We start from the raw sequence: 55,624 nt of genomic DNA, 5'->3' as shown, positions 1-55,624 counted from the left end.
GACTGGGCGCAAAATGTGTCGATAGCTTCTTATGATACCGATCCGGTTTGCGTTAACGTGAGCATCACTTACGGCAAAAAAAATCCCCACACTGTTATCGACTGTATGGTTAAGGAGAATGGTGTATGGAAAATTCAATCCGTCGCTGCACGAGATAATAACTGAACCACGTTACAACGGATCATGAATGGAATTCATCCGTGAAAACATCGTCTCACCAGAAACCATAAACCCCGCATCGGCGGGGTTCTCATCGTCAATCACATTATCAGCGCGTGGCCGCGTTATACCAACTATTCTGCCCCGTGGAATGACACGGCAAAACCCTGTTCCCGCCAGTGATCCAGCTGCTCCTGCTGGCGTGCCGTAGGCGTTTTTCCCGTCCAGACGAAGATTTTTTGTCCCGGGAAAAGCTCGGGGCGCGGTGAATCAATGGGTTCAGACAGGACGTCAATATGCCATCCCTTCCACGCCAGGCGTGCAGCTTCGAGCCAGAGATGGGTTCGGTCATCACACTCCCAGCCAATCAGTAGCGCGTCTTTGCCGACTTTCTTGCGCGACTCAACCAGGCTCGTGATGGCAAGTTCAATCAGTACGCCGTCGAGCAGGCTCGCCATGTGACGTACCGTATTCTGGTCCTGATTCATTTTTTGACGTACGGGAGTGATAATCATGTCGATCAGCACATCCATCGCGTAATCGCGACGAAACTCGCTAATCTTGGCGCGCAGCTTGGTAGGGTTCGCATAGCGCAGAACGGTTAACATCTCTTCCTGAAGCACCACCCAACTGCTTTGGGTCAATACTTCTTTGTTTTCAAGTAACGCTTTAACTTTACCGACCGACACGCCGCTTTTCATCAGGCGCTTGATCTCTTCGATACGCAGGATATCTTCATCGTCAAACTGCCGATGACCCCCTTCGCTGCGCTGTGGCTTTAACAATCCATAACGGCGCTGCCAGGCACGCAGCGTAACGGGGTTAATACCGCATCGTTCGGCGACTTCGCCGATACTGTAATAGGCCATAAACTCCCTCACGCTCAATACTTCCATACCTAACTCGTCTTACCTTATCAGATTGTACAACGCATTTGTATAACTAACTCCTCATCCTGGAACAAGTGAATGGTGTACAAACCATCCACTCGTTAATGTATTGTTGTATAAATTTGACCGTTCGTACAGTTATGCGTGAGTCATAGTGTACAACCTGATTAAATTTCGAACTTTTTCTCAGGCCAGGCGATGGCCGGAACGCCGCCCAACCGTGGGCTGGCAAAAAGATGCCCCTGGAACTGAGAAATGCCGGCCGATTCCAGCCACATCCACTCTTCAGCCAGCTCCACGCCGACGGCACAAAACTGGATTTCGAGCGAAGCACAGCACTTAATGATCGCCTGGATAATCGCCTGACGCGGCCCGCTTTTGTGAACGTTCGCCACCAGATCGCGGTTTATCTTGATTCTGTCCGGCTGAAACTGAGCCAGAAGCTGCAACCCGGCAAATCCGGCACCAAAGTGATCGATCGTCACGCTGATACCGGCGCTTTTAAGCTGTCTCACGGCGTGATTAAATTCCTCAAAGCGTGAAATGGCTTCGCTTTCAGTGAATTCCACCACGATTTGCTCCGGTACAAAGCCGTTCGCTTCGATTGCCGTGAGCAAAAAGTCCACCGCATTCGGCGCATTAACCAGCGTCATCGGCAGCAGATTGAGGGACAGCGTCTGGGTCTGAAGCCCCAGCGCGCAGGCCATGGAAAGCGCAACCTGCTTACTTTTCAGGTCGGCTTCATAGATGGCATTGCCCGTGAGTGATGAAAAATAGTCCGCTGGCGATCCGCCATCCACCGTACGGACAAGCGCTTCCCAGGAGACCACCTGCTGCATAAACGGGTCAACGATAGGCTGAAACGCGAAGCTACAGTCTGCGCCCTTCGGCACCACAGCAGGCTGTGCGGATAACGCGGTTTCTTCCTGAACAAAATCCCAGGCATCCGCAGAGGGAAGTTCAAAGTAGTTGGCTTTTTCCGTAGCCTCAACGAACGTGCGGAAGAACTGCAGCGCGCGGTCGTTGTATGTCATCTGGTACTTGGTGGTGCCTTTGTCCAGCACCTGCTGAAGAACCTCGTCCCTGTCATATTTACGCAGGTCGAAAAGCTCCATTCCGACGTTACCAAATCGGCGTGAAGGCCCATGGTCACAAAGCAGTTCGACCAGATTATGATGGCGCGGATCGCGACAAATATTCTGGTAGATTGCCGATACGCTCGCTTCGGGTCCCTCAAGTAACTGGAAAAAATGCGTTCCATTGAACAGCAAAATTCCGGTTACGTCCGCGTCCTGGTTCTTCCTGTTTGCACCCCCTACCATGTCTTCCAGTGCTTTCACTGGAACGTCCTCGCAGATGTGACTGCGGTAAATGATGGTTGTTAGCATGCTTGTTCCGGGGTTAATAGGGTCGGCCACAAATCATTGTGGGTAGGCTTCTGTTATAGCACATTAATTCGCTAACAAATAATTTACATCTCAATAAGTTACATGCGATTGCACACCCCGTAAGCATCCTGTACAACACAACATTCAGAACGCGCATTGTACAATATATCCTGACACAGCCGCATAAAATTAATTTCACATAACAACATGTTAAATAACAATATTTATTATAAACGCTACAAAATATTTAAAAAACTGTACATTTTCCATGTACAGATTTAAAAAATGTGTATACCTTATTTGTAACGTTACTGATTACGGAATTTTACAGGAGCGAAACATGCAACAGAACGGTTACGTCGCTGACTCAGCAGCCGCGATTGCGCAGTACTTCGAAAAAGCCGCGCTTCCCACTCAGCAAGAGACGCTGGGCCAGGTGGTTGTTGAGATCCTGAGCGACGGGCGGAATTTGAATCGCAAATCGCTCTGCACCAAACTTTTAAGCCGCCTTGAAAGGGCCTCCGGCCCGGAAGAGGAACAGCACTATCACATGCTGCTTGGACTGCTCTTTGAACGATAATGAACAGTAGTGATGTAGACAAACTGATCGACCAGCTTATCGGTGAAGCCGTTCTTTCTCTTCTGAAAGAGCGGGGGCCAGTTACAACCGAAGCGCTGCTTCAGCGTCTGCAAAGTATGAAAGCACATGAAAAGAACCCCCAGCGGCGGGAGACACTCGCGAAGGTGATTGCCGAAATGGGTGAAACCACAATCCCGTTTATGCGTCGCAGAGCCGCTCAAGGACGATCTAACAGAGAGGGATCTCTGAAATATAACAGAGACAATGTAGTGCCTTTATTTGGTAATGGAAAACCGTCCGATCCAAAGAAAATACATTGACTACAACCTAACAGCTACGGTGAGAACAAATGAGACAAAATATTCAGCTTCAACCCGAATACCATTCCGCCTTTTTAGATAGCGCGTTATCGGAGTATTTCCGTAACGCAGGCGAGCGTTTTGCTGAAGAGTCCGCTGTTTTTTCTACTGCAGTCCGTTGTATTTTAGCCTCAGAAGGCCATTTGACTAATAAAGCCATTATTCTGTGGCTCATCCAGACGCTGGAAAACACGCATGATGTGGTACAGGCAGACGTTATCCGCAAAACGCTGGAAATTGTCGTGGGCTATACCATGGACGATCTTTAACACCATTTTCCTCATTTATGCCGGCGTGTCATTTTATCCAGAATGACACGCCTTCTTCCCTTCTGCTTTGTACGATTCAGTGACTCAGTTCATCGCGAAATACGGCAGGCCAGTTATTTTTTTCTGCCAGCCGATTCATCCACAGCACTAACTCATAATCACTGCGCAAATTGAATTTCTGCATCGCCATATATTTGTGCGTAAACACGGTTTTGCCGCTAATACGTAACTTATTGGCTATCTGCAGCACCGTCATACCTTTATGCAAGCCAATCATAATGCGGATCTGCTGGGGTGAGAGGTATTTTTGCTGGCAATCAAAACATGATACGGCCTGCTGATGATATTCCGGGCGCTGGAGGTTATGCCACAGATGGCAGAGTTCCTGGCGCATTCTGGAAAGCGATGCGCGTCGGGAGATAAAAATAATATCCTCAAAACAGGAGGGCAATGCGCAGGCGCGCCGGTCATCATCGACAAAGCCAATGATTATCCCCTTCTGTCGCGCATGCAGTTCCGGTAAACAGGTAAAGCATTCCCCTGGGCATAACGACAGCACGATGATATCGGCGTTTTTCACACTTTCAGGTGTAAAGGTAAAATTAAAGCCGATAGTCTGACCGCGTTCACGCCAAAAGAAATCGCTAAAAAACGCGGTGAGTCCACAGCGGAATAAGGCATTAGATTCTTTTATTACGATATTGATCATTTTTCTCTCTTTACGCTCATACCGTTCAGTTGTACTGCATGGTGAGAACCACCACCGCGCTCAGCGATCCGGGCGTTGCCCTGCCGTCGACCGATGTGACCACGGCCTGCATGGGCAGCGTGACCGTTCTGTCTGCGCCGATAGCCCGCGTAATTGTTGACCCGCTGCCCTTTAATGTCCCGCTGCTCGCCTCGGACATGGCAATAGCCACATGCGTCGCGGTGCCGCTGTTCTTGTAATACTCCGGCCCAGCGTCGGGATCTGGCGTGCCGGTGAAGAGCACCGTTACGCTCCGCGTGCCCGCCGGGCACAGGGTAAAGGCCAGGTTAAACGAAACCGGATCGGTAGACGCGCCCGGAGTTGCCATGTTTGTGGCCTGATGATCGCCAAGGTTGATATTGAGGTTGTCATTGCCTGCGTTAAACACGCAGGGTGACGCGACAATATTTCCCGTGACGCTCAGGTTCACCCCGTCGGCGGCCCCTGCACTGGTGCTCAGCAGGCTCGCCAACAGCAGCATTTTGATATTCATTTTCACAGGCTCCCGCTACTGGTAGGTGAGATTAAGCGTGGCGGATGCGTTTGCGGAGCCCGCCTCCACAACCGGCAGCGTCTGGTAATAGCGCGCGGTTAACGGAAACGTCTCCTGCCCTCCCGCAGCTGACTTCATTACCAGACGGTTATTCAGCGTCAGCGGCGTGCCGTTATATAACAGCTGAACGCCGACGCCTTTTGCCGTGCCGGTATTACCCTGTCCGGTTAAGGCCAGCACGCTGTTATTCGCCACATCGGGGTTCTGAATGCCGCTTAAGGTCGCCGTTACGTTGGCACCCGCGTCGCAATTCAGCCCAAGATTCTGGGTGTTTTGCGCGCCTGAAGGGGTGGTGCCCACCGTTGAGCCAAACGTCGCGGCGGAGATATCGCCTATCGGAAAGGTCAGTTGCGGCGTGAGGATCGTGCAGGCCACGACATTAACGGTTCCGTCGGTAATACGCGTGGTCAGGCCGTCGCGAAAAACGCCGTCAGCGTCCTGCACGGCGACGACGCCGACAACGCCCGGCGTCAGCGAGCCAGAGATCACTGGCCCGGTGACAATCAGTTCAATTTTCCCGCCCCACCATTCCACGTAAGATGTCTGCGCGTTATACGAAAAGGTGTTCATCGGATTGTCGAAATGCGCGCCCGAAGAGAAACGAATGCCGACTCCCGGAATATTGGTGTCGTAAATATGATTGCCCAGGGTGCTCGGCACGGCATTCAGATAGCGCAGGCTGAACCCAAGCGTTAAAGGGTTGCTGCAGCCACTTAAATACGATTTCGTCGTGGTGGCCGCGCGGGAAAAGATAACCGTCCCCACCGCGACATCGCGCTGCACTGACAACGTCCCTACCGAGAGCGTCGACTCCAGGGGCGTAATCGTCGTGCAGGTGCCGGCCACCGCGACAGGTGCGCTTAACGCGAGACAAAGCATAAAAATGAAGATCGGTAATCGCATCGGTTAAACCCTAAAGGCAGTTAATAGTCAGTTCGGTCATGCCCGCCGGAGAAGGCGGGTCCGCAAGCGTGAACGCGGCGCGGCACTGCTGGTCCGGGCCAGGCCCCCACTTCACGTCGAGCGTTCCCCGATCCTCCAGACCGGAGAGATACGCCTGCCCTCTGTCGCCCACAATCACGCTGTCGCTCTCCACGCGCGCCAGCGTGACGATGGCACCAAAAGGCACGGCGCGCCCCCGGTAAAGCAAGGTTATCAGGGCGCGGCGACCAATTTTCGCCCTGTAGTCCGATCGCACTACCGCGCCACGGGTTGGTGTCACCGTCTGGGTGGTCAGCTCCAGCTCGACGTCGTCAGGCAGGCTTTCGGGCGCGAGGGTAATGTCGTTTTGACGGTATACCGACAGATTGCTGACCACCGTATAGCCGCGAAAGTCAGTTTTGACGCCTGGCTGGTTGCGGATAGCAACATCATGCGCGCCCGGCGCTTTGACCAGTGAGTTGGTCTCGCCAAGCGGTTGCGAGAGCGTCAGGCCATTCTCATGCAGGAGGATCCCACCCTGCAGGCCATAGTTGAGGCGGGCGCTCTGTTTGTCGTAGCCGTATCCCAGGCTCGCATCGCCGTAAGCGCCTTTATAATCGCCGCTCAGGGTGCCGGAGTTGCCTGCGCCACGGGTGCCATAGCCCTGCTGCAGGTTCCAGCTCAAGGCCTGGTTGTCCAGCGCCACACCGTTCAGGCCGACGTTGTGCGTTGTGCCATTGTGTTTACTGACGTTCATCCCTTCACTGGCCCACGTCTGCGGCAGGAACGCATCAAGCGGGACGCTGATGTTCAGGGCCAGAAGCTGATCTTTTTCATACCGCTTTTGGCTGCCACTGGCGTCGGGGGTGCCGTTTCTGCTGTACGTCCACGTCAACCCGAAGCTGACATGCCGCCAGTAGTTGTTATACCCAAGGCTGTAGGACGCCATTGTTCGCCCGGAATTCCAGTAATCTTCCCGCGCCGCGCTCAGCATCAGCGACCCACGGTTTCCGCCGAGCGACTGACTCATCGTCAACTCCGCCCGGTTGCGACGCCGCTCCTGAACGATGCGGTTATCGCCATACGTATCCAGAGTCTCCTGCATGCCGTAATAGCCGCGGGTGGCATAGCGGTAACCCGCAATTGAAAAATGGGTGCCAGTGCTGACCATGTTTTTAGCGTATCGCGCCCGCAGGGACTCGCCGTGGGCCTGGCCTTCGCCCTGAGGCGATGATTCGCTCCGCGTCACGTCCACAGACACGGCACCAATGCCGCCCATATTTTTTCCGACCCCCAGCGACAGGGCCTGATACTTACCGGATGCCTGCACGCCGCCGTAAAGGGTGTAGCCCTGCGGCAAACCATAAATGGCCGTCACTACGCCAAACGGCGTGTTTTCTACGCTGCGGTCATACGAGCGGTACTGCCCGGCGGTGAGCGCGTATTTCAGTCGCCCTTCCCGCTGCAAAACCGGCAGAGAAGCAAACGGCAGCGTAAAGTGCTGCTCGCTCCCGTCACTTTCCACTATGGTGACGTCAAGATCCCCCGCACCGCCGGTGGGGTACATATCGGTAATCGCAAAGGCCCCGGGCGCCACGTAGGTCTGGTAAATCTGATAGCCGTTCTGGCGCACGACCACCTGGGCATTGGTGCGGGCAATCCCTCTGACCACCGGGGCGTACCCTTTCTGCGAATCCGGCAGCATATCGTCATCCGAGGCCAACTGGCCGCCGCGAAACGGCAGACTGTCAAACACGTCCGAGGGGGACGCGCTGTCGCCTAACGTGAGCTGCGCTTTCAGGGGGATAATGGCGCGCTGAACAAAGGTATAAACCGTATCCGTGCTGCTCTGCCCTGACGCGTCTCGCGACCAGGTGCTGTAATTTCGCAGACGCCACGGTCCGACGTTAAGCCCCGGACGCAGGTTAATGTACTGGCTGCTGGCGTCCGTTCCGGTATGTTGCCTGGCCCAGCCTTTTGCCCCGCTAAGGCTGTAATTCAGCATGGCGGCGGTGATCCCGTCGTCCCAGCGGTCGGGCGAGACATAGCCGCGTGCGGTCATAGCGATCGCAGCCTGCGGAATACTGATGATGAGCCGCTGCGCCGCAAACTCAAACCGTGCGCTGGCCTGCGGGATCGCCTCCAGGTTGACGCAGTCCGTGCTGTCTTGCGACAACGCGGGGAACAGCGCGGTTTTTACACCCCACGCCTTTAGCCGCTCAAGGCTTAGACAAGGCTGCAAGGGTGCGTCCGCGTCTTTCCCGGCAATAAACTGCACGTCTTTGGTCTCTACAAGCTGGCCATCAAGAATAATGTCAACGCGGTACTGGCCCGGGGCCTGGCCGCCCGTTTCAAACGCGGACAAATCCGCTTTGCCCATACCCGGGTTATCCAGCTCCACCAGCTCGGGGTTGAATGTTTCACGGGCGTAAACTGCCTGCGCGACGTTGAAAAACGCAACGACAAAATATAACGCCTGACGCGCGGGCCACATTTTATTCTTTACCGTTGCCATTTCTATTCCCTGACCTTTTCAGGAGAGACCTTTACTTTATAATGACGCGTTAGCCTGATGGGTTATTCCCGGGCTGCCGTAGTCATTGATGATTTTAAACGTCATAGCACTGCCATTAGCCCCCTGCGGAATAGCAAAGCGGGCGACCGAGCCTGGCAGAACAAACGTCACGTCTTCCACTTTTCTTCCACCCAGGCTTATTTCATTAAAATTGATGACGTATTGCGTCGGGTTCAATACTTCCAGAACATTGCCTTTGCGCTGCCATTTTAATTGGTTCGCCTGTTCTTCCGGGCTGGAGCTTTTTAAATTAGCCGGACGATAAATCAGCTTTATGCGTGTTTTCACGGCAATTTGCAGGGCATTGGTTTGCGCTGCCGCTGAGGGAATGGCTTTAATATTGAGCCAGAACAGGCTTTCTTTATTCTGTGGCAGTGCGCCGGTCAGCACGATCCGTTCAACGTTTTGCTGACCACTCTCCAGACGATAAAGCGGAGGCGTAATAACAAACGGCGCTTTATTTGCCTCACCTTGTGGCATATCCACCCAGGACTGAATCAGATAAGGCGTACTGTCAGGGTTATTAACGTTAATCGAGGCCTCTTTTTTAGCCCCATCAAAAATAACGCGCGTCCCACCGATAATCACACCGGCGTACGCGTCCGTCATACCCAGGGCAGCGGCCGATATCAGAATCATTTTGCCAAAAAATTTCATTTTTCTACCTGTTTGAAACAAGGGGGCCAGTATGCCCCCCATCGAGACGAAAGCGTGTTAACGCTGCGCTCGTATATCAGTTGTAAACCACAGAGAAGTTAGCCACAGAGTTAGCCGGACCCGCGACCACCGTTGCTGCAGTTGAGATATACTGAGCATAGAAATTCAACGTATTATCCGCAGTGCTGCTCAGCACATAGGTATAACCGTTGGTACCGTGCAAAGGCAGGTCTGCTTTATCTGCCGTCATCAGGTTAATCGCAATCCCAGTGGCTGCGCCCGGCACTGATGAGTCAATAGCCAGCAGATTTGAATTGCTGGTATCCGGCGTACCGTCAAAACGCACTTTTGCGTTGGTCACCGTGACCGGGCAATTTTTCAGTACGATATTAAATTTCGTTGCGGGCGTTCTCGCGCCGGTGGCGGTAAACTCTGTTTTATAATAATCGCCCAGTACGACAACCTGGTTTTGCGACGCGATATCCACGTCACAGGCTGAATCCAGAATATTACCTGCGAAATTTACGGTCCCTGCTGCAGCGAATACCGTTGTTGCCGTCAGGGCAGAACTTGCTGCGAGGGCAGCCATTACCATTATTTTTTTCATCATCATCATCCCGTGTAACTTTATTTATTATCGACATTCACGCAGCAGGAAGCCGTAAAAAGAATCGACAGCAATTCTTTTTATCTGGCGATATGCAATGTGCATTTTCTGACCGCTGTATAAAATTTAGAGAAACTTAATGTTGAATACAATCGATTTGAGGTCTAGCTGTAGACTCTATTTTAACCGCAAATTAACACTGCCTATGTCGCGGATATTACTCAAAATTTTGCGAGTCTATTTTTAGACTCTTTCCGCGTTAGTAATCTTTTCAGTGGCTTATTCCCGCAACGTCCTTCGGTCTACTTTTAGACCCGTGCTACATATTCACTCCCTCCTCATTTTTTAAGATAATTCGCAGGTGATCAAAAAACAATCACGCTTCCCAGTTGAGGTCTTAAATGAATACGCGTCTGTCCGCCGCCCATGACAGCGGAATATCAACGGTACTTGAATTAAAACCTTACAGGCATATCGAAACGCTCATTAAACATGTTTTGCCTGCTGCACAACGCATGGTGCTCGCCCGGGGTGAAGTCGTTCAGTATTATGATAAAGAGATCCGCCAGTGTTTCCTGCTGCTGCAAGGCGGCGTGGCCCTGCACCGTCGCGGTGACGGAATTGTTTTAAATTCTGAATCTGCGCCCTTTATTCTCGGCGTGAGCAGCCAGTTCTCTTCTGAGCATTTATATGTCAGGGCAAATGAGACATCCGAAATTGCGCGCGTTCCGCTGGAGGTATTTAATACCGTCGTTGCCCGTGAGGATCTGTGGGAGCATTTCTCAAAACTGCTGATCTACACCGCCTCCCGCGTCTATGAGCACTGCGCGCAAATTTCGCAGATGTCGGCCTATGACATTATCCGCTTCCAGCTTGTCGAACTGATGCAGGAGCCGGAAGCCATCCGGTTGAATACCACCGCAGCGGCGTACATTAAAAGCCGGACCTATTTATCGCGCAGCGGCATCATGCGTATTCTTGCCGAACTGCGTACTGGAAAGTACATCACCATGGAGCGTGGGATACTGCTTGAGGTTCATCATTTACCGCGAAAATATTGATCGGTAACCCTTTAAACCGGGTAATGACCCCGCGGTTCGCACTATAATGAGATAATCTATGTATAAGGTTATCCGTTATGTCCTCGTCTGAAAAACCTTCCAGAGGTTCACCCTACGCTAAAGAGCTGATCTCCTTCTTACGCCCCTCGTGCGTCACGCGGACAACAGGGCGCGGCGAACAGCTAGACCTGCAGGTCAACGGTGAAGGGATGTGTTATTTGATCCTTGAAGGGACGGTCGCAATCTACCGCAGAAGCGACACGCTGATGCTCTCAACGGCCAGCAGCCCTGCCCTGTTTGGCGTCGCTAACCTGACGGACATTTTTTTTGATGACTACCTTAAAACCGTCACGCCCTGCCTGATCGGGGTGCTGACTACGGCTCAGGTTAACCACATCATCGAAGAGAATGCGCTTTGGGGTCTGCTCTCCAGCCACCTGATGTTTATGTATAACCGGCTCTATAACGCCGTCATGCCTCAGGGTGCCCCAACGGCGTATGAGATGATCCGCCAGCAGCTGCTCCGGTTGATGGAAGAAGATGAGAGCTACCGTTCTGCAGTCACGGCAGAACGCTATATCCGCGATAAAACCCAGCTTTCGCGAAGCGGCGTGATGCGTATTCTGGCGGATCTTAAAACAGGCGGGTTTATCGAAATGGAGGAAGGCAGGCTGATTACCATCAACAAACTGCCGGCCAAATACTGAATGACAGGCACAAAAAAGGCCGCAAGTGCGACCTTTTTTCAGTGCTTAGTGGACATGAACGCCCAACCGCCAGGCAAAATAGATCTCTTCATTGAGTTCATTTGAAGAGAGTGCAAGCAGGTCAGCAAATTCGAGTTCAAGCTGTTTCAGCTTTTTCAGGTACTGCGCCGGAGACAGGTTGCTCGAATCGCGACGTAAATATTCAATTGCCAGCTGGGTTGGGGTTATTTCAGAATCCATGATGTCCTCGCTTATGTACAAAACGTGACCAGTATATCACAACATGCTGACCAGTTTTTGACCAAAAGCAAAGCATCTGGAAACTTTACACCACCGCCGTCGTCAGCCTCGACGAGCAACAGAGGCGATCTTCTTCGTCCAGAATATCAATCTGCCACACCTGATGACGGCTCCCGGCGTGCAGTGCGCGGCACACGCCACGCACCCGACCGCTGCGCACGGCGCGGATGTGATTGGCATTCACCTCCAGCCCGACGACCTTCTGCTCGCCGGAAGTACACAGGTATCCTGCCACCGAGCCCAGCGTTTCGGCCAGCACTACGGATGCGCCGCCGTGCAGCAGGCCAAACGGCTGATGGGTGCGATGATCCACGGGCATCGTCGCCTCGAGTTCATTCTCACCAATGCGGATAAACTGGATATCCAGCAGCCCCACCATATTCCCGTTGCCCATGGCGTTGAGCGCCTCAAGCGTCACTTCACGTTTCCAGATCATCCAATAATCTCCAGTAAGGCCTGTAGCGGATGGCGAACACCGTTACCCTCAATACGTTTTACCTGGCTGCGGCACGAATAGCCCGTTGCCAGACAGCGGTTGCGCGGCAGACGCTGCATCGCCTGGTGCCACGACAGCTCATAGATGCCGAGCGAATTCGCGTGGTTTTTGATTTCATGGCCGTACGTGCCTGCCATCCCGCAGCAGCCCACGCTGACGCTCTCAAGCTTCGCGCCAAAACGTGCGAAAATAGCGGCCCACTGCGCCGGCGCGCCGGGCAGTGCGGTCACTTCAGTACAGTGACCAAACAGGTACCACGACTCGCCGCTGACGTCGGTTTGCGCGGTCTTGTCCAGCGCGGCGGGCAGCCACTCGTGGACCAGCATCACGTGAAAATCACCGCGTTTATCGCCGAGGATCTGCTTGTATTCATCGCGATAGCAGAGCACCAGCGCAGGATCGACGCCGACCATCGGGATACCCAGTTGCGCGACGCGGTTTAAAAAATCAGACGTTTTCTGTGCGGTTTTCGCAAAGCGCGTCAGGAACCCCTTAATGTGCTGCGCCTTACCGTTCGGTGAGAACGGCAGCACTACCGGCTGATAGCCAATTTTTTCAGCCAGCCGCACGAAGTCGGCCACGACCTCGGCGTCGTAATAGCTGGTGAACGGATCCTGAACCACCAGCACCATGCCGGATTTTTGCTCCGGGCCGAGCGCTTCAAGCTGTTCCAGCGTCATGTTCGCCGAACGGTGCCCCACCAGCTGGCGCTGCAGCGACGGCGTGGACAGCAGCGGCAGATCCACCATCCCGATATGTTTTTCGGAAAGTTTGCGCACCAGCGGCTGGTTAATAAAGAAGTTGAAGGTTTTAGGCGCGCGCGCCATCAGCGGGGCGTAGCTTTCAACCGTTGCCACCAGGTGATCGCGCATCGGGCGCAGATACCGCGTGTGGTAAAGCTGCAGGAAGCGCGAGCGGAAATCCGGCACGTCAATTTTAATCGGGCACTGGGTGGAACAGGCTTTACAGGCCAGACAGCCGGACATCGCCTCTTTGACTTCGTGCGAGAAATCGTACTCGCCCCGGTCCGCATGCCAGCTGTTGCGGGTGCGTTCGATAAGCGAGCGCAGGCTGGCCCGTTTTTCCGGCAGCTCCTGCTCCAGCTTCAGCGGATCCACTCCGCGATCGGCCAGCAGGCGCAGCCATTCACGCACCAGCGTCGCACGCCCTTTCGGAGAGTGGATCCGGTTGCTGGTGATTTTCATCGACGGGCACATCGGGCTGTTGACGTCAAAGTTAAAGCACAGCCCGTTGCCGTTACACTCCATCGCCCCGCGCCAGGACGAGCGCACCGCAATCGGGATCTGCCTGTCATAGGTGCCGCGCTTAACCGCATCCACCTGCAGCATCGGCGCATCCACGCCCTCAGGCGGGCATATCTTGCCGGGGTTAAGCCGGTTATCCGGGTCGAAGGCGGCTTTGATCTTGCGTAGCTCGCCGAACAGTTGCTCGCCGAAGAACGCCGGGCTGTACTGGGCGCGAAAGCCCTTGCCGTGCTCGCCCCACAGCAATCCACCGTATTTCGCCGTTAAGGCCACCACGTCATCGGAGATCTCTTTCATCAGGATCTCCTGCTGCGGATCGCACATGTCCAGCGCCGGGCGAACGTGCAGAACCCCGGCATCGACATGCCCAAACATGCCGTAGCTCAGGCCGTGGCTGTCCAGCAGCGCGCGGAACTCAACGATATAATCGGCCAGATGCTCCGGCGGAACGCAGGTATCTTCCGCAAACGGGATCGGCTTGGCGGCCCCTTTGGCATTGCCCAGCAGCCCCACGGCTTTTTTGCGCATCGCATAGATACGTTCGATGCCAGAGAGATCCTGACAGAGCTGCCAGCCAATGATCCCGCCTTCGCCACGCGCCATCAGTTCATCCAGACGCTGACATAATGCCGCCACCTGGCCGTCAATCAGCTCTGCATCGTCTCCGGCAAACTCCACAATGTTCAGGCCAAGCATCTCTTTGTCCGGCACGTCGGTAATAAGCTCGCTGACGGAGTGCCAGACGATATCTTCCCGGGCCAGATTTAAGACTTTTGAGTCGACGGTTTCCACCGACAGCGCCCGCGCCTCAACCATAAATGGCGCATTGCGCAGCGCGGAATCAAAGGAGTTGTATTTGACGTTCACCAGCCGCCGCACCTTCGGCAGCCGGGTAATATCAAGGCGCGCCTCGGTGATAAAGGCCAGCGTCCCTTCCGAACCGGTCAGGATGCGGGTCAGGTCGAACTGCGTCATGTCGTCGTTGAAAACGTGGCGCAGGTCGTAGCCCGTCAGGAAGCGGTTCAGTTTCGGGAATTTATCAAGAATAAGCGGGCGATTATCGCGGCAGCGTTCCAGCACGGTACGGTAGATGCGCCCGGTGACGGTGTTCTCTTTGCCCAGCGTCTCGGCCAGTTCAACCGGCAGCGGCTGCGTATCCAGGATATCGCCACCGAGCAACACCGCGCGCACGCCCATAACGTGATCGGACGTTTTGCCGTACACCAGCGACCCCTGCCCCGACGCATCGGTATTGATCATCCCGCCAAGGGTCGCGCGGTTACTGGTGGAGAGCTCAGGGGCAAAGAAGTAGCCGAAAGGCTTAAGGTATTGGTTGAGCTGATCCTTAATGACGCCCGCCTCGACACGCACCCAACCCTCTTGCGGGTTAATTTCGATGATGCGGTTCATATAGCGCGACATATCAATGATAATGCCCTGGTTCAGCGCCTGCCCGTTGGTGCCCGTCCCACCGCCGCGCGGGGTGAAGACCAGAGAGAGAAACCGCTCCTGCGACGCCAGCCGTGCAATCAGCGCGACATCGGCGGTAGAACGCGGAAAGACGACCGCATCGGGAAGAAGCTGGTAGATACTGTTATCCGTCGCCATCGTCAGCCTGTCGGCATAATTCGTGGCGGTATCACCTGTAAAACCCTGTTGCTCCAGTGCCTGCAAAAAATTAAGCACCAGCTGAACGACGCCGGGTGCCTGAGAAATCTGTGGGATCATTACTGTCGACCCTAATAAGAGGTGTGAAATCGTTTGCGTTGTGTCTGGAAAGTTTTATCACATTTTTTTCTTATGTGCTCTGGTGAATTACAGGCAGAATCCGCCTGTCAAAAATCGCTGAAATCACTAATGATTAGTGATACGCGGTTTATGTTCCCGCCAGCCGTTCTGGCGTTCTAAAAAGGAAAGTTTCGTTTATGGTCAATCTTCGTCAGCCCAGGGATGTTGCGCAAATATTGCTTTCGGTGCTGTTTCTGGCACTTATGATCATTGCGTGTCTGTGGATTGTTCAGCCGTTTATTCTCGGGTTTGCATGGGCCGGGACCGTCGTTGTCGCCACCTGGCCGCTGCTGTTGCGTCTGCAGAAGATGCTGTTTGGTCGCCGCGCTTTAGCCGTTCTGGTGATGACCCTGCTGTTGTTCCTGCTCTTTATTATTCCGATTGCCCTGCTGGTGAACAGCCTCGTTGATTCCAGCGGCCCGGTGATCCGCGCCGTGAGCAGCGGCGACATGACGCTGCCGGACCTCGCGTGGCTCAACAGCATTCCGGTGATTGGCGCAAAGCTCTACAGCGGCTGGCACGGTCTGCTGGAGATGGGCGGCAGCGCCCTGATGGCAAAAGTTCGCCCATACATCGGCACCACGACCACCTGGTTTGTCGGCCAGGCGGCACATATCGGTCGCTTTATGATGCACTGTGCATTGATGCTGGTGTTCAGCGCCCTGCTGTACTGGCGCGGTGAGCAGGTTGCGCTCGGCGTACGCCACTTCGCGACCCGCCTCGCCGGTAAACGCGGCGACGCCGCCGTGCTGCTGGCCGCTCAGGCCGTCCGCGCTGTCGCGCTTGGCGTGGTGGTTACCGCGCTGGTGCAGGCGATCCTCGGCGGCATCGGCCTTGCTGTCTCCGGCGTGCCGTATGCCACCGTCTTTACCGTGGTGATGTTGATGACCTGCCTTGCGCAACTGGGCCCTTTGCTGGTGCTGGTGCCGAGCATCATCTGGCTTTACTGGACGGGCGATACCACCTGGGGCACCGTCCTGCTGGTGTGGAGCTGCGTGGTCGGGACCATGGATAACGTCATCCGCCCGATATTGATCCGCATGGGTGCCGATTTACCGCTAATTTTGATTTTGTCCGGCGTGATCGGCGGGCTGATTGCCTTCGGGATGATCGGCCTGTTTATTGGCCCGGTTCTGCTGGCCGTGACCTGGCGTCTGTTCTCCGCCTGGGTGCATGAAATTCCACCGCCGGGCACCGACCCGGACGCGATCCTGAGCGAACTGGAAGCGCTGGAAGATAAGAATACGCAGTAAATCTGTTGCCGGGTGGCGCCTTCGCTTACCCGGCCTGCTCTTCGAATAGTTAAACAACGCTAAACTATTTATTCTCTGCCCACTGGTCAGACCCGCCGTATATCCCGCCCATCTGCAATTAAACATGCGAAATCTTTACTTCTCTTTAACTATTGAGAGGAATCTGATCGACGCTAAAAGTTGAGATGCCTACTATTAGGACACGGTTATAAATCAACACCTTGATTTATAAGCATGGAAATCCCCTGAGTGAAACAACGAATTGCTGTGTGTAGTCTTTGCCCATCTCCCACGATGGGCTTTTTTTTGTCCTGCGTACGCGCAAGGCATAAAAAAAGCCGGGGAGTGGTTAGCGCCCCGGCTTGATGACACAAGCAATATTACTTATTCAGTTCCGCCAGGCTCAGCCAGGTCTGTACCACGGTGTCCGGGTTCAGGGAAAGGCTGTCAATGCCCTCCTCCATCAGCCAGGCGGCAAAATCTTCGTGGTCAGAAGGCCCTTGCCCGCAAATCCCGACATATTTCCCCTGCTTCTTCGCCGCACGAATGGACATCGACAGCAGCGCTTTCACCGCCTCGTTACGTTCATCGAACAGCTCGGAAACCACGCCCGAGTCACGGTCAAGACCCAGCGCCAGCTGCGTCATGTCGTTTGAACCGATAGAGAAGCCGTCGAAATGCTCGAGGAACTGCTCAGCCAGCAGGGCGTTGGATGGGATCTCACACATCATGATAATCTTCAGCCCGTTCTCGCCGCGCTTCAGCCCCTGGCGCGCCAGCTCGTCCACCACCGCCTTCGCCTGATCCACGGTACGCACGAACGGAATCATGATCTCGACGTTGGTCAGCCCCATGTCGTTGCGCACGCGTTTCACCGCGTCACACTCCAGCGCAAAGCAGTCGCGGAAGCTCTCGGACACGTAGCGTCCGGCGCCACGGAAGCCCAGCATCGGGTTCTCTTCCTCTGGCTCGTAGCGCTCGCCGCCCACCAGGTTGGCGTATTCGTTGGACTTAAAGTCAGACAGACGCACGATGACGCGTTTCGGATAGAACGCCGCGCCCAGCGTCGCGATCCCCTCGGTCAGACGACCCACGTAGAACTCTTTCGGCGAATCATAGCCTTTCATCATCTCGCGGATTTCGTTCTGCAGTTTCGCGTCCTGCTCGTCAAACTCCAGCAGTGCGCGCGGGTGTACGCCAATCATCCGGTTGATGATAAATTCCAGACGCGCCAGGCCAACCCCTTCGTTCGGCAGGCAGGCGAAGTCGAACGCGCGGTCAGGGTTACCGACGTTCATCATGATCTTCAGCGGCAGGTCCGGCATGGTATCGACGCTGGAACTTTTCACGCTGAAGTCGAGAATATCGGCGTACACATAGCCGGTATCCCCTTCCGCACAGGAGACGGTCACGTTTTCGCCGTCCTTCATGCGCTCGGTGGCATCACCACAGCCCACTACCGCCGGGATCCCCAGCTCGCGGGCGATGATCGCCGCGTGGCAGGTGCGCCCGCCGCGGTTAGTGACGATGGCTGCCGCCTTCTTCATGATCGGTTCCCAGTCCGGGTCGGTCATGTCGGTGACCAGTACGTCACCCGGCTCAATACGGTTCATCTCGCTGATGTCGTGGATCACCTTCACCGGGCCGGCACCGATACGGTGGCCGATGGCGCGGCCTTCGGCCACGATTTTGCCCTGGGCGTGCAGCGTGTAACGTTCCATCACCTGGCCGCGGGAACGCACGGTTTCCGGGCGCGCCTGCACGATAAAAAGCTTGCCGGTATGGCCGTCTTTCGCCCATTCAATATCCATCGGGCGACCGTAGTGTTTTTCAATCTGCACGGCCTGTTTCGCCAGCTCTTCCACTTCGGCATCGGTCAGGGAGAAACGGTCGCGCTGCTCCTGCGGCACATCCTCAATTTTTACCTGCTTGCCATGCTCCTGTGTCGGGGCATAGATCATGCGGATTTTTTTCGATCCCATGGTGCGGCGCACCACCGCCGGACGGTTGGCGACCAGGGTAGGTTTGTGAACGTAGAATTCATCAGGGTTCACGGCACCCTGCACCACCATCTCACCCAGCCCCCACGCGGAGGTGATAAACACCACCTGGTCAAAACCGGATTCAGTATCGATAGAGAACATCACGCCGGAAGAACCCACATCGGAGCGCACCATACGCTGTACGCCAGCGGAAAGCGCCACGCCGCGGTGGTCATAGCCCTGATGCACGCGGTAGGAGATTGCGCGGTCGTTGAACAGGGAAGCAAATACGTGCTTCACCGCCACCAGCACCGCGTCGTAGCCCTGGACGTTCAGGAAGGTCTCCTGCTGTCCGGCGAACGAGGCATCCGGCATATCTTCCGCAGTAGCAGAAGAACGCACGGCAAACGAGGCCTGCGCATCATCCGCGGAGAGCTGGTTATAGGCATCGTGAATGGCTTTTTCCAGTTCCGGCTGGAAAGGTGTGTCGATAATCCACTGGCGGATTTGAGACCCGGCTTTGGCAAGCTCAGTAACATCATCAATATCCGTTTTATCCAGCAGGTCGTAAATGCGCTGGTTCACGCCGCTCTGGTCTAAAAACAGGTTAAACGCATCGGCCGTTGTGGCAAACCCGTTTGGCACTGAGACACCCATGCCGGACAGGTTTGTAATCATTTCACCCAGGGAGGCATTTTTGCCTCCAACTCTGTCTACATCATTCATGCCGAGTTGGTTATACCAAAGCACCAGCGGTGACGAGCCATTGTTGGACATCGAAACAATCCTTTTGTGATATTTGATCGGAGTAAGAAACGCCTGACTACGTATTTATACTGGCATAATTGTTTGCGCTAAAAAAACGGTGAATCGTGTAAGCAATTTAAATTTTCAACTTTTAGGACAGTTTCCACCCGGCTACTAACCCGATGATTCCTATAGATTCACTGAAAAACCATAGAAATAAAGCCGCTATTTGAAAAATGAAATCCACTTTTCAGGAAAATTAAAAACACCATTTCATTTATATTTAGGACAAGTTCTTTGCTGTGCAATTAACTTTTTTAATTTATGCTTTCAGGCAATTACGTACGCACTTCAGGGTGAATAAAATGGATAATGCTGTTGATCGCCACGTTTTTTATATTTCTGATGGTACGGCGATCACCGCCGAGGTGTTAGGCCATGCGGTGATGTCGCAATTCCCCGTATCGATTAACAGCATCACGCTGCCGTTCGTGGAAAATGAGAGCCGGGCCAAAGCGGTGAAGGACCAGATTGACGCCATTTTCCAGCAAACCGGCATTCGCCCGCTGGTCTTCTATTCGATTGTCATCCCCGAGATCCGCGCCATCATTCTGCAAAGTGAAGGCTTCTGCCAGGATATTGTGCAGGCGCTGGTTGCCCCGCTTCAGAGTGAACTGCAGCTGGACCCGACGCCTGTCGCGCATCGCACCCACGGGCTGAACCCCGGGAACCTGATCAAATACGACGCGCGCATCGCGGCTATCGATTACACCCTCGCCCACGACGATGGGATTTCAATGCGCAACCTCGATCAGGCGCAGGTGATCCTGCTTGGCGTGTCGCGCTGCGGCAAAACGCCGACCAGCCTCTATCTGGCGATGCAGTTTGGCATCCGGGCGGCGAACTACCCCTTTATTGCCGACGATATGGATAACCTGGTGCTACCCGCCGCGCTCAAGCCGCTCCAGCATAAGCTTTTTGGCCTGACCATTAACCCGGAACGGCTGGCGGCCATTCGCGAGGAGCGCCGCGAAAACAGCCGCTACGCGTCGATGCGTCAGTGCCGGATGGAAGTCTCCGAGGTTGAAGCCCTGTACCGCAAAAACCAGATCCCGTGGCTGAACAGCACTAACTATTCGGTGGAAGAGATTGCCACCAAAATCCTCGATATCATGGGGCTGAATCGCCGCATGTACTAATATGCTAGTACATTATCACGGATTCGGGTATCATCAGCCGCATCGTCGGGGCGGCCTCGCCCCGAACTTGAAATCAGCGGGGATTGGTTTAAGGTGATGCCCATCACTTCCCGGTAGTCTGCCGATGAAGCAAAAATTTCTGAGATATTCCATGAATAAAACCGACGAACTCCGTACGGCGCGCATTGATAGCCTGGTCACACCGGCTGAACTGGCACAGCGCCATCCCGTTTCCGCAGGCGTGGCTGACCATGTCACCGCCTCGCGCCGACGCATTGAAAAAATCCTCAACGGTGAAGACAAGCGCCTTCTGGTGGTAATTGGCCCGTGCTCTATCCACGACCTTGATGCCGCCATGGACTACGCAAAACGTCTGCAGGGGCTGCGTGAGAAGTATCAGCATCGCCTCGAGATTGTGATGCGTACCTACTTTGAAAAGCCGCGCACCGTGGTGGGCTGGAAGGGGCTGATTTCCGACCCTGACCTTAACGGGAGCTACCGCGTTAATCACGGCATTGAGCTGGCGCGCAAACTGCTGCTGCAGGTGAACGAGCTGGGCGTACCGACCGCCACCGAGTTTCTGGATATGGTGACCGGGCAGTTTATCGCCGATCTCATCAGCTGGGGCGCGATTGGCGCGCGTACCACCGAAAGCCAGATCCACCGCGAGATGGCCTCCGCGCTCTCCTGCCCGGTGGGCTTTAAAAATGGGACCGACGGTAACACCCGTATCGCGGTTGACGCCATTCGCGCATCGCGTGCCAGCCACATGTTCCTCTCCCCGGATAAGAACGGGCACATGACCATCTACCAGACCAGCGGCAACCCATACGGCCATATCATCATGCGCGGCGGTAAAAAACCGAACTACCACGCGGAGGATATTGCCGCCGCCTGCGAGACGCTGGCAGAATTTGACCTGCCTGAGCACCTGGTGGTGGATTTCAGCCACGGCAACTGCCAGAAACAGCACCGCCGCCAGCTCGACGTCTGCGATGAGATCTGCCAGCAGATCCGCAGCGGTTCGACCGCCGTGGCGGGCATTATGGCTGAAAGCTTCATCAAAGAAGGCACCCAGAAAATCCTTGCCGGTCAGCAGATGGTTTACGGCCAGTCGATTACCGATCCGTGCCTGAGCTGGGAAGACAGCGAGCTGCTGGTGGAGAAACTGGCGGCGGCAGTGGACAGCCGCTTCTGAGGCTATGCCGGGTAGCAAGTTAAAAGCAAAAAGGCAACGTAGTTGCCTTTTTTAATGTTTTCTCCCTCTCCCCATGGGAGAGGGCCGGGGTGAGGGCACCAGACCGCACCATCCCTCTTCCCACCCCAAATTTGATCCCGTCACAATATTTTCACAAAAACGCTTGCCGTAAATTTGCAGTTTATTGATAATGATTATCATTGTTACATTGATTGTTATTTATAAACACTATGTCACGTACGGATAATAGCGCGGCAACGCCAGTAAAAAACCACACAGCACCGTCCCCCGCCACCGCCGATCGCCGCATTGACAGCAAAATGCTGCTCGGCGATGAAGGGCGGGTGATTATCGAGCATGACGGCCAGCTCTACCTGCTGCGCCAGACGAATGCCGGAAAACTGATCCTCACGAAATAAAGTAAACAAAAATACGCCAGCCACCCAGGTGATCCCCAGGCAGCCAGCGCTTTCGATTCTTAATGGAGAGTTGCTATGCCACACCCGCGTTCCGCGTCTTTATGCCCTTCCCTCCTGGCGCTGGCGATTGCCAGTGCGCTTCCGGGCACCGCGTTTGCTGCTGCAGCAGAAGATATTACCGTTACCGCTACGGGCAACGCCCGAAGCACCTTTGAAGCCCCGATGATGGTCAGCGTGATTGACGCCTCAGCGCCGGAAAACCAGACCGCCAGCTCAGCCGCCGACCTGCTGCGCAAAGTGCCTGGCCTGACGCTGGATGGCAGCGGGCGCACAAACGGCCAGGATGTAAACCTGCGCGGCTACGACCGCCGCGGCGTGCTGGTACTGGTAGACGGCGTCCGTCAGGGGACCGACACCGGCCACCTGAACAGCACCTTCCTGGACCCGGCGCTGATTAAGCGTATCGAAGTGGTTCGCGGTCCGTCGGCCCTGCTGTACGGCAGCGGCGCGTTGGGCGGCGTGATCTCCTATGACACCGTTGATGCTAAAGACCTGCTGGAGCCGGGCAAAAACAGCGGCTATCGCGTGTTTGGTACCGGTGCGACGGGCGATCACAGCCTCGGTATGGGGGCGAGCGCCTTTGGCCGCACCGATACCCTGGACGGCGTAGTCTCATGGTCCAGCCGCGACCGCGGCGACATTCGTCAGAGCGACGGCGCAACGGCCCCCAATGATGAGTCGATCAACAACATGCTGGCGAAAGGCAGCTGGAAAATAGATCCGGCCCAGACGCTGAGCGGCTCCCTGCGCTACTACAACAACAATGCGCAGGAGCCGAAAAACCCGCAGACCACCGACGCGAGCGACAGCAGTAACCCGATGACCAACCGCTCCACCATCCAGCGCGATGCCCAGCTCGGGTATAACATTGCGCCGCCGGGCAACGACTGGCTGAACGCCGATGCGAAGCTCTACTGGTCCGAAGCGCGCATCAACGCCCAGAACATCGACGGAACCGGTGAGTTCCGCAAGCAGACGACCAAAGGCGGAAAAGTCGAAAACCGTACCCGCCTGTTCAGCGACTCCTTTGCCTCTCACCTGCTGACCTATGGCGGTGAATATTACCGTCAGGAGCAGACTCCGGGCGGCGCGACCACCGGCTTCCCGGAGGCGAAAATTGACTTCAGCTCCGGCTGGCTGCAGGACGAAATCACCCTGCGCGACCTGCCCGTTACCCTGCTCGGCGGTACCCGTTACGATAACTATCGCGGCAGCAGCAACGGCTACGACGATGTGGATGCCGATAAGTGGTCCTCCCGTGCCGGGTTAACCGTCAGCCCTGCCGACTGGCTGATGCTGTTTGGCTCCTGGGCGCAGGCCTTCCGCGCGCCGACGATGGGCGAGATGTACAACGACTCCAAACATTTCTCCATCGGCAGCTTCTACACTAACTACTGGGTGCCAAACCCCAACCTGCGCCCGGAAACTAACGAAACCCAGGAGTATGGTTTTGGCCTGCGCTTTGACGATCTGATGCTCGCCAACGATGCGCTGGAGTTCAAAGCCAGCTACTTCGATACCAAAGCCAAAGACTACATCTCTACCACCGTCGATTTTGCGGCGGCCACCACCATGTCCTATAACGTACCTAACGCCAAAATCTGGGGCTGGGACGTGATGGCGAAGTACTCGGCCAATCTCTTCAACCTTGACGTGGCCTACAACCGCACGCGGGGTAAAGACACCGATACGGGCGAGTATATCTCCAGCATTAACCCGGACACCGTCACCAGCAAGCTCGACATTCCGGTGGCACAAAGCGGCTTCTCCGTGGGCTGGATCGGCACCTTTGTCGATCGCTCAACCCACATCAGCAGCAGCTACAGCAAGCAGCCGGGCTATGCGGTTAACGATTTCTACGTCAGCTATCAGGGCCAGGAACAGTTCAAAGGCGTGACCACCACACTGGTGCTGGGCAACGCCTTCGATAAAGAGTACTGGTCACCGCAGGGCATCCCGCAGGACGGCCGTAACGGCAAGATTTTTGTAAGCTATCAGTGGTAATCCCCGCCCCGGTTCACCGGGGCAAGAATCTGGAAGGAAAAGATAATGAATCACTACACACGCTGGCTTGAGCTAAAAGAACAAAACCCGGGTAAGTACGCACGTGACATCGCAGGCTTGATGAACATCAGCGAAGCGGAGCTGACCTTTGCCCGCGTGGGCCACGACGCCTGGCGATTGCGCGGTGAAACCCGCGAGATTTTAGGCGCGCTGGAAGCCGTGGGTGAAACCAAGTGTATCTGCCGCAACGAATACGCTGTGCACGAGCAGGTGGGCGCGTTTACTAACCAGCATCTCAACGGCCACGCCGGGCTGGTGCTGAACCCGCGCGCGCTGGATCTCCGCCTGTTCCTCAATCAGTGGGCAAGCGTGTTTCACGTTAGCGAAGCCACGGCACGCGGCGAGCGCCAGAGCATTCAGTTCTTTGACCATCAGGGCGACGCCCTGCTCAAGGTGTACACCACCGACAATACCGATGTCAGCGCCTGGGGCGACGTGCTGACGCGCTTCATCATTGCCGATAACCCGCCGCTGGCGTTAAAACCGGCCGAAACACCTGCGCACGCTGAACATGCCGACGCAGACACGGTAGACAAAGAGTGGCGCGCCATGACCGACGTGCATCAGTTCTTCAGCCTGCTTAAGCGTCACAGCCTCAGCCGCCAGCAGGCCTTCCGCCTGGTGGGCGACGACCTCGCCTGTAAGGTGGACAACGGTGCGCTGGCGAAGCTGCTGGAAACCGCGCGTCAGGACGGCAATGAAATCATGGTGTTCGTGGGCAACCGCGGCTGCGTGCAGATCTTCACCGGCGTGGTAGAAAAGCTGGTGCCGATGAAAGGCTGGCTGAACATTTTCAATAAGGCCTTTACCCTGCATCTGCTGGAAGAGACCGTCGCCGAAACCTGGGTGACGCGTAAACCAACCGCAGACGGCCACGTCACCAGCCTGGAGCTGTTCGCCGCCGACGGCACGCAAATCGCCCAACTGTATGGCCAACGCACCGAAGGTGAGCCGGAGCAGAGCCAGTGGCGCAGCCAGATTGACGCCCTGACGCCGAAAGGACTGGCCGCATGAAAAAATGGTTTGCCCTGCTTGGCATCCTGCCGTGGGTGACCTTTGCCGCCACGCCGGAGAAAATCGTCACGCTCGGTGGCGACGTCACGGAGATTGTTTACGCCCTTGACGCAGGATCTTCGCTGGTGGCACGCGACAGCACCAGCCGCTGGCCGCAGGCGGCGACGCGTCTGCCCGACGTGGGGTATTTGCGCCAGCTTAACGCCGAAGGCATTTTATCCGTGCGCCCGACGCTGGTTCTGGCGAGCACGCAGGCGCAGCCTTCTCTGGCGCTCGAACAGGTTGCGCAGAGTCACGTCAGGGTCGTCAACGTGCCCGCCCGAAATACGCTTGATGTCATCGACGAAAAGATTCGCGTCGTTGCCGAAGCCACCCACCGTGAGGCGCAGGGGGAAACCTTGCGCAACACGCTGCGCGCGGAACTGGCGGCGCTGCCCGCTTCACCGCTCAACAAACGGGTGCTGTTTATTCTCAACCACGGCGGGATGACCGCCATGGCAGCCGGACAGCAGACCGGCGCGGATGCGGCTATCCGGGCGGCGGGGCTGCAGAATGCGATGCAGGGCTTCACCCGCTACCAGCCGCTCTCGCAGGAGGGTACCATCGCCAGCCAGCCCGACCTGGTGGTCATCTCCCAGGACGGCATAAAAGCGCTGGGCGGGGAAGAGAATCTCTGGAAGCTGCCGGGTCTGGCACAGACCCCGGCGGGACGCGGCAGGCAGGTGCTGGCCATTGATGATATGGCGCTGCTGGGCTTTAGCGTGCGCACGCCACAGGCCATCCAGCAGCTGCGCGCCAAAGCGGAGCAATTGCCCTGATGACCCGCCGGATAACCCTGTCGCTGTGGGGAATGGCCCTCTTTCTCGCCGTGATGACCCTCATGGCAACAGGCTTTGGCGCGTTGCGTCTGCCGGTAAGCCTGCTGTGGAACAGCAGCGATGAGGCGCTGCGTCAGATCTGGCTGACCATTCGACTGCCGCGCGTGCTGCTGGCCCTGACGATCGGCGGCTCTCTGGCGCTGGCGGGCTGCGTGATGCAGGGGCTGTTTCGTAATCCGCTGGCGGACCCCGGCCTGCTCGGGATCAGCAGCGGCGCGGCGCTGGCCGTTGCCCTGTGGGTGGTCATCCCGCTTTCGCTGCCCGCGCTGGTCATGCTGTATGCCCCCATGCTGGCGGCCTTTCTTGGCGCGCTGGCGGCGACGGTGGTGATCTTTGTGCTCAGCCAGCAGCGTGACAGTTCGCTGTCGCGTCTGCTGCTGGTGGGAATTGCGATAAATGCCTTATGCGGTGCCGCGGTGGGCGTCCTCTCATGGCTTAGCAACGACGCGCAGCTTCGCCAGCTGTCACTCTGGGGCATGGGCAGCCTCGGTCAGGCGCAGTGGTCAACGCTGCTGGCCGTCACCTCGCTGATGGTGCCGACGGTGCTGATTATCTGGCGTCTCGCCAGCGCGCTCAACCTGCTCCAGTTGGGTGAGGAAGAGGCGCACTATCTGGGGGTGGATGTCGTGGTGGTGCAGCGGATTTTACTTCTGTGCAGCGCGCTGCTGGTGGCTGCGGCCGTTGCCGTCAGCGGCGTTATTGGCTTTGTCGGGCTGGTCGTCCCGCACCTGATGCGCATGTGGCTGGGCGCGGATCATCGGGCGACCCTTCCCGGCTCGGTGCTGGCTGGCGCGCTGTTGCTGCTGGTGGCGGATACGGTGGCACGCACGCTGGTCGCGCCCGCGGAAATGCCGGTCGGGTTGCTGACCAGCCTTATCGGTGCCCCCTGGTTCCTGTGGCTAATCTTTCGTCGGGGAGGCCGACATGGCTGAACGGTATTGCGCTGAAAATGTGAGCTGTACGCTCGCGGGGCGCACGCTTATCAAAGACGTTTCGCTCACGCTGTCAAAGGGCGAACTGGTGGCCCTGATTGGCCCGAATGGCGCGGGGAAATCCACGTTACTGCGGCTGCTAACGGGTTACCTGAAACCCGTTAGTGGCAGCTGTTTTCTGGCGGGAAAAGCGTTGAGCGAATGGGCGCCGGACACCTTGTCGCGCTATCGCGCGGTGATGCGCCAGCATACTCAGCTCGGCTTCGACTGGCCCGTTGAGGCCGTTATCGGGATGGGACGCGCGCCGTGGAGTCGCCAGCCGGAACCGGCAATTATTCATCAGGTGATGGCGTTGACCGGCTGTCTGCCACTGGCCGGAAGACAGTACAACGCTCTCTCCGGCGGCGAGCAGCAGCGCGTCCAGCTTGCGCGCGCGCTGGCGCAACTCTGGCAAGACGGTGCGCCTCGCGGCTGGCTTTTTCTTGATGAACCAACCTCGGCGCTCGATCTCTACCACCAGCAGCATCTACTCAGGCTGCTGAAGTCGCTGACCGACAAGGGCCATCTCCACGTTTGCGTGGTGCTGCACGATCTCAATCTGGCGGCACTCTGGGCGGACAGGATTTTGCTTTTGCACAACGGGCACATTGTGGCCAACGGCACGCCGGAGCAGGTTCTGCAGGCCGATGCGCTGGCCCACTGGTATGGCGCGCAGGTTCACGTCGGCCAGCACCCGGCTCACGCCGCGCCGCAGGTTTTTCTTGCCCCTTAGCTTGAGCAGCTCACTTCCAGCCGCTTGCCCCAGTCCGGCGGGCGGCTGACGTAATCATCCTCCCTGTCGGCAAACGGCGTGCGTAGCGCAGCATGCAAGCGGTGCAGTTCGTCATACTGCCCCTGTTCTGCCTGCTCAATCGCCCGCTGAGCCAGCCAGTTGCGCAGCACCATCGCCGGGTTAACCGCGTTCATCTTTTCCTGACGGGTGGCGTCATCAATCTGCTCACGCTGCAGGCGCGTGCGGTAAGCGGTGAACCAGTCATCAAAGGCCTGTCGGTCAATGAACTCATCGCGTAGCGGTGAGGCGGCGCTCTGCTGCTCGGTCTGGCCCAGCATTCTGAAGGTGCGGGTGTAGTCGCTCCCCTCGCGGGCCATCAGGGAGAACAGGGTATTGAGAAGCGCGTTATCCCCTTTCTCCTGCGTCAGCAGCCCCAGCTTGCTGCGCATCAGGGAACCATACTCCCGCAACAGTACTTCCTGGTAACTATCGAGCGCATCGTTCAGGCCTTCCACGTCGATAAACGGCGACAGCGACTGCGCCAGACGCTGGAGATTCCACAGCCCGACGGCAGGCTGATTATCAAAGCTGTAGCGACCCTGGTAATCCGAATGGTTACAGATGTAGCCCGGCTGATAATCATCGAGGAAACCAAAAGGCCCGTAATCAAAGGTCAGCCCCAGCAGGGACATATTGTCGGTGTTCATTACGCCATGCGCGAAACCGACGGTCTGCCAGCGCGCAATCATCGACGCGGTGCGGGCGACAATATCGCGGAACCATAAAAGGTATTTGTCCGCCTCGTCCTGCAGATGCGGCCAGTGGTGGCGAAGGGCGAAATCGGCAAGCTGGCGAACCTTTTCCGGCTCGCGGCGATAGTAAAAATGTTCGAAATGGCCGAAACGCAGATGGCTTTGGGCAACGCGGATGAGCATCGCCCCCTGCTCAATCGTTTCTCGTGAAACGGGCGTATCGCTGGTGACAATCGACAGCGCCCGCGACGTCGGAATACCCAGGGCATGCATCGCTTCTGAGGCCAGGCTTTCGCGAATGGTTGAACGCAGCACGGCGCGCCCATCGCCCATACGCGAATAAGGCGTCAGGCCAGCCCCTTTGAGGTGCCAGTCTACGGTTTCGCCGTTGGGGAGCTGTTGTTCGCCGAGCAGGATCCCACGGCCATCGCCGAGTTGCCCTGCCCAGACGCCAAACTGATGTCCACTATAGACTTGCGCAAGCGGTCGCATACCCGGCAAAAGCGTTTCGCCGCCCCACACGCCTGCCCCTTCGGACGGCTCGAATAATGCCGGGGGGATCGCAAGCGAATCCGCCAGCGTCTCGTTATGCCAGATCAGACGGGCGTTATCTAACGGAGTGGGATTGAGAGCGGTATAGAAGCCGGGCAATTCATCGTGCCAGTGTGCGGTAAAAGACAGGGTCATAGGTCCTCCTGCTTTTAGTGTAGAGGTTTTACCGGGAATTAAACACGGGCGAAGAAAAGGGTTATCACTGAACGAGCGTCGTGACGTGCTCTGCCGTTACGGCTGGCCACAGGCTGCCCTGCATGGCACCGAAATTAAATGAAAGAACGCGTTGTAACAGACCGTGATCGTCAATTCCGGCAACCATTACCGACTGGCAGTGCGGCGTTATTTGCCAGAGGATCGCGCGCATAAATGGCTCGAAGGAGAGTTCAAACGCACGCTGCTGAATAAAGCCTTTATCAAGGGTGACCCGTTTAAACAATCCATCGTAAATCGCTTTGAGGGTGGCAGCCCCCGCGCCGAAGTTCGACAGCACCAGCGGGAAACGAATCGCCATTCTCGCCAGATTGAGATTGTCCTTTCCGTTATTTAAACCGGGATAGTTCTCATTAACGGTAAACTCCAGAAAGGGGTAGCGCTCAAGTAATGAAACACTGTTTCCGTCAGTTAATAAAAACTCAACAATTGCAGGTGTAATATTGATCCATGCAATTAACTGATGCTGAATAAAAAACAGTTTACAGGTATCGAGCAATTGCAGTTTTTCATGAAAAAGCGCCAGTTCATCGGCCGCTGAAAGGCGCGGGATAACCAGTTCAGTAGGGATACGCACGTCTGAGCCCACGCCAACGAAGTTAACCAACACCTCTAAACCTTTAAGTTCCCCTGCACTATTCCGGGCAGGCAAAAGTAAAAGTTCAGACTGGTAGGCATTATCTAGCGTGATTATCATTGCGCTCGCCCCGCGTTAAAGATGAAAGAGGACATCCTGGAGCAATTGCCGACACAATTCCACTGTATTGATTTTAATAAGTTTAATTTCATTCGATCCGTATTAATTTTCAGATTTATCCCTGAATCTTAAATAATCTTATCCTGGTTGTTGGTTAATAGCCAGTTTTAGATAAAACAGACACATACGGACATAATTCACACGGTGTAAATTTAACTTTAATCATCTTTTTTCAGTAAAAACGGCATGGCTTATTAGTTACCATGCCGTCTTAACGTCGTTGCCTGGCGTGACTAAATACGTCGCGCCTGCCAAAAGTTTTTACGCCAGTAAACATTATCCAGCGAGGAGCGCATTACGCCGCGGCTGGTCGAGGCGTGAATAAACTGGTTATCGGTATCATAGATACCAACGTGGAGACCACTTTCCCCCGATCCGGTTTTGAAAAAGACCAAATCGCCCGGAAGCAGATCGTCTTTATCAATTTCCGTTCCGATTTCAGCCTGCTTGCGCGTTTCGCGCGGCAGCCGCAAATCAAACTTATCGCGATACGTCATCAGGACAAACCCCGAGCAATCCACCCCGCCCCGGCTCATGCCACCGTAACGATACGGCGTACCACGCCAGTTGCTTAGCTGGTCGTTCAGGCTTGCAATCACCGTGATGGAATCCGACAGCCGCGGATTCGGCGGAGGCGCGCGGTGGCTGCTGCATCCCGCAAGAATTAACGTCGCCACAAGGAGAAACCACACTCGCATTTTCAGACGATTCCTCTGCTTTTATTGTTGTTTCCGTAATTTAGCGTGCAATCGCGCCGCGACGCAAGAAACGCTTACGCCTGCGCGGTCGAAATGAGCATCTTATGCCCTTCGATATCCAGGCGTCGAAACGACATATTATAGGCTTTTGCCAGGTTAGGCGGCGTTAACACGCTGTCGCGAGCGCCGCAGGCGATGGTTTTGCCCTGCGATAATAACCACACCCGATGCGCATGACGCAGGGTATGGTTCAGATCATGGCTGCTCATCACGATGGCGATACCTTGACGGGAGAGCGCGCTTAGCAAACTGTCCAGCGCAGACTGCTGGGCCACATCCAGACCGCTCATCGGCTCATCCAGAAGCAGTAGACGCCCGTGCGGGTTCCCTTCGGGATGGATCTGCACGATCACCGCGGCCAGGCGTACGCGCTGCCACTCTCCGCCCGAGAGCTGGCTGGCATGGCGGCTGAGTTTATCCTCTAACCCAAGCGCCGCGGCGACAGCCTCGACCAGCGCCGCGTGCTGTTTATCATGCAGATGCAGCATCAGATAGTGCCATACGGGCATCGCAAACGGCGGCACCTGCTGCTGAACCAGATAGCTCCGCCGGTACGCCAGCGCAGCCGGCGACCATTCAGACAGCGCACAGTCCAGCAGCGAGAGCGTCCCGCTGCCCGAGGTCAGCCCCGCCATCCGCGCCAGCAACGTGCTTTTGCCCGCGCCATTCGGCCCGACAAGATGCAGGATTTCGCCTGCGTTGACGGATGCGGTAATGGGCGCCAGGCGTCCCTTCTCGGCGACGTCTGTGAGCTGCATCAGCACGGTCATTATTTTGCCAGCGCCAGCTTAATTGACTCCATGACGATCGGATCTTCAGGGGTCATATCCGGTGAAAAGCGCTGGACAACCTGCCCGTCACGCCCTACCAGGAACTTCTCAAAGTTCCACAGAATGTCATCCGGATACAGCGGCGCACGCCCTTTGCTGGCCATGCGTTCGTAGAAACCACTCTCTTCAGGGGCGACTGCCGTCGGCGCGGCGGCGATCAGTTTGGCATACAGCGGATGACGATTTTCGCCATTTACGTCAATCTTGCTGAACATCGGGAAGGTCACACCGTAGGTGGTGCTGCAAAACGTTTTGATCTCTTCTTCGCTACCCGGCTCCTGGCCCAGGAACTGGTTGCACGGGAAGCCCAGCACGACAAAGCCGTCTTTCTCCCAGGCTTTCTGAATGTTCTCCAACTGCTCGTACTGCGGAGTGAGGCCGCATTTTGACGCCACATTTACCAGCAGCAAAACCTTGCCTTTATAACGTTCCAGCGTGGTTTTCTCGCCATCAATGGTGGTCACTTCGGTGTTCAGAATATCAGACTGCATAGCATTCCCTCAGGTTGTCTTACGGGTAGTGTTTTAACGTCCGGCTTTTAATAGTAGCCAGATAAAGACCGGCGCGCCCAGCGTTGCGGTGACGACACCAATCGGCAGTTCGGCTGCCGTCAGGGCAAGACGGGCGATGATATCGGCCACCAGCAGCGTGGTCGCCCCGGCAAGGGCCGAGGCAGGAAGCAGCGTTCGATGGTCCGTTATGCCGCACAGACGCAGCATGTGCGGGATAACCAGCCCGATAAAGCCAATTGCCCCGGCCAGCGCGACGCTCACGCCCACCATCCAGCCAATAGCCACCACCAGCACGTTGCGCCAGAGTCCAAGCGACATTCCAAGCTGGCGGGCTGAGGTTTCGCCCAGCGCCAGCATATTCAGCGGCTGCGACTGGACGCACGCCCAGAGCATGACCGGGATAAGCAGGAGCATCAACCAGCCCTGACGCCAGTCAACGCCGCCGAAACCGCCCATCATCCAGTACATCAGCTGGCGTAAATCAAAGGAGGTGGAAAAGTAGACCGCCCAGGTCATCAGCGCGCTACAGATGATCCCCAGCGCGACCCCGGCAAGCAGTAATCGGCTGGTCGAAAGGTGCCGCCGCGCGAAGCGCAGCAGAATGACGGTGATCAGCAAGGCACCGAGAATGGCGCTCAGGCTAATTCCCCAGCCAGACAGTTCGCCCCCGCCCAACATGACGGCTGCAATCAGCCCCACGCCCGCGCCATTAGAGACGCCCAGAAGCCCCGGCTCAGCTAACGGGTTTTCGAACAGCGCCTGCATCATAGTGCCGCATAACGCCAGCGCGCCGCCGACGAGGATCACCGCCAGCGTTCGCGGCAGGCGGATTTGCCAGACGAAGAGCTGCCCGTCCGGGCTAAACCAGCTTTGTGGTGCCAGCCAGCGGTCTCCTGCGCACAGACTGACGACCGTAGCGGCAGTCAGCAGCAGCACCAGCAGAAGCAGACGGCGGATATCGGAGCGGTACTGTTGGCGGGCGAAATCAAGCATAGGCATGTGTTATCAACGTGTAATGATATTGATTTTACGGCGGATTTAATCAATTGCACAAAGAAAAAAGGCCGCAGAAGCGGCCTTTTTAGTTAGTTCATATTACTCTGCTTTGGGCGTTGCGTTTTCGACACGGCTTTTTAACTTCTGTCCGGGTCTGAAGGTCACCACGCGGCGGGCTGTAATGGGAATATCTTCCCCCGTCTTCGGGTTTCGGCCCGGACGTTGGTTTTTGTCTCGCAAATCAAAATTGCCAAAGCCGGAGAGTTTTACCTGCTCACCATTTTCCAGAGCACGACGGATCTCTTCGAAAAACAGCTCTACCAGCTCTTTAGCATCCCGTTTGCTAAGCCCAAGCTTATCAAACAGATATTCTGACATTTCAGCTTTTGTAAGCGCCATAGGTTCAATCCCTCAATGATGCCTGGAATCGCTCTTTTAATGCCTCTACACATTTGGCGACGGTAGCGGCAATCTCCTCTTCTTCGAGTGTACGGCTGGTATCCTGAAGGATAAGGCTAATAGCGAGGCTCTTGAAACCTTCTGCTACGCCCTTGCCGCGGTACACGTCAAATAAGTTTACGCCAACTACCTGATTTACGCCAACTTTCTTACATTCGGCCAAAATATCTGCTGCGGGAACGTTTTCCGCGACCACAACAGCGATATCACGGCGGTTCGCCGGGAAGCGAGAAATGTCCTGCGCCTGAGGAATCACGCGGTCTGCGACCGGGTTCCACTCCAGCTCGAACACGATAGTACGGCCATTGAGGTCGAATTTACGTTCCAGCTCAGGATGCACAACGCCAATGAAACCAACGCGTTTGCCGTCTAAATAAATCGCTGCACTCTGGCCCGGATGCAGGGCGGGAATGGCTTCAGCGCGGAATTCAATTTCGGATAATTTACCGGTCAGATCGAGAATTGCTTCCAGATCGCCCTTCATATCGTAGAAATCAACCGTGCTTTTTGCCAGGTCCCAGTGCTCTTCAACACGGTTTCCGGTAATGGCACCTGCCAGCATGAGATCCTGACGGATGCCTAAATTTGCCTGCGTATCCGGCACAAAGCGCAAGCCGCTTTCGAATATGCGCACGCGGTTTTGCTGGCGATTCTGGTTGTACACGATGGTGCCAAGCAGACCGGTCCACAGCGACAGGCGCATCGCCGACATCTCGCTTGAGATTGGGCTTGGCAGGATCAGCGCTTCCTCACCCGGGTGGATCAGCTGCTGCAGCTTAGGATCGACGAAGCTGTAGGTGATCACTTCCTGATAGCCTTTGTCGTTCAGCATGGTTTTCACACGCTTCAGGGACAGGTCGGCTTCACGGTGGCTCCCCATGATCAGGCCAGCCTGGACCGGCTCGTCAGGGATGTTGTTGTAGCCGTAAACGCGGGCCACTTCTTCCACCAGGTCTTCTTCAATTTCCATGTCGAAACGCCAGGATGGCGCAACGGCGTGCCACTCGTCCTGGCCTTCGGTGACGTCGCAGCCCAGACGGCGCAGAATATCGCTCACCTGCGCATCGGCAACGTGGTGACCAATCAGACGATCCAGCTTGCTGCGACGCAGCGTGATGGTGGCACGCTTCGGCAGCGTTGCGTCGTTGGTTACGTCGATAACCGGGCCTGCTTCACCGCCGCAGATGTCGATCAGCAGGCGTGTAGCACGCTCCATCGCTTTATACTGCAGCGCAGGATCCACGCCGCGCTCATAGCGGTGAGACGCATCGGTATGCAGGCCGTGACGGCGCGCGCGGCCGGTGATGGACAGCGGACTGAAGAACGCACACTCCAGCAGCACGTTCTGCGTTTCATCATTCACACCGGAGTGTTCGCCGCCGAAGATACCGCCCATGGCCAACGCTTTGTTGTGGTCAGCAATAACCAGCGTATCCGCGTTCAGCTTCGCTTCGCTGCCGTCCAGCAGAACCAGGGTTTCGCCCTCTTTCGCCATACGCACCACGATGCCACCTTCGATACGATCTTTATCGAACGCGTGCATTGGCTGGCCCAGTTCCAGCAGAACGTAGTTGGTCACGTCAACCACCGCGTCGATGGAACGAATACCGCAGCGGCGCAGTTTTTCTTTCATCCACAGCGGGGTTGCGGCTTTAACGTTAATGCCTTTTACCACACGGCCCAGGTAGCGCGGGCACGCATCAGCGGCCTCCACCTGAATGGGCAGCGTATCGCTGATGGTGGCTTCCACCGGCACGATCTCCGGTGCGTTCAGCTCGGTCTGATTGAGCACGGCAACGTCGCGCGCCACGCCGATGATGCCCAGGCAGTCAGCACGGTTCGGCGTTACGCTGATTTCGATGGTATTGTCATCGAGTTTCAGGTATTCACGAATATCGGTACCAATTGGTGCATCCAGCGGCAGCTCGATGATGCCGTTATGATCGTCGGAAATACCCAGCTCGGAGAACGAGCAGAGCATGCCTTCAGAAGGTTCACCGCGCAGCTTCGCGGCTTTAATTTTGAAATCACCCGGCAGCACGGCACCCACAGTCGCCACGGCCACTTTCAGACCCTGACGGCAGTTCGGCGCACCGCAGACGATGTCCAGCAGGCGATCGCCGCCCACATTCACTTTTGTCACGCGCAGCTTGTCGGCGTTAGGGTGCTGACCGCACTCCATCACTTCACCGACCACCACGCCGGTGAACGCGCCGGAGACCGGCTCTACGCCGTCCACTTCCAGGCCTGCCATGGTGATTTGGTTAGAAAGCGCTTCGCTATCAAGCGTGGTGTTCACCCATTCGCGTAACCACAGTTCACTGAATTTCATTGTTCTGTCCTGCCCTTATTTAAACTGTTTGAGGAAACGCAGATCGTTTTCGAAGAAAGCGCGTAAGTCGGTTACGCCGTAACGCAGCATGGTCAGACGCTCCATGCCCATACCGAAAGCAAAGCCGGAGTAAACTTCCGGGTCGATGCCTACGTTGCGCAGCACGTTCGGGTGGACCATACCGCAGCCCAGCACTTCCAGCCATTTGCCGTTTTTACCCATTACGTCAACTTCAGCAGACGGCTCGGTGAACGGGAAGTAGGACGGACGGAAACGCACCTGGAGATCTTCCTCAAAGAAGTTGTTCAGGAAATCGTGCAGCGTACCTTTCAGGTTGGTGAAGCTGATGTTTTTATCAACAATCAGGCCTTCCATCTGATGGAACATCGGGGTATGCGTCTGGTCGTAGTCATTACGATAAACGCGGCCCGGCGCGATGATACGGATAGGGGGTGCCTGATCCTTCATGGTGCGGATCTGAACGCCAGAGGTCTGTGTACGCAACAGACGCGTTGCGTCAAACCAGAAAGTGTCGTGGTCAGCACGTGCCGGATGATGGCCAGGAATGTTCAGGGCATCGAAGTTGTGATAGTCATCTTCAATTTCCGGGCCAGTCGCCACGGTAAAGCCGAGCTCACCGAAGAAACTTTCAATACGATCGATGGTACGGGTGACCGGGTGCAATCCGCCGTTTTCAATCCGACGGCCTGGCAGTGAAACGTCGATGGTTTCGGCTGCCAGACGGGCGTTCAGCACTGCGCTTTCCAGCGCGGATTTACGCGCGTTCAGCGCCTGCTGTACCTGCTCTTTCGCTTCATTGATGACCGCACCCGCTGCCGGGCGCTCTTCAGCAGGCAACTCACGCAGGGTAGTCATTTGAAGGGTCAAATGCCCTTTCTTGCCCAGATATTCGACGCGGACGTTGTCTAACGCGGCAACATCTGAGGCCTGGTTAATGGCGGCCGTTGCACTGGCAACCAGCTCTGCGAGATGTGACATGGTTTTCCTCATTATGTCGGTGCAGACACCGATTTGGTGGACTTAATCTCTCGAATTTAGACACAAAAAAAGCCTCCATCAGGAGGCTTATCTGGCGCTGTTTTTCGTTTCATCTTTCACGCGCTAGCCTCCTGAATTCAGGTGCTAAAGTAAAAGAAGAAGCGGAAAATAGCAGCATTCATGCTTGCGTTACCTTGTGTGGTAAAAACCGTTAAGACCTTATTGAAAAGCCTGCACGGATAAATGTCAATCTTCTGATGGTGTTAAATGAAAAGAGGGAGCAAAGCCCCCTCTTTCAACTGGCTTATGCCAGTGCTGCTTTCGCTTTTTCGACCAGAGCGGTGAACGCTACTTTGTCGAATACTGCGATGTCAGCCAGGATCTTACGGTCGATTTCAACAGAGGCTTTTTTCAGGCCGTTGATGAATTTGCTGTAAGAAATACCGTTCTGACGTGCTGCTGCGTTGATACGCGCAATCCACAGTTGACGGAACTGACGCTTACGCTGACGACGGTCACGGTAAGCGTACTGACCTGCTTTGATAACAGCCTGGAAGGCAACGCGGTAAACGCGTGAACGCGCACCGTAGTAACCTTTAGCTTGTTTCAAAATTTTCTTGTGACGTGCACGTGCAATTACACCACGTTTTACGCGAGCCATATGTGCTCTCCTGTATCTATATTCTTAGTAAAAAATTAAACGTTAACGGCTTATGCGTACGGCAGGCACGCGATAACCAGACCCAGATCGCCTTTAGAAACCAGGCCTTTTGGACGCAGGTGACGTTTACGCTTAGTAGATTTTTTGGTCAGAATATGACGCAGGTTTGCGTGCTTACGCTTAAATCCACCACCACCGGTTTTTTTGAAGCGCTTAGCAGCACCGCGTACGGTCTTAATTTTTGGCATCTTAATAACTTCCACTTCGCATTGTTAAATAAACGAAACATAGGCGAACAAAACCTATGAAACCCGAAGGCTCCACAGATTTTGCTGCTTGAAGGCCTTACTGTTTCTTCTTAGGAGCGAGCACCATGATCATCTGGCGGCCTTCGATCTTCGTAGGGAAGGATTCGACTACTGCCAGTTCACTCAGATCTTCACGGACGCGGTTAAGCACTTCCATACCGATCTGTTGGTGGGCCATCTCACGACCGCGGAAACGCAGTGTGATCTTGGCCTTATCGCCATCTTCCAGAAAGCGTATCAGGCTGCGGAGTTTTACCTGATAATCGCCATCGTCGGTACCAGGACGGAATTTGATTTCCTTAACCTGGATAACTTTTTGCTTCTTCTTCTGTTCCTTAGAAGACTTACTCTTTTCATAAAGGAACTTGCCGTAGTCCATAATACGACAAACTGGCGGTTCGGCGTTAGGGCTGATTTCAACTAAATCTACTCCAGCTTCTTCAGCTTTTTCGATCGCTTCTCTCAGACTCACAATCCCCAGTGGTTCACCTTCAAGATCTGTTAAGCGAACTTCCTGGGCGCGAATCTCGCCATTGATACGATTCGGACGTGCCGTTTGAACTCGTTTTCCGCCTTTAATACCTTATTCCTCCAGTTGTTGAAGACTGCGGCTGCGAATCTCTTGTTGCAGCTTCTCAATCACTTCACTTACGTCCAGGCTTCCCAGGTCTTTACCACGGCGGGTGCGAACGGCCACTTTGCCTGCTTCCACCTCTTTATCACCACAGACCAACATATACGGGACACGACGTAAAGTGTGCTCGCGGATTTTAAAGCCAATCTTCTCATTTCTCAAGTCTGCTTTTACGCGAATGCCCGCATTTTGTAGTTTCTGCGTCAATTCTTTAACGTAATCGGCCTGAGAATCGGTAATGTTCATCACCACCACCTGCACTGGCGCAAGCCAGGTTGGGAAGAAGCCGGCGAACTCTTCGGTCAGGATGCCGATGAAGCGTTCCAGAGAACCGAGGATTGCACGGTGAATCATTACCGGTACCTGACGCTCGTTGTCTTCGCCAACATAAGAGGCGCTTAAACGCTGCGGCAGGGAGAAGTCCAGCTGTACCGTTCCGCACTGCCATGCGCGATCGAGGCAGTCATACAGGGTAAATTCAATTTTCGGACCGTAGAATGCGCCCTCGCCCAGTTGGTATTCGAACGGGATACCGTTCTCTTCCAGCGCCACGGCGAGATCCGCTTCCGCGCGATCCCATGTCTCATCGCTGCCGATACGTTTTTCCGGACGCGTTGAGAGCTTGACAACGATTTTCTCGAAGCCAAAGGTGCTATACATATCGTAGACCATACGAATGCAGGCGTTAACTTCGTCACGTACCTGGTCTTCCGTACAGAAGATATGTGCATCATCCTGAGTAAAGCCACGAACGCGCATCAGACCGTGCAGCGCACCTGATGGTTCGTTACGGTGGCAGCTACCGAATTCCGCCATACGCAGCGGTAAATCGCGGTAGGATTTCAGACCCTGGTTAAAGATCTGAACGTGGCCCGGGCAGTTCATTGGCTTGATGCAGTATTCACGATTCTCGGAAGACGTGGTGAACATCGCATCTTTGTAGTTGTCCCAGTGGCCTGTTTTTTCCCACAGAACACGGTCCATCATGAACGGGCCTTTCACTTCCTGGTACTGGTACTCTTTCAGCTTAGAGCGCACGAAAGTTTCCAGTTCGCGGAAGATAGTCCAGCCGTCGTTATGCCAGAAGACCATACCCGGCGCTTCTTCCTGCATATGGTACAGGTCAAGCTGCTTACCGATTTTACGGTGGTCACGCTTAGCCGCCTCTTCCAGGCGCTGCAGGTAGGCGTTCAGGGCTTTTTTATCCGCCCACGCGGTACCATAAATACGCTGCAACATCTTGTTGTTGCTATCGCCACGCCAGTAGGCGCCCGCGATTTTCATCAGTTTGAAGTGATGGCAGAAGCGCATGTTCGGCACGTGCGGACCACGGCACATGTCGATGTATTCTTCGTGATGATACAAGCCAGGCTTATCATCATGAGAAATGTTCTCGTCAAGAATAGAGACTTTATAGGTCTCGCCACGCTTCACGAACGTTTCACGCGCTTCGTGCCAGCTGACTTTCTTCTTAATGACGTCATAGTTGGATTCGGCGAGCTCGTGCATACGTTTTTCGAGCGCGTCGATATCTTCCTGAGTCAGGGTGTGGTCAAGGTCAACGTCATAATAGAAACCGTTGTCAATAACCGGGCCGATCGCCATCTTGGTGTTGGGCCACAGTTGTTTGATTGCGTGACCTAACAGGTGCGCACAGGAGTGACGAATGATCTCCAGACCTTCTTCGTCTTTCGCTGTGATGATAGACAGCTTCGCATCGTTTTCGATCAGATCGGACGCATCAACCAGTTCGCCATCAACGCGGCCGGCAATGGTCGCTTTCGCAAGGCCAGGACCAATATCCAGGGCAACATCCATTGGGCTTACAGCGTGGTCGTAGTGGCGTTGGCTGCCATCAGGAAGAGTAATTACAGGCATTTTATATCCTTATTTGCAGTGATGCCCCACACATAAGAGCATATACAAAGAAAATAATCGTTAGTAAACAATAGATTACGAACCATCTAACCAACAATCGTCAAATTGGCTCGCCATCCTGGACCGGCCGAATTCAGATTAATGCGGATTTACGGCAGGCGACGTAATGGTAACACTAATGCAAGGGCGAATGCACCCTCTGCAACTTTTTTGCGACTCATCCATTTGTATGAGTTTGTTAAGTTTTACCGCCCACAGCTCGCAATCCAGTATTGCTAAGCTATCCTTGAACTGGTCTTAATCTCTCTAAGGAGCATCCAATGAATGTTTCCAGCAGAACCGTCGTGATTTTAAATATCCTCTCAGCCGCCGTTTTGGTGCTGATTCTTGCCGACCGATTCCACTGGTTTTAATTCTGACCGGTAATGTGGCATAGCCTTCTGGCCTTTGCATTGCACACCCTGGCGCATATTTTGATAGACTGAGGGAATCAACTGACAAGGATTAGGTTATGCCAACGAAACGTTTTGCCGTTAAGCACTGGAAAATGGTGGTAGTACTTATTGCTATCTGCGGCGCGATGCTGCTGCTGCGCTGGGCCGCCATGATTTGGGGTTAACCCTGTGGGGAAAACGACTTAAGAAAGAACTGACCGGGTAATACATTCCGGTGACACGAGCAGAGTCAATAAAAAATAGAAGACGTGAGTTAGCCTTTAATACCCTGCGCCGCAAAAACCGGTACATCAACATCCGGTTTTTGACGGGTTAGGTAATTGATATCTGATTCAATACCTACGCGACAATAACGCGATCAGGACCACTCACCAGCGACCAGTTTATGCACATCAAAGGCATCATTCATGGATTGCCCGGTAGACTGCGTGCCTGGTGCGATGTTGGAGCCTGCTTCGACGTCAGAGGCGCGGGTAATACCTGTGGCAACGTTAGCATCTGCGGCAGGTGAAGCCAGGTTATCGGCAGCGAATACGCCAAACGAAAGTGCGGAAAGCGCCATTGCTGCGGCAGCGTTTTTAATTTTGTTCATCATCATAATTCTCTATTTTCATTAATACTGAACAGCCTAAGGCAACATTTTGCCTGTGCCCTAAGTGTAGATCTGGATCACACTTTTTCCTAGTCAATTAATTTATCAAAACGTGTCAAATAAATTGAATATACGCGACGGGAGTAATTATGGAGAAATTAAGAAGTTTTGAAGGACCACTTATTTTAAAACGGCGTTCAATATAAAACAGCACAGCTTCAAAAAATGAAAAATAAAAAACGGGCCGAGTATTCGGCCCGCGACTATTACATTTTATAGCCCAGAGAAATGGTGGTTCTACGGTCGGTATGATCCGGTGCAGAGTCCGGCGGGGAAGAGTTCCAGGTCACGTTGTACGCCAGTTTCAGGCCAAAGTGTTCGTTGATGGCCACGTTCAGCGCCGTCTCGGAGTTCAGCGTGGTATCGTCGGCACCGAAAACAGAAACCCCCTGAGTGAACTTAGTGGTGTCGGTCATCTGCCAGGCGTAGGTGCCGGAAGCATAACCTAACGGCTGAGTTTTGGTTTCGCCGTCGGTGAACTCGTCATAGCGAACACCAGGACCGAATTCGAAGCGGAAGCTGTGCACCGGTCCGTTGAGGAACTGGCGACCATAACCTGCCGTGAACACGTCACGCTGGCGGTAGCCGTTATAGCGGTCGGTTAACCAGCTGGCCTGACCGAACAGATAATCGGCGTCGGTCATGTTATAGCGGCTACGTCCCCCTACGGCATATTTCTCTGAGGAGCGTTCATCATTCGCGGATGTGTTGCTGGCGTTCCCCCACAGCGACCACGCTGTGGTGTTGCCGTACCAGGTCAGGGTGCTGTCTGCCGTCAGAGAGGAGCTTTTCGTGTTACCCGATTGTGCCAGATAACCCGCGTTCAGGTTACCTTCAAACGGTTTTTGCGCGGAGCTTGGATCGTCCATGACAGTAAAAACGGAATCATCGGCGGCTGCGTTCAACGACGCAAACACACCACCCGCCAGCATCAGTGCAGCAGGAACTGTCTTCAAAAGCTTCATTTTATTAGGGAGTCCATACAACAAAAAAAGAGACCATCACGGTCTCGGAAACTTTCTTGAGGATCAATGACAAGGCGTCCAGAGAAAGGTAACAAATTATAAAAAGCCGCAAATAACATAGCAATGTTTTCTTATTTTATTTTTTGAATAAGAACGATCCCAAATCGACATTTAATTTATATGTCGGGTTTTCAGTTTTTGTCAGTATTCATATTTAAAATCATATTGTTATTTACATTGCCTTCCTGGTAATCGGTGCCAGACTTAAGGAAGCCCATACTAAAAGGAGGTAAACATGGTTTCCATATACACCCTGACACTCTCCCCTTCCCTCGACTCCGCGACCCTGACACCCCAAATTTACCCTGAGGGGAAACTGCGCTGTAGCGCCCCCGTATTTGAACCGGGTGGCGGCGGCATCAACGTGGCCCGCGCGATTACGCACCTCGGCGGCAAAGCCACCGCGATATTCCCGTCAGGCGGCGCCACCGGCGAACACCTTGAGTCGCTGCTGGCGGATGAACAGGTCGCCACCCAGACCGTGAATGCCAAAGACTGGACGCGGCAAAACCTGCACGTCCATGTTGAGTCCAGCGGCGAGCAGTACCGCTTCGTCATGCCAGGCGCCAGACTCAGCGACGACGAGTTTCGCCAGCTCGAAGAGAAAGTGCTGGCGATTGAATCCGGCGCGCTGCTGGTCATCAGCGGCAGCCTGCCGCCTGGCATCAGTACGCAAAAGCTGACAGCGCTGATCGCATCCGTCCAGCAGCGCGGCATTCGCTGCATTGTCGACAGCTCAGGTGAAGCGCTCCAGGCAGCCCTTGAACCTGGTCAGCTTGAACTCGTTAAACCCAACCAAAAAGAGCTAAGCGCGCTGGTTAATCGCGAGTTGACCCAGCCTGACGACGTGCGGACCGCCGCCGAGGAGCTGGTTCGCAGCGGTAAAGCGCTGCGCGTGGTCGTCTCCCTGGGGCCACAGGGGGCGCTAGCGGTCGACAAAACCGGTTTTGCTCAGGTGGTTCCGCCGCCCATGAAAAGCCAGAGCACCGTGGGTGCGGGTGACAGCATGGTCGGTGCGATGGTGTTAAAGCTTGCAGAAGGTGCTTCTCTTCTGGAGATGACGCGCTACGGCGTGGCCGCCGGTAGTGCTGCAACCATCAATCAGGGAACACGCCTGTGCTCGCTGGAGGATACCCAGAAGATTGTCAATTATCTGTCGAAAGCCTGATAACGCCGCCCCCTCCGCGCGAGGGGGTAAGCGTGCCAGAGTCGCCAAACCCACACTATCGACTATGCTAAAAAAACTTTCGTGATAACAATGAGGTGAAATATGAGCAGTGGTGATATCACCCGCTACGTCGTAACGGTAAGGATCCATGAAGCGTCGCTAACCGAAATCAATGAGCTGAACAATGCGTTCACGCGCGCCAATTTCCTGTTCACCCTGACTGACGAAGACGGCAATATTCATGATTTGGGGACGATGACGTTTGGCCTGATCAGCGCGCTTAGCCAGGAAGAGGTCAATGCCCTGGCAAGCAGCCTGGCAGAAAGCGTGACCGATAAAGCCACGGAGATAGACGTGGACACCTGGGAGAGCTGGGTGAAAAAAGAACAATAAGTGCCTTGTAGTGCAGTAAACCGCTCATGTGTGCGTTAGTTCCTGTTTTTTAACAGCCATTTTGCGCTAACGTTATGATCTGGCAGACAACATGGGAGAGAGATCATGTGGCAGGCTATCAGTCATCTTTTAAGTGAGCAGCTGGGAGAAGGTGAAATTGAACTGCGTAACGAACTGCCAGGCGGAGAGATCCACGCCGCGTGGCATTTGCGCTACGCTGGACGCGATCTTTTCGTAAAATGCGATGAGCGGGAATTACTTCCTATCTTTACCGCCGAAGCCGATCAGCTGGAACTGTTATCGCGCAGTAAAACGGTCACGGTTCCGCAGGTCTGGGCCGTGGGAACCGACAGAGATTACAGTTTTCTGGTGATGGAGTATCTGCCGGCGCGCCCGTTGGATGCCCACAGCGCCTTCATCCTGGGACAGCAAATTGCCCGCCTGCACCAGTGGAGCGATCAGCCGCAGTTTGGCCTCGACTTTGACAACGATCTCTCCACCACGCCACAGCCCAACGCCTGGCAGCGCCGCTGGTCGACGTTCTTTGCCGAGCAGCGCATCGGCTGGCAGCTTGAGCTTGCCGCAGAGAGAGGGCTGGAATTCGGAAATATCGATGCCATCGTCGAACATGTCCAGCAACGGCTCGCTTCGCACCAGCCACAGCCATCATTACTGCACGGTGATTTGTGGTCCGAGAACTGCGCGCTGGGGCCAAACGGCCCTTATATCTTTGACCCCGCCTGCTACTGGGGTGACCGGGAGTGCGATCTCGCCATGCTGCCGCTCCATCCTGAGCAGCCGCCGCAAATCTACGATGGGTATCAGTCCGTCTCCCCGCTCCCGGGCGATTTCCTCGACAGACAGCCGGTTTACCAGCTCTATACCCTGCTTAATCGGGCGATCCTGTTTGGCGGCGAGCATCTGGTTAACGCGCAGCGCGCGCTGGATCGCGTGCTCGCGGCCTGATCTCACAGGGTGGCTAATGTGCCACCCTGCGTTTTCTTACAGGAAGCCGAGCAGCGAGAAGAAGAAATAACCCGCGACAATGATGATCACCGGCAAGACGTAGAGCGGAAATATCTGCAAGAAAATGGTGTGACGCGGAACCACTATCCGCGATTCAATCTGCTCGCGCGTCAGCCCCGAGTCCCCTTTGGCCTGCTCCAGAATCAGCTGGTCCTCCACCCCTTCACGCAAAAAACGCGTCTGACGGCTCATGCGTGCGCCCGAGGCCTGTAGCGCCATCGCAATAAAAATCAGCGCATAGATTACCCAAAACCCAACGTTAAGCTTCTGGTGGAAATCCGGCGTCGGTGAGTTGTACCAGAAAAAGTTCAGGAATGGCGTGTTGAAGCGCATCATCTCAATCATCACATGTGCGAAATCCAGCATAACCGCATTGATGCCCGGCTGCTTTTCGCTGTGATCGAACATGAATTTAAAGATGGAAATCAGCGTTGAAATCACCGCCGGAATGAAAATGACCCACCCGGCAATACGTTTTAAGACAGCGATGCGTCCAGCTTGTTGATACGTCATCAGTTCCCCTTCAAAAAAGACGCGTTATTTGTGCCTAAGTCTACCTGCTGACCGTGATTTTCGCCCGTTCTTTGAAGGCAATATGCTAAATTGCAGACTGGACTTAGCATTTATCGTTTGTCGGACACCTGAGAGAAGGAGACGTAATAATGACGGCACCGCGCCAGATTCTTGCCGCTATTTTTGACATGGATGGACTGCTGATCGATTCCGAACCGCTGTGGGATCGCGCTGAACTGGACGTTATGGCCAGCCTTGGCGTAGATATCTCTCGCCGGAACGAGTTGCCCGACACGCTTGGGCTGCGCATCGATATGGTCGTTGAGCTGTGGTATGCCCACCAGCCGTGGGTTGGCCCTGACCGTAACGAAGTGACCAACCGGATTATCAGTCGCGCGATTTCCCTGGTTGAGGAAAACAAGCCTCTGCTGCCCGGCGTGCGTGAAGCCGTTGCGCTCTGTAAGGCACAAGGCTTAAAAGTGGGGCTGGCGTCTGCCTCACCGCTGCATATGCTGGAAAAAGTGCTGACGATGTTTGAGCTGCGCGACAGCTTCGACGCGCTGGCCTCGGCGGAAAAGCTGCCCTATAGCAAACCCCACCCGCAGGTTTATATGGATTGTGCCGCGAAGCTGGGCCTTGACCCGCTGTCCTGCGTGGCGCTGGAAGATTCGGTCAACGGCATGGTGGCATCGAAAGCGGCGCGTATGCGCTCGATTGTTGTCCCGGCCGAAGAAGGTCAGCACGATCCCCGCTTTGCGCTGGCCGATGTCAAACTGTCATCGCTAACCGAACTTACCCCGCAGCACCTGCGCGGCGAGTAACCCTTTTCAGGCAGCGAGGCTGCCTGAAAGCGTATGACCGGGCACGAAAGCGCATGAATAGTGCCCGTTTGTGACAAAGGGTTACACCGTCACCTCTTCCGTACACTGTATAAAAAACCTATACTGTATGAATTGACAGTTTGTTGGGTTTTATCATGACGGCGGAAGGCCACCTGCTTTTTTCAATTGCCTGCGCGGTGTTTTCTAAAAACGCTGAACTTACCCCTGTGCTGGCGCAGGGGGACTGGTGGCATATTGTCCCTTCCGCAGTATTGACCTGCCTGCTGCCGGATATCGATCATCCGAAGTCTTTCCTTGGCCAGCGATTGAAGTGGATATCCAAACCCATCGCCAGGGCCTTTGGTCATCGCGGATTTACCCACAGTCTGTTGGCTGTTTTTGGCCTGCTGACGCTTTTCTATCTTAAGGTCCCTGATAGCTGGATAGTGCCTGCCGATGCCATTCAGGGCATGGTGCTGGGCTATTTAAGCCATATTCTTGCCGACATGCTCACCCCGGCGGGCGTGCCGCTTCTCTGGCCCTGCCGGTGGCGCTTCCGCCTCCCGATCCTCGCCCCCCAAAAAGGCAACCAGCTTGAGCGCGTGTTGTGCATGGCGCTGTTTGCCTGGGCGGTCTGGATGCCGCAAACATTGCCCGAAAACAGTGCAGTCCGCTGGTCATCGCAAATGATTAACTCCCTGCAATTCCAGTTTGATCGTTTTATTAATCACCAGATTGAACATTAAACCGACAAAATAATCACATTTGTCATAAACCATTCCATTTGGATATAAGCGCCACATCACACTTCTGCTAACCTTGCGCCAACAGGCTCGGTAAAAACCGACCGGATAATAAATCAGGAGAACGGGGATGAATTTTCCACTCATCGCGAACATTATTGTGTTCGTTGTTTTGCTATTGCTTCTCGCACAGACGCGCCACAAACAGTGGAGCCTGGCGAAGAAAGTACTCGTCGGTCTGGGTATGGGTGTCGTATTTGGTCTGGCATTACACGCCATTTACGGTTCCGATAGCCCGGTAATGAAAGAGTCTATCCAGTGGTTCAACATTGTCGGTAACGGCTATGTGCAGCTGCTGCAGATGATCGTCATGCCGCTGGTGTTTGCCTCTATTCTGAGCGCGGTTGCGCGTCTGCACAACGCCACCCAGCTGGGTAAAATCAGTTTTCTGACCATCGGGACCTTGCTGTTCACTACGCTTATCGCCGCGCTGGTCGGTGTACTGGTGACTAACCTGTTTGGTCTGACCGCCGAAGGTCTGGTACAAGGCTCAGCCGAAACCGCGCGCCTGACGGCAATCCAGACCAACTATGTTGGTAAACTTGCCGATCTGACCGTTCCGCAAATGGTGCTTTCCTTTGTTCCGAAGAACCCGTTTGCTGACCTGACCGGTGCAAGCCCGACGTCCATTATCAGCGTAGTGTTCTTCGCTGCGTTCCTGGGCGTAGCGGCACTGAAGCTGTTGAAAGACGATGCGCCGAAAGGTGAACGCGTGCTGGTCGCCATCGATACCCTGCAAAGCTGGGTCATGAAGCTGGTTCGCCTGGTCATGCAGCTGACGCCTTACGGCGTGCTGGCCCTGATGACCAAAGTGGTGGCAGGCTCCAACCTGCAGGACATCATCAAGCTCGGTAGCTTCGTGATTGCGTCTTACCTGGGTCTCGCCATCATGTTTGTGGTGCACGGCATCCTGCTGGGCGTTAACGGCGTGAGCCCGCTGAAATACTTCCGTAAAGTATGGCCGGTGCTGACCTTCGCCTTTACCAGTCGCTCCAGCGCAGCCTCTATTCCGCTGAACGTTGAAGCGCAAACGCGTCGCCTGGGCGTACCAGAATCCATCGCCAGCTTCTCTGCTACCTTTGGTGCCACCATTGGTCAGAACGGTTGCGCGGGGCTTTACCCGGCGATGCTGGCGGTGATGGTTGCGCCAACCGTGGGGATTAACCCGCTGGATCCGGTCTGGATTGCGACTCTGGTGGGTATTGTCACCATCAGCTCCGCCGGTGTGGCGGGTGTAGGCGGTGGGGCAACCTTCGCTGCGCTGATCGTACTGCCTGCGCTGGGCCTGCCGGTAACGCTGGTTGCACTGCTGATTTCCGTTGAACCGCTGATCGACATGGGTCGTACTGCTCTGAACGTCAGCGGCTCCATGACTGCCGGGACGCTGACCAGCCAGTGGCTGAAGCAGACGGACAAAGCGATCCTTGAAAGTGAAGATGACGTCGAACTGGCGCACCGCTAATCACTGCACAATAAAAAAACCGCCTGATGGCGGTTTTTTTATGTCTGTTAATCTTCAACCTCTTCTTCCTGGCGGATTTGCACCGCCCAGCGCTGCGCCGACTCGGGAACCGTAAACACGGGGGAGCGGCGAAAGTGTTCACCAATCAGCACAAATGCCACGTACTTCCCACGCAGCTGCCAGACATCGCGAAAGCCCTCAACCTTCAGGGCATGGTCAGGCGGCGCAGGTTCGACGCGGGGCACATAGCTAATAACCTGGCGATTTTGTTGGCGAAGAGGTTTCATAAGCGACGGGTTCACTAATACAGATTCTGAATACAGGAAATTTCTATCATAGCCGATTCTCCCCCCACCCGTCGCGCCTCGGGGGCCGATGATGCCAGCTTTCGTTAAGAAAAATGTCCTAAAACGCCTGGTTCGTTAGCCTGTTCATGACATTGTTCTATCCTTAATAGGGTTTTTAGGAACGTATACAGGAGAAGCGTGCAATGTCGAACAATGATAAAACACATCAATCACCCATTCATGGCACTGAAGAATCTCAACCGGGAATGGATTCACTTGCTCCAGCGGACGGATCGCATAAGCCTTCACCGGGCCCTTCCGCACCGGGCGAACAACCTACTGCGCCGGGAAGTTTCAAATCCCCGGGCAACGCAAATGATAAACTGAATGCTCTCGAGCCTCACCGCAAAGGCGGCGAAGGCCATGCGCTGACAACTAATCAGGGCGTACGTATTGCCGATGACCAGAACTCCCTGCGCGCAGGCTCTCGCGGGCCTACCCTGCTGGAAGATTTTATCCTGCGGGAAAAAATTACCCATTTCGACCATGAGCGCATCCCGGAACGCATCGTTCATGCGCGTGGCTCTGCGGCGCACGGCTATTTCCAGCCCTATAAGAGCCTGAAAGATATCACTAAAGCGGACTTCCTCTCCGATCCCGACAAAAAAACGCCGGTGTTTGTGCGCTTCTCTACCGTCCAGGGCGGCGCAGGCTCTGCCGACACGGTGCGTGATATCCGCGGCTTTGCCACCAAGTTTTACACCGACGAAGGGATTTTCGATCTGGTAGGGAACAATACGCCGATCTTCTTTATTCAGGATGCGCATAAGTTTCCTGACTTTGTCCATGCGGTAAAACCAGAGCCACACTGGGCCATACCGCAGGGACAAAGTGCGCATGACACCTTCTGGGACTATGTTTCCCTGCAGCCCGAAACCTTACACAACGTGATGTGGGCGATGTCCGACCGTGGGATCCCTCGCAGTTATCGCACCATGGAAGGGTTCGGGATCCACACCTTCCGCCTGATCAACGCCGAAGGTAAAGCCACGTTTGTGCGATTCCACTGGAAACCGGTCGCCGGTAAAGCGTCGCTGGTGTGGGATGAAGCCCAGAAGTTGACCGGTCGTGACCCGGACTTCCACCGTCGCGAGCTGTGGGAATCCATCGAAGCCGGTGATTTCCCGGAATACGAACTGGGGCTACAGTTAATCCCGGAAGAGGACGAGTTCAAGTTTGATTTCGACCTGCTCGACCCGACCAAGCTGATCCCCGAGGAGCTTGTTCCCGTGCAGCTGGTGGGCAAAATGGTGCTCAACCGTAACCCGGATAACTTCTTCGCCGAGAACGAACAGGCCGCGTTCCACCCAGGGCACATCGTCCCCGGCCTGGACTTCACCAACGATCCTCTGCTGCAGGGGCGTTTATTCTCCTATACCGATACGCAAATCAGCCGCCTTGGCGGGCCAAACTTCCACGAAATCCCGATCAACCGCCCGACCTGCCCTTACCACAACTTCCAGCGCGACGGGATGCACCGCCAGGATATCGACACCAACCCGGCCAACTACGAACCTAACTCGATCAACGATAACTGGCCGCGTGAAACGCCACCGGGGCCGAAGCGCGGCGGGTTTGAGTCTTATCAGGAACGCGTGGACGGGGCAAAAATCCGCGAACGCAGCCCCTCCTTTGGGGAGTATTACGCCCACCCTCGCCTGTTCTGGAACAGCCAGACGCCAATTGAGCAACAGCATATTATCGGCGGCTTTAGCTTCGAACTGAGTAAAGTGGTGCGCACCTACATCCGCGAGCGCGTAGTTGATCAGCTTGCGCATATTGATATCCAGCTTGCCCAGAGCGTTGCTGATAATCTCGGCATTACGCTCACCGACGAACAGCGTCATGCCGCCCCGCCGAAAGACGTCAACGGCATCAAAAAAGATCCGTCCCTGAGCCTCTATGCGGTACCGGGCGGGTCAATTAAGGGCCGCGTCGTGGGGATCCTGCTTAACGACAAAACCCGCGCCAGCGATCTGCTGGCGATCATGACAGCGCTGAAAGCCAAAGGGGTGCACGCCAAGCTGCTCTACTCGCGCATGGGCGAAGTGACGGCCGATGACGGCTCGGTACTGCCGATTGCGGCCACCTTTGCCGGGGCGCCGTCGCTGACGGTGGATGCGGTGATTGTGCCGTGCGGCGAAATCGCCAGCCTGCTTGGCAACGGTGATGCCAACTACTACCTGCTGGAAGCCTACAAGCACCTGAAGCCGATTGCGTTTGCTGGCGACGCACGCCAGTTTAAACCGTTGCTGAAGGTAGCGGATCAGGGCGAAGAAGGGATTGTCGAGGGTGACAGCGTTGACGATGCGTTTATGACCCAGCTGTTCGACCTGCTCGCCGCCCACCGCGTGTGGTCGCGCAGCAGTAAAACTGCGCAGATCCCGGCATAAAAAAAGCCGGGTGGCCGTGCGGGCTGATGCCCTCACCCCAACCCTCTCCCACGGGAGAGGGAGCAAACATAAAAAAAGGCAACGTTCGTTGCCTTTTTACTTTTACTTCGCCACCGGGCTTTTTACTCACAGATCGTTAAACGTCCCCAGACGATACCCGCGCTCGGCAATCGCATACTTCAGCGAGGATGAGGTCAGGATATCCAGCTCTGCCAGCCGCGGCCAGCAGTAGGCACTTTTGCGTATCGTATTATCAACAAAAGCCGGGTGCGCCATAACCTCCAGCGAATGCTCGCCTCGTGCGGCAGACTCATCCAGTACCTTCAGGAACAGTGCTTCGTCGATTTCATCACCGTAAAATGCGCTGCTGAACCCGTCGGTCGTGGACACTGACGGGCTGTTCAAGGCATGAAGCGCCAGCTCAGTGCGATCCACGCGCATCGCCACCCCTTTACGCCGGGCAAACTCCGCGACAATCGGGAGAATCACCGGGATCATATGCACGTGATGATGGCTGTCGATATGCGTCGGCTCACGACCAAACACGTCAACAAAGCGGTTAAACTGGCAGTCCAGCTCGCGGGTGATTTCGTCGAGCGGCAACGTCCCCTGCTCGGCCATTTCCCAAATCCATTTGCCCAGTGCGCCGTCGCGCGTCAGGCCCGGCATGGGGGAAAGCGGCATGCCCAGCGTCAACACAAAGTGCATACCGACACCGAGCTCAGGTACGTCCCGGCTGAGCTGCGCCGCGTGCCCGGCCGCTTCACCATTGATCATGGCGGTGGTCGAGGTCACGATGCCCCGACGACAGGCTTCAATGATGCCGTAGTTCTGCCCTTTCGACAGGCCAAAATCGTCGGCATTCACAATCAGCAGGTTTTCCATTGCGCCCCCTCTTAACGGTGTTTCAGCTTCTCAACCGTAGCAGCAAAGTTTGGCAGCCATTTCTCATGCGCCAGGATCATCTCACTCGCCAGCTGTTCCGCGTCGCGGTCGGAATGCACCAGTGGGCTAAGGTTCAGCGCCAGGAGCACATCGTTCAGCTCGCCGCTTAACGCAGCGTGGCTCGCCGCCACTTCAAACCCTTTGATGGTATGGATCAGGCCCATCACTTTGTCATCAAAATGGGTGATGCGTGGGTGCGGTTTTGCGCCGTCGCGGCCCAGGATACAGGTCATCTCAACGGCCCAGTCTGCCGGAATGTTATCGATGTGTCCGTGATGCGGCACGTTCACATAGTGTTCCGCCTGCTTGTCGTTATAGATGGCGTTAATCACTTCACACGCCGCGTCCGAATAGTACGCCCCGCCGCGCTGCTCAAGCTCTTTTGGCTTCACGTTTAGGTTCGGGTCTTTATACAAATCAAACAGCTGCTTTTCAACTTTCTGCACAACCTGTGCACGCGCGCCGCCCTTGTAGTATTCACCCATCTCAATCGCCAGCATCTCTTTCTGCTTGAAGTAGTAAAGCAGATAGGAGCACGGCAGCAGATTCAGCGAGCGAATAAGCCCTTCGCTGAACGGCAGGTCAAAGATATTTTTCACCGATGCGGCAGTCAGACGGCCGGAGGCCACGCCGTCGAGCAGCTCGGCAAAGCGTGATGTGCCGTTAACGATCACATCTTTGATGAATACCATGTGGTTCAGGCCGAACAGGTCGATGGACAGCTCGTCGCTGTCGCTCAACGCAAGCACGTCGCGAATAAACATCTTCATGCCAATCGGAATATTACATACGCCGATAAAACGCTTGAAGCCGGTATGGCGGTACACCGCCTCGGTGACCATGCCCGCCGGGTTAGTAAAGTTGATTACCCAGGCATTCGGGCAGATCTCTTCCACATCTTTGATAATGTCGAAAATCACCGGGATGGTACGCAACCCTTTGAACAGGCCGCCTGCGCCGTTAGTCTCCTGCCCGAGGTAGCCGTGGCTGAGCGGGATACGTTCGTCCAGTTCGCGGGCTTTCAGCTGGCCTACGCGCAGCTGGGTCGTCACAAAATCAGCATCTTTCAGCGCCAGACGGCGGTCGAGGGTTTTATGCACGGTGAGCGGAACGCCCGCTTTTTCAACCATACGCTGGCAGAGGTCGAAAATAATATTCAGCTTCTCCTGACCTTCCTCAACGTCCACCAGCCATAATTCGCTCACCGGCAGTTCATGATAACGTTTCAGGAAACCTTCCAGTAATTCCGGGGTATAGCTGCTGCCGCCACCAATGGTTACGACTTTTAATTTCTGTTGCATAAATATCTCCCTTCGCATATCAGGTTAACCGCCTGCAACGTATAGCGTGCTGTTCCCGCTATTTTGGGCAAGCAATCAAGACAGTATTCGTAGCGGATATAACCGCCAAAAGTTAATTCATTACCGTTAAACTCTTTCGGTAACTGTTCGGTGTGAATGAGGTAAATTTCTTAAAGGTCTTAATAAACAGACTGGGACTGCTATAGCCCGACTCATAGGCAATATCGGTGACAGAGTAGTTCGTAATTTCCAGCTGTTTTTTGGCAAAATTAATGCGGATTTCATTAATTATTTGCACGGGCGTTTTGCGATAATAGCGCTGGGTCGCGCGGGTTAAATATTCCTGCGACTTACCCGATAACGCCACCATATTCTCCAGCGCATTGTCACTGAATTGACATTTATCATGCATCATTTCAACGGTGCCGCGCAGCCACTGGGGAATATCATCAATCACCTGCTGTTCTTCACGGTGATGACGAAGACGGTTCATCACGTAGAAAGTGACGGTTTCAATAAACTCATCAAATTCGTTATCGCGGAAGTTAAGCGATGCAATCACCGTTTCAATCCAGGTCATGAACTCGTTTTTGACGCGATAGACCTGCGAGGCCACGAAGCAGAACGGCACCAGCGGCAGGTAGTGTTTCTCAAAGAAACGTCTGCTTACCCCAACGTTGAGAATGCGCGTTGCACCGAATTCATAAAAGCTCTGGTGATAGGAGCCCATCGGCAGGAAGACGAAATCACCGCGTTCCAGCAGGACACGCTTGCCGTTGATCTCCTGATAGTAGCGGCCGGTCAGAACAATCGTGAACTCGTAGTAGTCGTGCTGGTGCAGACCGCTCGCGCTCTCCGTCTTGTTGTAAATAACCACATGAAAATTTTTGCCATTAAACAGCTGCTGCTCAAAAGCGGTTTTAATTTCCATCGTGCTGACCTCCTGCTACCTGACTTACTGCATCTTCTCGTGAAGCTCAATCAACTCAGCCACCAGCTCGCGGGCCAGCATGGACGTCATTAGATGGTCCTGAGCATGAACCAGCACCAGGCTCACTTTCATCTTCCCTTCGCCCTGATCGCCTTCGATAAGTTTAGTCTGCACGAGGTGAGCTTCATTCAGCGCGGTGCGCGACTGATCCATCATCGTTTTGGCTGCTGCAAAATCGCCCTGCTTGGCCTGCTTCAGCGCGGCGTAGGCCAGGCTACGGGCCTGTCCTGAGTTGATGATGAGGCCCATTACCACTTCTTCCAGATCGTTCTCTGCGGCTTCTTCGGCTACGATACTGTCCAAATCTAACATCTTTTCGCTCCTTGTGGCTGGCGCGGGCTGCCCCGCGCCGTGCAATTTTAGAATTTCAGTGCGAGGGCGATATCCTCTTCGCTCTCTTCTTCGTCGATGACCGTTGCGGCTTTGTTCGCTATCGCCACGAACGGCATGTACAACAGGGTGGCAATTCCGAGGTTGAATATCGCCAGCAGGAAGGCGGCCACGCTACCGTTGGTATTGAAGAACGCGCCCAGACCGGTCGGCATCGTCCACGGTGCAATGTTGGTTACCGGCGGGATAATGCCCAGGTAGTACGCAATCAGCGTAATTGCCGCCAGCAGAGGCTGAACCAGCACGAAAGGAATGAACATCACCGGGTTCATGATGATTGGCAGACCAAACAGGATCGGCTCGTTAATCTGGAAGATGCCGGAAGGCAGCGCCAGTTTCGCCACCTGACGATGGTCAGCGCGGCGAGACACAATAAAGACCGCGATGATCAGACCCAGCGTCGCCCCGGTACCCCCCAGGAAGATATAGGAGTCCAGCATCGGCTTCGCCCACACAT

59 protein-coding genes, 1 other RNA gene and 1 other annotated feature (2 of these 61 only partly in view) are annotated in these 55,624 nt (G+C 55.1%); of the genes, 25 read left to right on the top strand and 35 right to left on the bottom strand.

Annotation, left to right across the window (positions count from 1 at the left end; genetic code table 11):
- Window positions 1–165: the final stretch of a DUF3828 domain-containing protein gene (locus FFS28_RS00570; RefSeq protein WP_137848453.1), read on the top strand. Its footprint begins 270 nt before the window's first position; only the last 165 of its 435 coding nucleotides appear in the window; its start codon lies off the left edge, out of view; its stop codon occupies window positions 163–165.
- Between the two features lie 128 nt (window positions 166–293).
- On the opposite strand, the gene FFS28_RS00565 is transcribed toward FFS28_RS00570, so the two are convergent.
- Together FFS28_RS00565 and FFS28_RS00560 are read right to left on the bottom strand one after the other, a co-directional pair.
- Complete coding sequence (locus FFS28_RS00565; protein WP_137848889.1) at window positions 294–1,028, bottom strand: MerR family transcriptional regulator; 735 nt, start codon at window positions 1,026–1,028, stop codon at window positions 294–296.
- 188 nt (window positions 1,029–1,216) lie between these two features.
- A complete protein-coding gene (locus FFS28_RS00560) occupies window positions 1,217–2,437 on the bottom strand; it encodes a diguanylate phosphodiesterase (protein ID WP_137848452.1) in 1,221 nt (406 codons plus the stop codon).
- Window positions 2,438–2,777: 340 nt separating this feature from the next.
- Here FFS28_RS00560 and ycgZ point away from each other — a divergent pair, with 340 nt between their 5' ends.
- Genes ycgZ through FFS28_RS00545 form a run of 3 tightly spaced genes read left to right on the top strand, consistent with a single transcriptional unit; the run spans window position 2,778 to window position 3,645 of the window.
- Window positions 2,778–3,017 (top strand): regulatory protein YcgZ, encoded by a 240-nt coding sequence (gene ycgZ / locus FFS28_RS00555; RefSeq protein ID WP_042319640.1) that lies wholly within the window; start codon window positions 2,778–2,780, stop codon window positions 3,015–3,017.
- Complete coding sequence (locus FFS28_RS00550; RefSeq protein WP_006174896.1) at window positions 3,017–3,337, top strand: hypothetical protein; 321 nt, start codon at window positions 3,017–3,019, stop codon at window positions 3,335–3,337. Before ycgZ ends, FFS28_RS00550 begins: the two co-directional genes overlap by 1 nt.
- Before the next feature lie 29 nt (window positions 3,338–3,366).
- Window positions 3,367–3,645 carry a biofilm/acid-resistance regulator YmgB/AriR gene (locus tag FFS28_RS00545; protein WP_137848451.1) on the top strand — a complete coding sequence of 93 codons (279 nt, stop codon included), beginning with the start codon at window positions 3,367–3,369 and terminating at the stop codon, window positions 3,643–3,645.
- A gap of 76 nt (window positions 3,646–3,721) precedes the next feature.
- Here the strand turns inward: FFS28_RS00545 and FFS28_RS00540 are convergent, their stop codons facing one another.
- From FFS28_RS00540 to FFS28_RS00515, 6 genes are all read right to left on the bottom strand, one after another.
- Window positions 3,722–4,354, bottom strand: coding sequence for a helix-turn-helix transcriptional regulator (locus tag FFS28_RS00540; RefSeq protein ID WP_137848450.1), 633 nt, complete (start codon window positions 4,352–4,354; stop codon window positions 3,722–3,724).
- A gap of 25 nt (window positions 4,355–4,379) precedes the next feature.
- On the bottom strand, window positions 4,380–4,886 hold the full coding sequence (locus FFS28_RS00535; RefSeq protein ID WP_420026199.1) for a fimbrial protein: 507 nt from the start codon (window positions 4,884–4,886) through the stop codon (window positions 4,380–4,382).
- A gap of 15 nt (window positions 4,887–4,901) precedes the next feature.
- Window positions 4,902–5,849: a fimbrial protein gene (locus tag FFS28_RS00530; RefSeq protein ID WP_137848448.1), complete on the bottom strand. Its 948-nt coding sequence runs from the start codon at window positions 5,847–5,849 to the stop codon at window positions 4,902–4,904.
- A 10-nt stretch (window positions 5,850–5,859) separates the two neighbouring features.
- On the bottom strand, window positions 5,860–8,382 hold the full coding sequence (locus tag FFS28_RS00525; RefSeq protein ID WP_137848447.1) for a fimbria/pilus outer membrane usher protein: 2,523 nt from the start codon (window positions 8,380–8,382) through the stop codon (window positions 5,860–5,862).
- Window positions 8,383–8,418: 36 nt separating this feature from the next.
- Window positions 8,419–9,099, bottom strand: coding sequence for a fimbrial biogenesis chaperone (locus FFS28_RS00520; RefSeq protein ID WP_137848888.1), 681 nt, complete (start codon window positions 9,097–9,099; stop codon window positions 8,419–8,421).
- 76 nt (window positions 9,100–9,175) lie between these two features.
- A complete protein-coding gene (locus FFS28_RS00515) occupies window positions 9,176–9,706 on the bottom strand; it encodes a fimbrial protein (RefSeq protein ID WP_137848446.1) in 531 nt (176 codons plus the stop codon).
- Window positions 9,707–10,107: 401 nt separating this feature from the next.
- Between FFS28_RS00515 and FFS28_RS00510 the strand changes: the two genes are divergently transcribed.
- Both FFS28_RS00510 and FFS28_RS00505 read left to right on the top strand, forming a co-directional pair.
- The gene (locus FFS28_RS00510; protein ID WP_137848445.1) at window positions 10,108–10,767 is read left to right on the top strand and encodes a helix-turn-helix domain-containing protein; all 660 of its coding nucleotides are present in this window, start codon (window positions 10,108–10,110) and stop codon (window positions 10,765–10,767) included.
- A gap of 77 nt (window positions 10,768–10,844) precedes the next feature.
- Window positions 10,845–11,474 carry a helix-turn-helix domain-containing protein gene (locus FFS28_RS00505; RefSeq protein WP_137848444.1) on the top strand — a complete coding sequence of 210 codons (630 nt, stop codon included), beginning with the start codon at window positions 10,845–10,847 and terminating at the stop codon, window positions 11,472–11,474.
- 45 nt (window positions 11,475–11,519) lie between these two features.
- Here the strand turns inward: FFS28_RS00505 and FFS28_RS00500 are convergent, their stop codons facing one another.
- The 3 genes from FFS28_RS00500 to ydiJ all read right to left on the bottom strand — a co-directional run bounded on the left by FFS28_RS00500 (window position 11,520) and on the right by ydiJ (window position 15,263).
- The gene (locus FFS28_RS00500) at window positions 11,520–11,714 is read right to left on the bottom strand and encodes a YdiH family protein (protein ID WP_137848443.1); all 195 of its coding nucleotides are present in this window, start codon (window positions 11,712–11,714) and stop codon (window positions 11,520–11,522) included.
- 85 nt (window positions 11,715–11,799) lie between these two features.
- Entirely contained in the window at window positions 11,800–12,210 is a 411-nt protein-coding gene (gene menI, locus FFS28_RS00495; RefSeq protein ID WP_006174884.1) for a 1,4-dihydroxy-2-naphthoyl-CoA hydrolase, read from the bottom strand.
- Window positions 12,207–15,263 carry a D-2-hydroxyglutarate dehydrogenase YdiJ gene (gene ydiJ / locus FFS28_RS00490; protein ID WP_137848442.1) on the bottom strand — a complete coding sequence of 1,019 codons (3,057 nt, stop codon included), beginning with the start codon at window positions 15,261–15,263 and terminating at the stop codon, window positions 12,207–12,209. The genes menI and ydiJ overlap by 4 nt, the downstream gene beginning before the upstream one ends.
- A gap of 197 nt (window positions 15,264–15,460) precedes the next feature.
- Here ydiJ and ydiK point away from each other — a divergent pair, with 197 nt between their 5' ends.
- Both ydiK and rprA read left to right on the top strand, forming a co-directional pair.
- On the top strand, window positions 15,461–16,576 hold the full coding sequence (gene ydiK / locus FFS28_RS00485; protein WP_006174881.1) for an AI-2E family transporter YdiK: 1,116 nt from the start codon (window positions 15,461–15,463) through the stop codon (window positions 16,574–16,576).
- A 202-nt stretch (window positions 16,577–16,778) separates the two neighbouring features.
- Window positions 16,779–16,886: antisense sRNA RprA (gene rprA / locus FFS28_RS00480), an RNA gene on the top strand.
- Window positions 16,887–16,956: 70 nt separating this feature from the next.
- Here the strand turns inward: rprA and ppsA are convergent.
- A complete protein-coding gene (ppsA, locus tag FFS28_RS00475) occupies window positions 16,957–19,335 on the bottom strand; it encodes a phosphoenolpyruvate synthase (RefSeq protein ID WP_137848441.1) in 2,379 nt (792 codons plus the stop codon).
- A gap of 335 nt (window positions 19,336–19,670) precedes the next feature.
- Here ppsA and ppsR point away from each other — a divergent pair, with 335 nt between their 5' ends.
- From ppsR to FFS28_RS00435, 8 genes are all read left to right on the top strand, one after another.
- Window positions 19,671–20,504, top strand: coding sequence for a posphoenolpyruvate synthetase regulatory kinase/phosphorylase PpsR (gene ppsR, locus FFS28_RS00470; RefSeq protein ID WP_006174879.1), 834 nt, complete (start codon window positions 19,671–19,673; stop codon window positions 20,502–20,504).
- 151 nt (window positions 20,505–20,655) lie between these two features.
- Window positions 20,656–21,702 carry a 3-deoxy-7-phosphoheptulonate synthase AroH gene (aroH, locus tag FFS28_RS00465; protein ID WP_137848440.1) on the top strand — a complete coding sequence of 349 codons (1,047 nt, stop codon included), beginning with the start codon at window positions 20,656–20,658 and terminating at the stop codon, window positions 21,700–21,702.
- Between the two features lie 230 nt (window positions 21,703–21,932).
- Window positions 21,933–22,121: a hemin uptake protein HemP gene (hemP, locus tag FFS28_RS00460; protein WP_137848439.1), complete on the top strand. Its 189-nt coding sequence runs from the start codon at window positions 21,933–21,935 to the stop codon at window positions 22,119–22,121.
- A 75-nt stretch (window positions 22,122–22,196) separates the two neighbouring features.
- Window positions 22,197–24,185, top strand: coding sequence for a TonB-dependent hemoglobin/transferrin/lactoferrin family receptor (locus FFS28_RS00455; RefSeq protein ID WP_137848438.1), 1,989 nt, complete (start codon window positions 22,197–22,199; stop codon window positions 24,183–24,185).
- 45 nt (window positions 24,186–24,230) lie between these two features.
- Window positions 24,231–25,259 (top strand): hematinate-forming heme oxygenase ChuS, encoded by a 1,029-nt coding sequence (chuS, locus tag FFS28_RS00450; protein WP_137848437.1) that lies wholly within the window; start codon window positions 24,231–24,233, stop codon window positions 25,257–25,259.
- A complete protein-coding gene (locus FFS28_RS00445; RefSeq protein WP_137848436.1) occupies window positions 25,256–26,077 on the top strand; it encodes a heme/hemin ABC transporter substrate-binding protein in 822 nt (273 codons plus the stop codon). The genes chuS and FFS28_RS00445 overlap by 4 nt, the downstream gene beginning before the upstream one ends.
- Complete coding sequence (locus FFS28_RS00440; RefSeq protein ID WP_058608974.1) at window positions 26,077–27,069, top strand: FecCD family ABC transporter permease; 993 nt, start codon at window positions 26,077–26,079, stop codon at window positions 27,067–27,069. Before FFS28_RS00445 ends, FFS28_RS00440 begins: the two co-directional genes overlap by 1 nt.
- Window positions 27,062–27,841, top strand: coding sequence for a heme ABC transporter ATP-binding protein (locus FFS28_RS00435; protein WP_137848435.1), 780 nt, complete (start codon window positions 27,062–27,064; stop codon window positions 27,839–27,841). Before FFS28_RS00440 ends, FFS28_RS00435 begins: the two co-directional genes overlap by 8 nt.
- Here the strand turns inward: FFS28_RS00435 and selO are convergent.
- The 14 genes from selO to thrS form a co-directional block, all read right to left on the bottom strand.
- The gene (selO, locus tag FFS28_RS00430; protein ID WP_137848434.1) at window positions 27,838–29,280 is read right to left on the bottom strand and encodes a protein adenylyltransferase SelO; all 1,443 of its coding nucleotides are present in this window, start codon (window positions 29,278–29,280) and stop codon (window positions 27,838–27,840) included. The two genes, FFS28_RS00435 and selO, sit on opposite strands and share 4 nt — an antisense overlap.
- Window positions 29,281–29,344: 64 nt before the next feature.
- Complete coding sequence (locus FFS28_RS00425; protein ID WP_006174869.1) at window positions 29,345–30,055, bottom strand: EAL domain-containing protein; 711 nt, start codon at window positions 30,053–30,055, stop codon at window positions 29,345–29,347.
- Between the two features lie 293 nt (window positions 30,056–30,348).
- The gene (locus FFS28_RS00420; protein ID WP_058608977.1) at window positions 30,349–30,813 is read right to left on the bottom strand and encodes a C40 family peptidase; all 465 of its coding nucleotides are present in this window, start codon (window positions 30,811–30,813) and stop codon (window positions 30,349–30,351) included.
- Window positions 30,814–30,887: 74 nt separating this feature from the next.
- Window positions 30,888–31,643 carry a vitamin B12 ABC transporter ATP-binding protein BtuD gene (btuD, locus tag FFS28_RS00415; protein ID WP_137848433.1) on the bottom strand — a complete coding sequence of 252 codons (756 nt, stop codon included), beginning with the start codon at window positions 31,641–31,643 and terminating at the stop codon, window positions 30,888–30,890.
- A complete protein-coding gene (locus tag FFS28_RS00410; RefSeq protein ID WP_137272046.1) occupies window positions 31,643–32,194 on the bottom strand; it encodes a glutathione peroxidase in 552 nt (183 codons plus the stop codon). The genes btuD and FFS28_RS00410 overlap by 1 nt, the downstream gene beginning before the upstream one ends.
- A gap of 33 nt (window positions 32,195–32,227) precedes the next feature.
- A complete protein-coding gene (btuC, locus tag FFS28_RS00405; protein WP_137848887.1) occupies window positions 32,228–33,208 on the bottom strand; it encodes a vitamin B12 ABC transporter permease BtuC in 981 nt (326 codons plus the stop codon).
- Between the two features lie 102 nt (window positions 33,209–33,310).
- On the bottom strand, window positions 33,311–33,610 hold the full coding sequence (gene ihfA, locus FFS28_RS00400) for an integration host factor subunit alpha (RefSeq protein WP_003857805.1): 300 nt from the start codon (window positions 33,608–33,610) through the stop codon (window positions 33,311–33,313).
- A 4-nt stretch (window positions 33,611–33,614) separates the two neighbouring features.
- On the bottom strand, window positions 33,615–36,002 hold the full coding sequence (pheT, locus tag FFS28_RS00395) for a phenylalanine--tRNA ligase subunit beta (protein WP_137848432.1): 2,388 nt from the start codon (window positions 36,000–36,002) through the stop codon (window positions 33,615–33,617).
- Window positions 36,003–36,017: 15 nt separating this feature from the next.
- Window positions 36,018–37,001 carry a phenylalanine--tRNA ligase subunit alpha gene (pheS, locus tag FFS28_RS00390; protein WP_042319620.1) on the bottom strand — a complete coding sequence of 328 codons (984 nt, stop codon included), beginning with the start codon at window positions 36,999–37,001 and terminating at the stop codon, window positions 36,018–36,020.
- A gap of 62 nt (window positions 37,002–37,063) precedes the next feature.
- Window positions 37,064–37,188 (bottom strand) — a sequence feature (Phe leader region).
- Window positions 37,139–37,183 (bottom strand): pheST operon leader peptide PheM, encoded by a 45-nt coding sequence (gene pheM, locus FFS28_RS21645; protein WP_001386830.1) that lies wholly within the window; start codon window positions 37,181–37,183, stop codon window positions 37,139–37,141. (Overlaps the previous feature by 45 nt.)
- Before the next feature lie 117 nt (window positions 37,189–37,305).
- Window positions 37,306–37,662 (bottom strand): 50S ribosomal protein L20, encoded by a 357-nt coding sequence (gene rplT / locus FFS28_RS00380; protein ID WP_000124850.1) that lies wholly within the window; start codon window positions 37,660–37,662, stop codon window positions 37,306–37,308.
- A gap of 50 nt (window positions 37,663–37,712) precedes the next feature.
- Complete coding sequence (gene rpmI / locus FFS28_RS00375) at window positions 37,713–37,910, bottom strand: 50S ribosomal protein L35 (RefSeq protein WP_003030583.1); 198 nt, start codon at window positions 37,908–37,910, stop codon at window positions 37,713–37,715.
- A 97-nt stretch (window positions 37,911–38,007) separates the two neighbouring features.
- A complete protein-coding gene (infC, locus tag FFS28_RS00370) occupies window positions 38,008–38,550 on the bottom strand; it encodes a translation initiation factor IF-3 (protein ID WP_059443439.1) in 543 nt (180 codons plus the stop codon).
- Between the two features lie 3 nt (window positions 38,551–38,553).
- On the bottom strand, window positions 38,554–40,482 hold the full coding sequence (gene thrS / locus FFS28_RS00365) for a threonine--tRNA ligase (protein WP_137848431.1): 1,929 nt from the start codon (window positions 40,480–40,482) through the stop codon (window positions 38,554–38,556).
- Between the two features lie 320 nt (window positions 40,483–40,802).
- Here thrS and yncL point away from each other — a divergent pair, with 320 nt between their 5' ends.
- Together yncL and yniD are read left to right on the top strand one after the other, a co-directional pair.
- Window positions 40,803–40,895 carry a stress response membrane protein YncL gene (yncL, locus tag FFS28_RS00360; protein ID WP_137848430.1) on the top strand — a complete coding sequence of 31 codons (93 nt, stop codon included), beginning with the start codon at window positions 40,803–40,805 and terminating at the stop codon, window positions 40,893–40,895.
- 98 nt (window positions 40,896–40,993) lie between these two features.
- A complete protein-coding gene (gene yniD / locus FFS28_RS00355; RefSeq protein ID WP_003857815.1) occupies window positions 40,994–41,101 on the top strand; it encodes a small membrane protein YniD in 108 nt (35 codons plus the stop codon).
- A 194-nt stretch (window positions 41,102–41,295) separates the two neighbouring features.
- Here the strand turns inward: yniD and FFS28_RS00350 are convergent, their stop codons facing one another.
- Entirely contained in the window at window positions 41,296–41,529 is a 234-nt protein-coding gene (locus FFS28_RS00350) for a hypothetical protein (protein WP_137848886.1), read from the bottom strand.
- Window positions 41,530–41,795: 266 nt separating this feature from the next.
- Window positions 41,796–42,554, bottom strand: coding sequence for a DUF481 domain-containing protein (locus tag FFS28_RS00345; RefSeq protein WP_006174858.1), 759 nt, complete (start codon window positions 42,552–42,554; stop codon window positions 41,796–41,798).
- 295 nt (window positions 42,555–42,849) lie between these two features.
- On the opposite strand from FFS28_RS00345, the gene pfkB reads away from it, so the two are divergent.
- The 3 genes from pfkB to FFS28_RS00330 all read left to right on the top strand — a co-directional run bounded on the left by pfkB (window position 42,850) and on the right by FFS28_RS00330 (window position 45,141).
- Window positions 42,850–43,782: a 6-phosphofructokinase II gene (gene pfkB / locus FFS28_RS00340; RefSeq protein WP_137848429.1), complete on the top strand. Its 933-nt coding sequence runs from the start codon at window positions 42,850–42,852 to the stop codon at window positions 43,780–43,782.
- Between the two features lie 102 nt (window positions 43,783–43,884).
- Entirely contained in the window at window positions 43,885–44,175 is a 291-nt protein-coding gene (ghoS, locus tag FFS28_RS00335) for a type V toxin-antitoxin system endoribonuclease antitoxin GhoS (RefSeq protein WP_137848428.1), read from the top strand.
- 105 nt (window positions 44,176–44,280) lie between these two features.
- Complete coding sequence (locus tag FFS28_RS00330; RefSeq protein WP_058609036.1) at window positions 44,281–45,141, top strand: fructosamine kinase family protein; 861 nt, start codon at window positions 44,281–44,283, stop codon at window positions 45,139–45,141.
- Between the two features lie 36 nt (window positions 45,142–45,177).
- On the opposite strand, the gene FFS28_RS00325 is transcribed toward FFS28_RS00330, so the two are convergent.
- Window positions 45,178–45,714 carry a YniB family protein gene (locus tag FFS28_RS00325; protein WP_137848427.1) on the bottom strand — a complete coding sequence of 179 codons (537 nt, stop codon included), beginning with the start codon at window positions 45,712–45,714 and terminating at the stop codon, window positions 45,178–45,180.
- 149 nt (window positions 45,715–45,863) lie between these two features.
- Here FFS28_RS00325 and hxpB point away from each other — a divergent pair, with 149 nt between their 5' ends.
- The 3 genes from hxpB (at window position 45,864) to FFS28_RS00310 (ending at window position 48,800) form a co-directional block, all read left to right on the top strand.
- On the top strand, window positions 45,864–46,535 hold the full coding sequence (gene hxpB / locus FFS28_RS00320; protein WP_006174853.1) for a hexitol phosphatase HxpB: 672 nt from the start codon (window positions 45,864–45,866) through the stop codon (window positions 46,533–46,535).
- Between the two features lie 155 nt (window positions 46,536–46,690).
- Entirely contained in the window at window positions 46,691–47,281 is a 591-nt protein-coding gene (locus FFS28_RS00315; RefSeq protein ID WP_137848885.1) for a metal-dependent hydrolase, read from the top strand.
- Window positions 47,282–47,408: 127 nt separating this feature from the next.
- Complete coding sequence (locus FFS28_RS00310) at window positions 47,409–48,800, top strand: L-cystine transporter (protein ID WP_137848426.1); 1,392 nt, start codon at window positions 47,409–47,411, stop codon at window positions 48,798–48,800.
- Between the two features lie 47 nt (window positions 48,801–48,847).
- On the opposite strand, the gene cedA is transcribed toward FFS28_RS00310, so the two are convergent.
- Window positions 48,848–49,087 (bottom strand): cell division activator CedA, encoded by a 240-nt coding sequence (gene cedA / locus FFS28_RS00305; protein ID WP_006174850.1) that lies wholly within the window; start codon window positions 49,085–49,087, stop codon window positions 48,848–48,850.
- Window positions 49,088–49,290: 203 nt separating this feature from the next.
- Between cedA and katE the strand changes: the two genes are divergently transcribed.
- Complete coding sequence (gene katE, locus FFS28_RS00300) at window positions 49,291–51,540, top strand: catalase HPII (RefSeq protein ID WP_137848425.1); 2,250 nt, start codon at window positions 49,291–49,293, stop codon at window positions 51,538–51,540.
- 126 nt (window positions 51,541–51,666) lie between these two features.
- Here the strand turns inward: katE and chbG are convergent, their stop codons facing one another.
- The 5 genes from chbG to chbC form a co-directional block, all read right to left on the bottom strand.
- Window positions 51,667–52,425: a chitin disaccharide deacetylase gene (chbG, locus tag FFS28_RS00295; RefSeq protein WP_137848424.1), complete on the bottom strand. Its 759-nt coding sequence runs from the start codon at window positions 52,423–52,425 to the stop codon at window positions 51,667–51,669.
- An 11-nt stretch (window positions 52,426–52,436) separates the two neighbouring features.
- Window positions 52,437–53,786 (bottom strand): 6-phospho-beta-glucosidase, encoded by a 1,350-nt coding sequence (locus FFS28_RS00290; RefSeq protein ID WP_058609039.1) that lies wholly within the window; start codon window positions 53,784–53,786, stop codon window positions 52,437–52,439.
- 112 nt (window positions 53,787–53,898) lie between these two features.
- Window positions 53,899–54,717, bottom strand: a complete 819-nt coding sequence (gene chbR / locus FFS28_RS00285; protein ID WP_006174845.1) for a transcriptional regulator ChbR — start codon at window positions 54,715–54,717, stop codon at window positions 53,899–53,901.
- A 24-nt stretch (window positions 54,718–54,741) separates the two neighbouring features.
- The gene (gene chbA, locus FFS28_RS00280) at window positions 54,742–55,089 is read right to left on the bottom strand and encodes a PTS N,N'-diacetylchitobiose transporter subunit IIA (RefSeq protein ID WP_006174844.1); all 348 of its coding nucleotides are present in this window, start codon (window positions 55,087–55,089) and stop codon (window positions 54,742–54,744) included.
- A 47-nt stretch (window positions 55,090–55,136) separates the two neighbouring features.
- Window positions 55,137–55,624, bottom strand: partial view of a PTS N,N'-diacetylchitobiose transporter subunit IIC gene (chbC, locus tag FFS28_RS00275; protein ID WP_006174843.1) — the end only. The gene runs 871 nt beyond the window's last position; the window shows 488 of its 1,359 coding nt (coding positions 872–1,359); the start codon falls outside the window, past its right edge; the stop codon is at window positions 55,137–55,139.

The organism is Enterobacter sp. 2VL (assembly GCF_005503595.1).
GTDB lineage: Bacteria > Pseudomonadota > Gammaproteobacteria > Enterobacterales > Enterobacteriaceae > Enterobacter > Enterobacter cancerogenus.
The sequence above is the reverse complement of the archived record's forward strand: the minus strand, read 5'-3'. Positions and strand labels throughout refer to the sequence as shown.

Bases quoted from the DNA above. Each gene is read 5' to 3' on its own strand.
- FFS28_RS00565 (WP_137848889.1), bottom strand. From the start codon at position 1,028: ATGGCCTATTACAGTATCGGCGAAGTCGCCGAACGATGCGGTATTAAC.
- FFS28_RS00560 (WP_137848452.1), bottom strand. From the start codon at position 2,437: ATGCTAACAACCATCATTTACCGCAGTCACATCTGCGAGGACGTTCCA.
- ycgZ (WP_042319640.1), top strand. From the start codon at position 2,778: ATGCAACAGAACGGTTACGTCGCTGACTCAGCAGCCGCGATTGCGCAG.
- FFS28_RS00550 (WP_006174896.1), top strand. From the start codon at position 3,017: ATGAACAGTAGTGATGTAGACAAACTGATCGACCAGCTTATCGGTGAA.
- FFS28_RS00545 (WP_137848451.1), top strand. From the start codon at position 3,367: ATGAGACAAAATATTCAGCTTCAACCCGAATACCATTCCGCCTTTTTA.
- FFS28_RS00540 (WP_137848450.1), bottom strand. From the start codon at position 4,354: ATGATCAATATCGTAATAAAAGAATCTAATGCCTTATTCCGCTGTGGA.
- FFS28_RS00535 (WP_420026199.1), bottom strand. From the start codon at position 4,886: ATGAATATCAAAATGCTGCTGTTGGCGAGCCTGCTGAGCACCAGTGCA.
- FFS28_RS00530 (WP_137848448.1), bottom strand. From the start codon at position 5,849: ATGCGATTACCGATCTTCATTTTTATGCTTTGTCTCGCGTTAAGCGCA.
- FFS28_RS00525 (WP_137848447.1), bottom strand. From the start codon at position 8,382: ATGGCAACGGTAAAGAATAAAATGTGGCCCGCGCGTCAGGCGTTATAT.
- FFS28_RS00520 (WP_137848888.1), bottom strand. From the start codon at position 9,099: ATGAAATTTTTTGGCAAAATGATTCTGATATCGGCCGCTGCCCTGGGT.
- FFS28_RS00515 (WP_137848446.1), bottom strand. From the start codon at position 9,706: ATGAAAAAAATAATGGTAATGGCTGCCCTCGCAGCAAGTTCTGCCCTG.
- FFS28_RS00510 (WP_137848445.1), top strand. From the start codon at position 10,108: ATGAATACGCGTCTGTCCGCCGCCCATGACAGCGGAATATCAACGGTA.
- FFS28_RS00505 (WP_137848444.1), top strand. From the start codon at position 10,845: ATGTCCTCGTCTGAAAAACCTTCCAGAGGTTCACCCTACGCTAAAGAG.
- FFS28_RS00500 (WP_137848443.1), bottom strand. From the start codon at position 11,714: ATGGATTCTGAAATAACCCCAACCCAGCTGGCAATTGAATATTTACGT.
- menI (WP_006174884.1), bottom strand. From the start codon at position 12,210: ATGATCTGGAAACGTGAAGTGACGCTTGAGGCGCTCAACGCCATGGGC.
- ydiJ (WP_137848442.1), bottom strand. From the start codon at position 15,263: ATGATCCCACAGATTTCTCAGGCACCCGGCGTCGTTCAGCTGGTGCTT.
- ydiK (WP_006174881.1), top strand. From the start codon at position 15,461: ATGGTCAATCTTCGTCAGCCCAGGGATGTTGCGCAAATATTGCTTTCG.
- ppsA (WP_137848441.1), bottom strand. From the start codon at position 19,335: ATGTCCAACAATGGCTCGTCACCGCTGGTGCTTTGGTATAACCAACTC.
- ppsR (WP_006174879.1), top strand. From the start codon at position 19,671: ATGGATAATGCTGTTGATCGCCACGTTTTTTATATTTCTGATGGTACG.
- aroH (WP_137848440.1), top strand. From the start codon at position 20,656: ATGAATAAAACCGACGAACTCCGTACGGCGCGCATTGATAGCCTGGTC.
- hemP (WP_137848439.1), top strand. From the start codon at position 21,933: ATGTCACGTACGGATAATAGCGCGGCAACGCCAGTAAAAAACCACACA.
- FFS28_RS00455 (WP_137848438.1), top strand. From the start codon at position 22,197: ATGCCACACCCGCGTTCCGCGTCTTTATGCCCTTCCCTCCTGGCGCTG.
- chuS (WP_137848437.1), top strand. From the start codon at position 24,231: ATGAATCACTACACACGCTGGCTTGAGCTAAAAGAACAAAACCCGGGT.
- FFS28_RS00445 (WP_137848436.1), top strand. From the start codon at position 25,256: ATGAAAAAATGGTTTGCCCTGCTTGGCATCCTGCCGTGGGTGACCTTT.
- FFS28_RS00440 (WP_058608974.1), top strand. From the start codon at position 26,077: ATGACCCGCCGGATAACCCTGTCGCTGTGGGGAATGGCCCTCTTTCTC.
- FFS28_RS00435 (WP_137848435.1), top strand. From the start codon at position 27,062: ATGGCTGAACGGTATTGCGCTGAAAATGTGAGCTGTACGCTCGCGGGG.
- selO (WP_137848434.1), bottom strand. From the start codon at position 29,280: ATGACCCTGTCTTTTACCGCACACTGGCACGATGAATTGCCCGGCTTC.
- FFS28_RS00425 (WP_006174869.1), bottom strand. From the start codon at position 30,055: ATGATAATCACGCTAGATAATGCCTACCAGTCTGAACTTTTACTTTTG.
- FFS28_RS00420 (WP_058608977.1), bottom strand. From the start codon at position 30,813: ATGCGAGTGTGGTTTCTCCTTGTGGCGACGTTAATTCTTGCGGGATGC.
- btuD (WP_137848433.1), bottom strand. From the start codon at position 31,643: ATGACCGTGCTGATGCAGCTCACAGACGTCGCCGAGAAGGGACGCCTG.
- FFS28_RS00410 (WP_137272046.1), bottom strand. From the start codon at position 32,194: ATGCAGTCTGATATTCTGAACACCGAAGTGACCACCATTGATGGCGAG.
- btuC (WP_137848887.1), bottom strand. From the start codon at position 33,208: ATGCTTGATTTCGCCCGCCAACAGTACCGCTCCGATATCCGCCGTCTG.
- ihfA (WP_003857805.1), bottom strand. From the start codon at position 33,610: ATGGCGCTTACAAAAGCTGAAATGTCAGAATATCTGTTTGATAAGCTT.
- pheT (WP_137848432.1), bottom strand. From the start codon at position 36,002: ATGAAATTCAGTGAACTGTGGTTACGCGAATGGGTGAACACCACGCTT.
- pheS (WP_042319620.1), bottom strand. From the start codon at position 37,001: ATGTCACATCTCGCAGAGCTGGTTGCCAGTGCAACGGCCGCCATTAAC.
- rplT (WP_000124850.1), bottom strand. From the start codon at position 37,662: ATGGCTCGCGTAAAACGTGGTGTAATTGCACGTGCACGTCACAAGAAA.
- rpmI (WP_003030583.1), bottom strand. From the start codon at position 37,910: ATGCCAAAAATTAAGACCGTACGCGGTGCTGCTAAGCGCTTCAAAAAA.
- thrS (WP_137848431.1), bottom strand. From the start codon at position 40,482: ATGCCTGTAATTACTCTTCCTGATGGCAGCCAACGCCACTACGACCAC.
- yncL (WP_137848430.1), top strand. From the start codon at position 40,803: ATGAATGTTTCCAGCAGAACCGTCGTGATTTTAAATATCCTCTCAGCC.
- yniD (WP_003857815.1), top strand. From the start codon at position 40,994: ATGCCAACGAAACGTTTTGCCGTTAAGCACTGGAAAATGGTGGTAGTA.
- FFS28_RS00350 (WP_137848886.1), bottom strand. From the start codon at position 41,529: ATGAACAAAATTAAAAACGCTGCCGCAGCAATGGCGCTTTCCGCACTT.
- FFS28_RS00345 (WP_006174858.1), bottom strand. From the start codon at position 42,554: ATGAAGCTTTTGAAGACAGTTCCTGCTGCACTGATGCTGGCGGGTGGT.
- pfkB (WP_137848429.1), top strand. From the start codon at position 42,850: ATGGTTTCCATATACACCCTGACACTCTCCCCTTCCCTCGACTCCGCG.
- ghoS (WP_137848428.1), top strand. From the start codon at position 43,885: ATGAGCAGTGGTGATATCACCCGCTACGTCGTAACGGTAAGGATCCAT.
- FFS28_RS00330 (WP_058609036.1), top strand. From the start codon at position 44,281: ATGTGGCAGGCTATCAGTCATCTTTTAAGTGAGCAGCTGGGAGAAGGT.
- FFS28_RS00325 (WP_137848427.1), bottom strand. From the start codon at position 45,714: ATGACGTATCAACAAGCTGGACGCATCGCTGTCTTAAAACGTATTGCC.
- hxpB (WP_006174853.1), top strand. From the start codon at position 45,864: ATGACGGCACCGCGCCAGATTCTTGCCGCTATTTTTGACATGGATGGA.
- FFS28_RS00315 (WP_137848885.1), top strand. From the start codon at position 46,691: ATGACGGCGGAAGGCCACCTGCTTTTTTCAATTGCCTGCGCGGTGTTT.
- FFS28_RS00310 (WP_137848426.1), top strand. From the start codon at position 47,409: ATGAATTTTCCACTCATCGCGAACATTATTGTGTTCGTTGTTTTGCTA.
- cedA (WP_006174850.1), bottom strand. From the start codon at position 49,087: ATGAAACCTCTTCGCCAACAAAATCGCCAGGTTATTAGCTATGTGCCC.
- katE (WP_137848425.1), top strand. From the start codon at position 49,291: ATGTCGAACAATGATAAAACACATCAATCACCCATTCATGGCACTGAA.
- chbG (WP_137848424.1), bottom strand. From the start codon at position 52,425: ATGGAAAACCTGCTGATTGTGAATGCCGACGATTTTGGCCTGTCGAAA.
- FFS28_RS00290 (WP_058609039.1), bottom strand. From the start codon at position 53,786: ATGCAACAGAAATTAAAAGTCGTAACCATTGGTGGCGGCAGCAGCTAT.
- chbR (WP_006174845.1), bottom strand. From the start codon at position 54,717: ATGGAAATTAAAACCGCTTTTGAGCAGCAGCTGTTTAATGGCAAAAAT.
- chbA (WP_006174844.1), bottom strand. From the start codon at position 55,089: ATGTTAGATTTGGACAGTATCGTAGCCGAAGAAGCCGCAGAGAACGAT.